The following is a 53,011-nucleotide window of genomic DNA, read 5'->3' as shown; positions in this document are numbered from 1 at the left end:
TCAAGACCGCCGCATTCGACCACTCTGCCATTTCTCCTGACTAGCACTCAAGATATTTCCTTGATTGCGGGTGCAAATATAGTATCTTTTTTTAGTTCTGAAAAAGAAAAAGACGGATTTTTTAATGAAAATTAAGAGTTTTTTGAATGTGTAACCGTAAGTTTTTTACTATCAGTAAGTTTGGTGCTGTGATTTTTTTTACTTTTTTTTAAAATTGAGTTTTCATTAGGTTGAAAAAGAAAAAATAAGTCATCAAAAATCTTTTTTACAGCCATATTATTTGAATAATAATGGTTTTTTCATTGCAATTATTCAGGGTAAATAATTTACTTTCGTCTTAAAATAAAGAAAACATGTTTAATTCATTTGGAAATATTTTAAAAGTAACCACATTTGGTGAATCACATGGTACTGCAATAGGAGGAGTTATTGATGGTTTTCCTGCAGGTATGGAAGTAGATTTAGAGGCTGTTCAATATGAATTAGACCGACGTAAACCGGGGCAGTCAAAAATTGTAACACAGCGTAAAGAACCAGATACTGTTGAGTTTTTATCTGGAATATTTGAAGGTAAAACAACTGGCGCCTCTATTGGTTTTGTAATTAAGAACACCAATCAGAAAAGTAAGGACTATAATCATAATACTAACGTGTATCGCCCATCTCATGCCGATTATACCTATGATAAAAAATATGGTATAAGAGATCATAGAGGAGGAGGACGTACTTCTGCTCGTGAAACAGCCAATTGGGTTGTAGCGGGAGCCTTGGCTAAACAATTAATAAAGCACATTAATATCAACGCCTTTACATCTTCTGTAGGTGATATTTTTATGGTAAAGCCTTATCAAGATTTAGATTTTTCAAAAAAAGAAAGCAATATAGTACGTTGTCCAGATGAAGCATCAGCAGAACAAATGATTGAAAAAATCAATCAAATAAGAAAAGCAGGTGATACTATAGGAGGTACTATTACTTGTGTAGCTCAAAATATGCCAGTTGGTTTAGGGGAACCTATTTTTCATAAGTTACATGCAGAATTAGGAAAAGCGATGTTGTCTATAAATGCAGTAAAAGGTTTTGAATTTGGAAGTGGTTTTTGTGGAGCTAAAATGCAAGGTTCAGAGCATAATGATATTTTTAATGAAGATGGAACAACGAGGACAAATCTTTCAGGAGGAGTGCAAGGAGGAATATCTAATGGAATGGATGTGTATTTTAGAGTAGCATTTAAACCTGTAGCTACCATTATGCAAAATCAAGAAACGATAAACTCAGAAGGAGAAGCCACTGAAATACATGGAAAGGGACGTCACGACCCTTGTGTAGTTCCAAGAGCTGTCCCTATTGTTGAAGCTTTAACCGCTTTAGTATTAGCAGATTTTTGGTTGCTTGATAAAATGAGAAGAGTTTAAAAAAGCTTATAATATTTTAATAGATAAAAAGAACGATGAGAAATTTAGTTACTAATTTTCTCATCGTTTTTCTTTTATAAATATGGAATTTTGAATATTGTTAATAAGCTATTCAAACATTAACATTTTCATGTTTCTTTTTCCTGTAATTTTATAAAGTCACTTCGAGTGATTCCGTTTTTCTATCGGAATTAGTTGTCGAGAAGTTTTCTAACGTGTTCTCGATAAAATCATTCTAAAGACATTTTTTATATAATTTTATTGAGACTAAAAATGGAGGACTACATTAAAGGACGTGGTGCACAGCATAATACCCATAATAAATTTTTGCAGCATCAACATGAGGTACTAGACGACTTTTTAAATTATTGTGAAGTAGAAAACGAAAAGGCTGACAATAATAAAACGTCGTACTTAGAAATTTATCCCAAAACTATTTTAAACAAAGTAACGAGCCCCGATATAGGATTTACATATTCAATGAATCCATACCAAGGATGTGAACACGGATGTATTTATTGCTATGCAAGAAATAGTCATGAGTATTGGGGATATTCAGCAGGATTGGATTTTGAAAGAAAAATTTTATACAAAGCCAATGCAGCAGAATTATTAGAAAAAAAGCTACGAAGTAGGAGTTGGGAAGCACAAAATATTATGTTGTCGGGAAATACGGATTGTTATCAACCCATAGAAAAGAAGTTAAAAATTACACGAGCGATGTTAGAAGTGTTACTAAAGCTAAAGCATCCAGTAAGTATAATTACTAAAAACTCATTAATACTTCGAGATTTAGACATTTTAAAAGAAATGGCTTCCATGAATTTGTTAAGAGTAAGTATTTCAATAACCTCCTTATCAGAAGAAACAAGAAGAGCGGTAGAACCAAGAACTGCAACCATAAAAAAGAGATTTGAAACGGTAAAAGAATTGGCTAAGAATGGAATTCCAGTAAATGTTATGATGGCACCCATTATACCGTCAATAAATAGTCATGAAATTATACCTTTAGTAAAAAAGGTTAGTGAATTAGGAGCAAAGTCAGTTGGTTATACTGTGGTGCGTTTAAATGGTGCTATTGGAGAGATATTTACCAATTGGGTACAAAAAGCATATCCCGATAGAGCAAACAAAATTCTACATCAAATAGAAGACTGTCATAACGGAACCTTAAATGATTCAAGATTTGCAACTAGAATGAGAGGAGAAGGAAAAATAGCTGAACAAATAACAATGCAGTTTAAGCTAGCTAGAAAACTGTATTTAAAAGAAAGTCATTTTCCTCCGTTAGATTTTACTAAATTTGATAAACACCAAACCAATCAATTGAATTTATTTACATGAACCCGTTAGAAAAATTGTTAGCAGCATTAGAAGGAGAATGGGAAAAAGAAATTACGCTTAAGCGAAACGAATTCTTGGTAAATCAAGGAGATACGAATACCAATTTATATTTTGTGAAAGAAGGAAGTTTACGTGTTTTTATTGATGATGAGGTAGAAGAACATACCATAAGGTTTGGGTATAGAAATTCAATAATAACCGCTTTGGATTGTTTTTTAACTGAACAGCCGACCTCTTTTTTTATTCAAGCCTTAAAGAAATGCGAATTGAAAGTAATTTCTAAAGAACGATATATGCGTTTTATTAACTCTGCGAAAGAGTATGAGGAAATTTGGAAAAAACTGTTGGAGAGTTTTGTGTACCAGCAAATAGAAAGAGAAATAGACTTGATAACCTATTCACCACAAAAACGATTTGAACGAGTATTTAAAAGAAGTCCACAAGTATTTCAAGAAATACCACAAAAGTACATAGCATCTTATTTAAGAATGACACCAGAAACATTATCGAGAATATTAAAAACTCTTGATTAGGATCAAGAATTATAATAGTTAAAAGTCTCAATTTTGAAATAAAAATAGAGAATGGTTTTTAAAGTAACAGATTTACTTACAGAATTAGAACAATATGTAACAGCACATATTGAATATGCAGAAGCCTTACAAAAGGAGTCAGAAGCAAAACTTCAATCTAAAAAAAATGAGAAATCTTGGTCAGTTTTAGAATGTTTGGAACATTTAAATTTATATGCAACATTTTATAATCCAGAAATAGCAAAAAGAATGAAAAGTTCTAAGTATCCGATATCAAATACATTTACATCAGGATATTTAGGGAATAAGTTTGCTATAGATATGTTGCCTAAGGAAGGAATGAAAACAATGAACACTTTTAAAAGTAAAAACCCGATATATTCTAAATTAAATAAAGAAGAAGTATTACAGCGCTTTATAACGTTTCAAAAAGAACTTTTAGAATTGTTAAAAGTTGCAGCTAATAAGAACTTGACCAAAACTAAAACAAGTATAACTTTACCTTTATTAAAGTTGCGATTAGGAGATACTTTTCGATTTGTAATTTATCATAATGAGCGTCATATAGTACAAGCAAAAAAAGTATTTAATGAACTTTAAAAAGATTATAATTCATTATTTTATATTTTAGTCGAAGTTTAGACTTTATAAAATTGTAATGAATTTTAGTAACCCAATCATATTTTTTCTTTGCTCACTAGGTGTGTTTAACGGTTTTTTAGTGAGTATTTACTTCCTGTTTTTTAATAAACAAAAAAGAATACAAAATTTTTGGTTTGGGTTATTAGTCTTGTTTTTAAGTTTGCGAATAGGAAAGTCTGTTTATCGAATTTTTGCACCACAAGATCAAATAGATTTATTGGTTATGCAAGTAGGTTTATCAGCTTGTTTTTTAATAGGAGTAACGTTATTTTACTATATAAAATCATCTATAGAGAATAGAAAGACGCTTCCTAAATCATGGATTATTCATTTTAGTATTCTTTTTTTATTTGTAACAATTGTAGGAATAGTAAAACCCTATATAGGAAATGATGAATTTTGGGGAAACTTTATTTGGGTAATTTATGGAGTTTGGGGTGTGTACATTTTAGCTTCTTCTTATCTTTTAAAAGATATTGTAAAGAAAATATTTTCTAAAACAAGCAAATGCACTACAGCAGAACTTTGGTTGATAGGAGTTGTTTTAGCAAATGCTTTAATTTTTATAGCCTATATTGTAGGGTATTTCTTTCTGTATTTAGTAGGAACCATTACTTTTTCGGTAGTGTTTTATGTATTGTTGATTTTCTTTTTATCGAAGAAGAACAGAGAAACTATTTTTCAAGATATTCCAGAAAAATATGCTGCAAAAAAAATACAAGATAATGAAGCTTCATTGCTAATTGAAAAGTTAGATGCTTTAATGAAACAAAAAGAATTGTATAAAAATAGCAATGTTAAACTGCTAGATATTGCGAAAGAATTACAGATTACACCTCACAAATTATCACAATTATTGAATGATAATATAGGAAAAAGCTTTGCAGCATTTTTAAATACTTATAGAATTGATGAAGCAAAGAATATTTTAAAAGAAAACACCAATTTAACATTAGAAACTGTAGGTTTTGAAGCAGGATTTTCTTCAAAATCAAACTTTTATGCTACGTTTAAAAAGCAGGTCGGATTAACACCTGCGCAATATCAAAAACAGTTTTTGTAGTATAAAATTCTCCAGAATTATAATCTAGGACAACTGAATTATAATTAATCATTTCGTTTTTAGATGCTTTTAAGAAGTTTGGGTAAAACTAAAAATCTAAAAGATGAAAACTACATTTATTATTTGCCTAACGTTTACTCCTGTTTTATTTGGATTTCAAAAAGAACCTATAAATAAAGAATTTTTACAAGCTAATGTATATGGGAATAGAGTTATAAACAAGTCAATTATTAATTATGATAAGAGTTTTGTTTCCGATGATCGATTGTTCTATGAAAGTTTAATAAGTACTAAAACAGAAACACCTGATCAAAAATTAGTCAAGAAAACACTTCAAAATTATATTTCTGGAAGTTCTTATAATAAGCTCGAATTAATAAAAAGTGCTTTTGCCTCAAATGCTACATTATATTTAACCGGAAGACAAGGGTTTAAAAGATATACACCTGAAGAATATGCTAATTTCTTTAAGAATGGAGAAGCAGGGAAATTTAATGGCAGAGAAGGAAGAATATTAGAATTTGAAATTACAAAAGACATTGCAACAGCTAAAGTTGAAATTGCAGGCCCTAAACGAAAATGGGTATATATAGATTTATTCTTATTGAAAAAAATAGAAGGAAACTGGAAGATTATAAGTAAAACAGCTACAAAGGTTAGTGAAGTAAAAGCTAATTAGAATGAATAAAGTTTTTGTTTTATTATTTTCAATGTATTCAGTTATAGTATTAGGTCAAGTATCAAAATCTACGATACCGTTTATTAATACAGATATAGAGTTAGACGGAAAACCAAATGAAGCCGTTTGGAAAAGACTACCTGAGGTAACCAATTTTCATAATTTAGCACCTACAGATATAGGTTTAGCTGAAAATCAAACTTCTGTAAAGTTGTTTCATAATGGAAAGAAATTATTTATAAATGCTATTTATAAGGACTCAACACCCAAAATTCAAGTTAGTTCTTTGAAAAGAGATGTATCTATTGCATTAAGCGATGCTTTTATTATCGTATTTGATACTCAAAATCAACAACAAAGCGGATACTTATTTGCAAGTAATGCTTATGGTACACAAGTAGATGCTTTAGTAGAAAAAAGGAATCAAGGATACGGATTGAATTTTAGCTGGAGTACTATTTGGGAGGTTAAAACATCTCAAAAAGGGAATCGCAAAATTTATGAAATAGCAATTCCATTAAAATCATTAAACTATAATAAAGACAATGCTGTTTTTGGAATTCAAATGTATGTTAGAGATATTAAAAATAATTCTTGGACAATAATGACCGATTTGTCTAGAAACTATCCAACTTTTGATTTACGTTTTACCAGACCTTTTACAATAGAAAACTTACCCGATAAAACAGTTTCAAGGTTTGCTGTTGTTCCGTCAGTTACGGTAAACTATCAAAAAGATGTAGAGAATAATAGCGATAAAACAGATTTTACTCCGAGTTTAGACGTACAATATAATGTAACTTCATCATTAAAATTAGATGTGACCTTAAATCCAGATTTTTCTCAAATTGATGTTGATCAACAGGTAACTAATCTTACACGTTTTTCAGTGTTTTTTCCAGAGCGTAGAAATTTCTTTTTAGAGAATGCTGATTTATTTTCCAATCTAGGAGTTAATGGTATAAATCCTTTTTACTCAAGAAAAATAGGAGCGAGTAGTAATATTGATTTTGGTTTGAAATTATCAGGAAATGTTTCTTCTAAAACAAGAATAGGGGTTTTAAATGTTCAAACTGAAAAAGAGTTAGATAATCCTTCACAAAATTATGGGGCATTTGTAGCAGAGCAGCAATTATCTAAAAACTTTACTACAACAGGTTTCTTAATTAATAGACAAGAAACAAATGGTTTTAGTTTTAAAAACGATTATAATAGAGTTGCTGGTGTTAATTTGAATTATAAATCGGATAATAATAAATGGATAGGATTGGCTAATTATGGGAAGAGTTTTAATGATGGTATTTCTGGTGATAATAACTTTTATAATCTAGGGGTTTGGTTTAATAAACGAGGACTTTCATGGAATGCATCTCTTAGAAACGTTCAAAAGAATTATATAACAGATGTTGGTTTTACGCCAAGGTTGTATAATTATGATGCTATAAATGATGAGGTGTTTAGAGAAGGTTATAAGCAAGTTTCAGCGGGAATTCAATATGTGAAGTTTTATGATGAGTCTAAAAAATTGAATAGAATTCGCTATATGAATTACGATAATCAAACGTATTTTGATCAAAATGGAAAGTTGAATCAAGCATCACACTTTTTTAATTCGGCAGTATTTTTCAAAGATTTATCAGCTTTATATTATGTGTTTAATTATGATGTTATTGATTTAAAATATGGCTTTGATCCTTTACGAAATGGAAATGCATTACAACCCGACACCTATCGTTTTGGCTTATTAAAATTAGGCTACAATTCAGCCAATAATCAAAAACTACGATATAGATTTAATGTTCAGAAAGGAAATTATTATTCGGGAGATAGAATTGCAGGAGGTGTTTATTTAAATTATCAGTTATTGCCTTTTGCTAATATAGAAGCGTCCTATGATGTTAATTCTATCGATTTAAAAGAACTAGGAAAGGAAACTTTTCATTTAACGAGGTTTACAGGAGAAATATTTTTTAATACACGTTTAAACTGGACAACCTATGTGCAATATAATACTCAACAAGATAACTTTAATATAAATAGTCGACTTCAATGGGAGTATAAGCCATTATCCTATGTGTATTTGGTTGTAAGTGATAATCTTAATAAAAACTTTCATAGGAAAAACTGGGGAATTGCTTTTAAAATGAATTATAGGTTTGATTTTTAGATATATAAATTACATAATTAAAAAACGCTCGGTAATCCCGAGCGTTTTTTATTATTTTTGATTATAATTAAATATAAGACTTTGACTAATCAGCTATTATTTTTATTAAGTGCAATTGGCGGTTTAAACGGTATTTTATTAAGCGCATATTTTGCTTTTTTTATAAAAAATAGAAATCGTTCTACTTATTTTTTATCAGCTTTAATTTTGGCTTTAAGTATTCGAATAACAAAGTCAGCTTTTTTATTTATAAATCGAAATATTTTTGAGTTTTTTATAGAGTTTGGTTTAATAGCTTGTGCTTTAATAGGTCCTTTTTTATATCTCTATATCAAGGAAACTAAAAGAACTACAGTAGCTAAAAAATCATATACTTGGTTATGGCATGTTATTCCTGCTATAGTTATAATGGTTGTTTGGTTTTATTTTTACCCATATAAAAAGAATAAAGGAAAATTATGGGGCTTAGGATTTATGTCGTTTGGTTACTTGTTGTATACACAGTGGTTTATTTACATTTTAATATCAGGGTATTTAATAAAGGATAGTTTAAAAAAGTTGTTTTCTAAAAATGAAAAGCTAACAGATAAAGAGTTTTGGTTAGTTAATTTGGTTTTAGGAATAGGAATTGTTTGGTTGGCTTATAAAACGGTAAACTATACTTCATATATAGTTGGAGCTTTATCGTTTTCATTTATTTTCTATTTGTCTTTAGTTATTTGGTTTATGAGAAGAAAAAAAGCAACTATATTTTTTGAAGAAGAGGAAAAGTATAAATTTAGTTTGATATCAGATGAAGAAGCTGTTTTAATAAAAAAGAAGCTATCTGAAGTGTTTAAAGAAAAAACTTTGTTTAGAAATCATACTGTAAAACTAAAAGATTTAGCTAAAGAGATTAATGTTACTCCACATCAATTATCACAATTTTTAAATAATAATCTACAAAAGTCATTTAATCAATATATAAATGAGTTTAGAGTAGAAGAGGCAAAGAAAATATTAAAAACGAATAATAGTTTTACTTTAGAAGCTATAGGTTATGAAGTAGGATTTTCTTCAAACACTACATTTTATGCTGCTTTCAAAAAAGTAACAGGAAGTACACCTGCTAAGTATAGAAAGCAATTTAAAGCCTAAATTTTATTCAGAATTATAATATTGAAGAACTTCAAAGTACAAAAATTAGTTGTTTGTCTTTGGTTTTTAGAAGTTTGAAGAAATATTTATAATTATGAAAAAAACAGTAACCTTATTAATAATGATTTTGGCTATTCAAACTGTCTTAGGGCAAACTGAAATAGAAAAGATAAATGCAACTCTTTTAAATTATATTGAAGGAACTGCAAATGGAGAACCAGAAAGAGTTCGCAAAGCTTTTGATGAAAATTTAAATTTATATCATATCAAAAACGATACTTTAGTAACATGGAAAGGAAAGAATTATGTAGATAATATAAAACTAGGGAAAAAGAAAAATAGAATAGGACGTATTGTTTCTGTAGATTATGAAAATGATGCGGCAATGGCTAAAGTTGAAATTTTAATGCCTAAATGGAAAAGAATATATACAGACTATATGATGCTTTTAAAAATAAAAGGTGAATGGAAAATAGTACATAAATCATTTACTTATCGAAAATATCCAGAATAAAAAAGCTCGCTATTAGCGAGCTTTTTTATGATAACTTAAGAATGTTCTTATTTTATATCTAAGAAAATTCCTGCAGTAAATGATGGATTAGCAGCAATAACTCTTCCAGAAAATGCCGAGTCAAAACCAGCAGAAACTCCTAGCTTATTTGTTATATAATAAGCTCCTTCAAACCCAAAGCTTGTATATTCAACATTATTTGCAAAAATACTTCCATTACTGTTAGCAGCATTTAGCGTTCCATTTTTGAAAGATTTTACAAGGTTTAAACGAGTTATAATCCAAAATTTTTTGTTGAATAAGTTAAGACCAGCTTCTAGTCCTCCTCTAAATTCGTCTGAAAAACCTTTTGATCGATTGTTATATCCAATATGCGTTTTTGCATAAAAAGGTAAACCATTAAATGCTGTAGAATAACCTAATGAAGTAGATAAATATTGATTGAATTCTCCATCTCCTGTTTGGTAACTTCCATCACTACCACCAGAATCATCACCAGTTGGTAATCCTAAAAGTAGCTTTACATCTGCGGCCCATTTTCCTTTTTTGTAAAAAGCATATCTAGCACCAAAGTCTACATCACCAAAAGAGTTAAAAGATTCTCCATTTTGAATTACGTTATTGTTGGTTCCAGAAATTTGATTGTTTTGAGCTGCTCTTGAAAAAAACGGAACATAAGCAATTAAGTCAATTTTATTCGTAAGTCCATATTCAGCATAAACATTAGTGTTGAATTGTGTTCTTGTTACATTTGGATCTATTGCTCCAGTATTTGTATAATGCTGATCTGATTTTAAATACCATGCAGATAATTTATAATAACCTTTTCCTTTTCCTTTAGACCATTGTGCAAATAATGAATTTGAACAAGTAATTATTAAGCCTAATAATATGATATATTTTTTCATTTCTTTGTTTTCTAAATTATTTAATTTCTGCATCTCCAACTTTTACACTAAATGGTTTACACCAATATAATAAGTGGTTAAAATCATCTATTCCAGTATTTTTAATAGTATAGGTATGCGCACCATTAAATACAGTAACTTTTTGTATTTCTTTAGCTCCACCTACTGTATTAGGATTGTTTGTCATGTATAAGTATAAACCTGGTAATGCTGTAGAAGCATTGTAGTCTGCATTAATACTTAATTCTAAATCGTTAGTACCAGGGATTTCTTTTAATGTAAACGTTCCAGATAAAGCATAACTACTAGTAGTTTTAATTGTCCCAGATTTTTCTTTTGGAGCACTGCCTGTTATTGTTAAAGTATTATCGTCTGTAGTTGTATTACCATTTAAAGTTACACTAGCAGTAATGGTAACATTTCCAATAGTATTAGCAGTAACTAAACCAGTGGAAGAGACGCTAGCTATGTTCGAATCAGAACTAGACCAAGTTATTTGTGGAGTTTGTACTTGACCAGTTTGATCAGTATATGTAGTAGTATATTGGTGTGTTTGATTAGTGTTAGCATCTAATTCAGTAACAGGATTATTAATTGTTAACCTTTCAGCTATACCAACTACGGTTAATACATCTTCTGTAGAAATAGCATTACCATTTATAGTAACTGTGGCAGTTATGGTTGCATCACCTAAAGCTACAGCTGTAATTAAACCACTACTTGAAACTGATAAAATGGCTGAATTAGAACTAGACCATGTTACTGGATGCGTTTCATTTTCGCCTAAATCGTTTGTATAGGTTGTTGTGTATTGGTGTGTTTTATTTATAGTTAAATTCTGTAATAAGTTATTAATTTCTATTTTAGGCTGAGCTTTAACAACAGTAATTTCATTTTCATTCGTAACTACTTTACCTTCAGAGGTTGTTACGGAAGCTGTAATTGTTGAGGTACCAATTTTTAAAGCAGTAATTAAACCTGAGTTAGAGACGGATATGATATCTGGGTTTGAAGTTGTCCAAGTAACGGTAGGGGTTTGTACTTCACCAACATTATCTGTGTATTTGGTATTGTATTGAAAAGTATCTTTAATGGTAAGCTCTTGAATAGACGTGCTAAATGCTAGTTTTTCATCAACTCTATCGTTTATAATGTCATTTTGAACACAACTTTGTAATAGTATTATTGATAGTACTAGTAAGGTTTTTAAATGTTTCATTTAATTTTTTTGATGGGTTATTTAACCCTCAGTTTGTCGAAAAAAAAATGATACATTACATGTAAAAATAAAAAACTCGGAATTTTACATTCCGAGTTTTTTTATTATGATATATGAAAAACGTTACGCTAACATGGTAACAGGGTTTTCAATATAAGTTTTTAAAGTTTGTAAGAATTGAGCTCCTACAGCACCATCAACAGTTCTATGATCACAAGCTAATGTTAATTTCATTGTGTTACCAACTACAATTTCTCCGTTCTTTACTACTGGTTTTTGTACAATAGCTCCAACAGATAAAATCGCTGAATTAGGTTGGTTAATAATAGAAGTAAAGCTTTCAATACCAAACATTCCTAAGTTAGAAACAGTAAAAGTACTTCCTTGCATTTCTGCAGGAGTAATTTTCTTATTACGAGCTTTACCTGCTAACTCACGTACTGATGCACCTATTTGAGTTAAACTTAAAGCGTCTGTATGTTTTACAACTGGAACAACTAAACCTTCATCTACAGCTACAGCTACACCAACATGTATATGAGAGTGTACTAATGTAGAATTGTCAGTCCAGCTAGTGTTTACTTGTGGATGTTTCTTTAATGCCATAGCACAAGCTTTAACTACCATATCATTAAAAGATATTTTAGTGTCAGGTATAGCATTAATTGTTTTACGAGAAGCCATTGCATTATCCATATCTACTTCAATGTTTAAGTAGAAGTGAGGTGCAGAGAACTTAGAGTTTCCTAATGCTTTTGCAATTGCTTTACGCATTTGAGAATTCTTAACTTCAGAAGTATTTTCTTCACCAGCAATAGCAAAATTAGTTACAGCAGCTGGAGTAGAAGTTGTACTAGTAGTTGCTGTTGCTTCAACTTTGGCAAAAGGAGTAAAGTTTTCAACATCTTTCTTAACGATACGTCCGTTTTCTCCAGAACCTTTAATATCGGCTAAATTGTAACCTTTATCTTTTGCTATCTTTTTAGCTAGAGGAGAAGCAAAGATTCTACCTCCGCTTGTATTAGTGTTTGTTACTTCGGCAGTTGTTTTAGGAGCTTCAGAAACTTTTTCTTCAACTTTAGGAGCTTCTTCTTTACTAGGAGCAGCTACATCTGCACTTGTTAAAGCACCAGATTTATGAGCTTCTAATAGAGAAGAAACGTCAGTTCCGGCAGCTCCAATAATAGCTAATAAACTATCTACTGGTGCGCTTTCTCCTTCGTTTACACCAATGTGTAATAAAGTTCCTTCGTGGAAAGATTCAAATTCCATAGTAGCTTTATCCGTTTCGATTTCAGCTAAAATGTCTCCTTCCTCTATAGAGTCACCTACACTTTTTAACCAAGAAGCAACAGTACCTTCAGTCATAGTATCACTTAAACGAGGCATTGTTATTACTTGTACTCCTTCAGGAATAGCTACTGCAGCACTTTCAGTTTTAGTTTCAGTAGTTGCTTTTGGAGCTTCTTCTTTTGTTTCAGCTGGAGCTGAACCTCCATTTAATAAAGAAGAAATATCTTCACCTTCTTCACCAATAATAGCAAGTAAAGTATCAACAGGAGAAGTTTCACCTTCTTGTACTCCAATATGTAATAAAGTACCTTCATGGAAAGATTCGAATTCCATAGTAGCTTTATCCGTTTCGATTTCTGCTAAAATATCACCTTCCTCAACTTTATCACCTACATTTTTTAACCAAGAAGCAACAACTCCTTCTTCCATCGTATCGCTTAAGCGAGGCATATTTATAATTGTAGCCATAGGTCTTTTACTTAGATTTTATAAATGGGTAATCTTCTTGTTCGTATACCATATCGTGTAATTGGTTTAATTCAGGATATGGAGAATCTTCAGCAAATTGCTCACATTCTTTAACTAAATCTTTTACCTCTTTATTTATAGCTTCGATTTCTTCATCTGAAGCATAATTATTTTCTTTTATAATGTCTAATACTTGTGTAATAGGATCTATTTTCTTGTACTCTTCAACTTCGTCTTTAGTACGATAGTGTTGAGCATCAGACATAGAGTGTCCTCTATAACGGTATGTTTTCATTTCTAAGAAAGTTGGTCCTTCACCACGACGAGCTCTTTGGATAGCCTCATCTACAGCTTCAGCAACTTTAATAGGGTTCATTCCATCAACAGGTCCACAAGGCATTTCATAACCTAAACCTAATTTCCAAATATCAGTATGATTTGCAGTTCTTTCTACAGAAGTACCCATTGCATACCCATTGTTTTCAACAATAAATATAACTGGTAACTTCCAGTTCATTGCCATATTGAATGTTTCGTGTAATGAACCTTGACGAGCTGCTCCATCACCAAAATAACAAAGTGTTACAGCATCATTACCTTTGTATTTATCTCCAAAAGCTATTCCAGCTCCTAATGGAATTTGACCACCAACAATACCGTGACCACCATAAAAACGAAATTCTTTTGAAAAAATGTGCATTGAACCTCCCATACCATGAGACGTTCCTGTAGCTTTACCATATAACTCGGCCATAACTCGTTTAGGGTCTTCACCCATACCTATTGGCTGTACGTGATTACGGTATGCAGTAATCATTTTATCTTTAGTTAAGTCCATTGCATGTAATGAACCTGCTAAAACAGCCTCTTGACCGTTATATAAGTGTAAAAAACCTCTTACTTTTTGTTGAATGTAAACAGCTGCTAGTTTATCTTCAAACTTTCTCCAAAATAGCATGTCTCTATACCAATTGATATAGGTTTCTTTGGTGATTTTATTCATTATATATTAGTTGTTTATTTAACGTTTGTTTGTTTTACTTCTTATAAAACGTAACTACAAAAGTAAGTAGTTTTTGGTAATTTAAAAAAAGTTCTTATTAAAAGTTGCTGTAAGGTTTTCGTAACGTTAAAACAGCCTGAAGTTATTCTTTTTCTTTTGCTATTATTATCGAAGCTTTTGCTCCTGTAGCTAAGTTCCATTGATTGGCAGAAATTAGCATTCCTGTATCATTGAAAATTTTAAATCCTGCAGTATTAGGGCCAGATGTTCCCTGATTTAAAGCTAAAATTTCTATAGTATTTACTCCTTCGTCTAAAGGAATGTTAAATGATTGGTAACGTTGTTTTAATACAATATTACTAACAACAGGAATACCATTGATTAAAATAGTTACTTTATCTCCATCAGGATATTGGAAATCTCTACATATAATATTAACACTTTTAGATTTTGTGCTAAAACTACCCAAGTCTTGATCAATAACAGGGTATTGATACATTCCATTTATTTTTTGAAATGCTTTTAAGTATTTTTCTTCTGCGATTTTAGCTTTTGTTAAAATTCCTTTGTTTTCAAGGTTTCTTTCAGCTTGCTTTTTTTGTAACTCTTTTTGTTGCTTAGTATGTGCGGTTTTAAAACCGTTATCGTTCTTAAAGTCTAAAGATTTAGGTTTTTTAACTTCTTTGGCTGGTGCAGCTTTAAATCCAAAGGAGGAAACTCCTTTTTTCTCACCTCCTGAAGAGTTGTCTAACTGAGCAAAACTATTAGTATTTATTGTAATTAGACCAAGAATGAATAAAAAATGTATAGCTCTTTTCATATAACGTAAATCTAAGCAAATATAATGCCGATATTGTTTGTTTGTCTAAATAAAGCGTTAAAAATTACTACTTTACTGGGAATTTAAAATAAGTTTTAGGAAAAGGTTCTCCACGTAATGTAAAATGCCACCATTCGTTAGTATAGGGTCTAAAACCGTTTTTTTTCATTAATCTTTGTAATAACTGTCTATTTTCTTTTTGCTTCTTTGTTAGTTTTGAATAAGTAATGTGTGAAGAAATTCCAAAAAAATCATATGGACTCCCCATGTCTAATTCTTCATCTGTTTTTGAATTTACTATGGTTAAATCTACAGTACTACCTCTTGAATGTCCAGATTTAGATGCGATATATCCTAATTTGAATAAATGTCTTTTATTTATGCTAGGATAGTATTGTTGTTTCATCAAAGTATCATTAATTACTCGTGCCCATTTTACAAAATGATTTACAGCAGTTTGTGGACGATAAGCATCAAAAATTTTAAGGCTTAATCCTTTTTTTTGTAATTCATCTTGAACTTTTTTCAAAGCTTTAGCGGTTTGTGTTGTGGTAATAATTACATCTTTTTCATATCCATCAATTGGTTTTCCTATAAAATTATTACTAGAACAATATCTAAGCTCTTTTTTTATAGAAGGAGCTATGTTTTTTAGGTATGTAAATCCTTTAGGTAAATCTTGTGCTTGTGTAGCAAGAGATAAACATAATGCTAAATAAAAAATCCATTTCATAGGGTAAAAGTAATGATTTAAACTTTGACTGTATTATTGAAAGGTTATTAAAAAAGTAATTAAAAATATGTATGCTGTTATTCGTTTAATAAAGTATTTACAAAGTTTTTAAATTCATGTTTAAATTCGATATATTTTTTTCCAGTAGCAGGGCCATTAAAACCTGTATGTATTTTTCGAACAATTCCCTTTTTATCTATAAATATTGTGGTAGGGTAGGAAAGGATATGATTTAACATTGGTAATTTTTTTGCAGCATCTTTTTTGTCTGCCCCCCCATATTGTGCTAATAATATTGGATAAGTAATATTCAATCGTTTTTTTAGACGTTTAATTTTTTCAAAAGCTTTTTCTTGAGTTTTATCAGTTTCAAAAGCTAGTGCTACAAATTTTAGATTTGTGTTTTTATTCTTTTTTAAATATTCAGCGTAATATTTACTTTCATCTAAACAGTTAGGACACCATGTACCCATGATTTGCACAATTACAACTTTGTTTTGAAATTGCTTGTCCGAGTATGAAATCAATTCTCCATTTTCATTAGGGAAAGAAAAGTTGAAGTTTTTATAACCATCTTTTAAACTTGTTAAAGAATTTTCATCAGGTAATTCATAATCGTTATTTAGTTTGGCAATAAAAGGTTCTTTCCAGTGATTTCCTGAGTAAAAATTACCAACCATACTTGAGTCGTTAACTTTAGCAGTGAATAAAAAAGCATGTGCTCCATCAAATGTTGAAAGTTTTAAAGAGTCACCATCTACAACACCTTCTAGATAACGATAATCACCAGTTGTAGTTCTAAAAGTACCTTTTACTTTATTTTTCTCTTGTGTAAATATTCCTTTGGCAATGTATTTATCATTTTTATTGTTTGGACTAAAAATGGTTTCCCATTGTCCTGTTATATTGTAGTTAGGTTTGTTTTTTGAATCAAACCTTTTATAACTAGCCACAGTTGAGAAAGGGACAATTCTGTTTAAACTAGGTTTTATAAAGTATCCGTTTAGTTTTTTATTAGGATGGATTTTTGCTGCAATATAACCTTCAAAAACTGGAGTTTGAATATAAACAGAATCGTTTTTGTATGTAATTTCATCTACTTCTATAACTTCATCTGCATTGTATATTTCTATTGAATTATTTTCTTTTACTTTAAAAATAAAAGGAAGTTTTTGTTGGTCTTGAACTTTTAAAATAGCTCTATAATTTCCTGTTTCTAATATGTTAGAAGCTGGTTTATTACAAGAAAGGAAAGTTATAAGGCTTATAATAGAAAAAAAATATTTCATAAAATTTAAAAAGATTGATAGCTCTAAAGTACTATTTTTATTCTGTAAAAATGAGGAAGATAAGATGAAATATTGAGGCTTCATTTTGTTGTAAAAGAACCTTTGAAAAAGAGAAGTATAATTTTTTATTTATTAAAACGTTCTTTTATTTAATTATAATCAAATATATTTAGATCGAACTTTAAACCCTTAAACTTTATGAAAAAACTATTTTTTTTAGCAACCTTATTTTTTTCTGTAGTATCGTATTCCCAAATTGAATTTGTAGAATCAACAAAAGTTGATATTGTTGGGCAAGTAGAATTTGTATACTTAGAAAAAGTAGGAGATAATGAATCGTATAATTTATTTTATAAAAACATTAATAATCCAATAAATGAATATGTATTCTTTTCATTTAATAATACGGATAATGATGTAGAAAAATTACATCAAATTATGTTAAGAGGTTTTGAAGAAATGCCTAGAAATAAATTTCAAATAAAAGCTAATGGAGATGTAATTTTCTTTAAGTATGAAAGAGGAGATGATGGTGAAATGAGAATGCAGATTCAACAGTATGTTAGTAGAGATCCAGATGTAATGACTGTTTCTAAATTTTTAACATTAAGTGAAGTTAATAAATTATTTCAGAAATAATATTCTTAACTTTTTTACAAAAAAAAACGCAGCTTATTAGCTGCGTTTTTAATATATAAACGATAGATAAAATATATTATCCTTTTACTTTATTTTTAAATTGGTCAAACTTATTAGCTGTTTTCTTTGGCCAGCTATTGTTTGAAGTATCAGTATCAGCAGTCTCTAAGTCTGGATCTACAACAATACTTTTAATTTCTTTATCTGAAGAAAATACTCTGTATACTTTATTATCGTTTTTCATCCATATTTGAGCAGGGAAAGTTTCACGTTTCTTAGTCCCGTCAGCATAAGTTAATTCTACAATAATAGGCATTACTAATCCTCCAGGTTTTTCAAATTCTACCTGATACATATATTTAGGTAAAGCTTTTAAGTTTGCTTTCTTATCAGCAGGTAATCCGTTAATGTATGCTTCTACATCAGATGAATTAGCATCTTCTTTTTTAGTGGTTAAGAAAACTAACTTACCTAAACGAGCAAAATAATTTGGATATTGTTCTTGTAATTTTTTAGTTCTTTCGTTAGGTTTGTCTGTTAAGTATAATGGTTTAACCTCTTTAATACCTATGTCGGTATAGTCAGTTGTATAAAACCATCCTCTCCAGAACCAGTCTAAATCCATACCAGAAGCGTCTTCCATTGTTCTAAAGAAATCTGCTGGAGTTGGGTGTTTAAACATCCATCTTTTAGCATAAGTTCTGAATGCATAGTCAAATAATTCAGGTCCCATGATTGTTTGACGTAACATATATAAACCAGCAGCTGGTTTAGTATAAGCATTAGGTCCAAAGTTTTTAACATAATCACCTTGTGCCATGATTGGAGTTAAGTTCTTTTGATCTAAACTCATGTATCTTACAATGTCCTTAGGTAAGTTACCAGTATTAAAATTAGGATCGTAGTCTAATTCAGCTAAAATTTCAACAAAAGAGTTTAATCCTTCATCCATCCAAGTCCATTGACGTTCGTCAGAATTTACAATCATAGGGAAGAAGTTATGTCCAACCTCGTGTGTAATTACACCAATCATTCCGTTCTTAACTCTGTCAGAATAAGTTCCATCAGGGTTAGGACGTCCATAGTTAAAGCAAATCATAGGATATTCCATTCCTTGATTTTTAGCATGTACAGAAACAGCTTTAGAATATGGATAGTCAAAAGTCATTTTAGAGTACTCTTCTAAAGTATTAGCTACAACTCTAGTTGAATGCTCTTCCCACAAAGGATTTCCTTCTTTAGGATATAATGAAACAGCCATAACGTTTTTACCGTTAATATTAACTGCCATAGCATCCCAGATATATTTTCTTGACGAAGCAAAAGCATAATCACGAACGTTTTTAGCTTTAAAGTGCCAAGTTTTAGTTTTTGTAGTACCTTCTTTTTCGTTAGCTTCAGCTTCTTCTTGCGTTACTATAAAAACAGGATCTTTGTATGACTTTTTAGCTTTAGCCCAACGCTTACGTTGTTCTTTGGTTAAAACATCTTTTTCGTTTTGTAACTCTCCAGTAGCGTCAACAATATGATCAGCTGGTACAGTTAACTTAACATCATAATCACCAAATTCTAAAGCCCATTCGCTGCGTCCCCAAAATTGCATATTTTGCCATCCTTCTACATTATCATATACAGCTAAACGAGGGAAAAATTGAGCAATAGTATAGTTTTTGTTTCCGTCAGGAAATGATTCAAAACCAGAACGTCCACCATCTTCAACAGAGTTGTTGATAAGGTAATGCCATTTAATTCTAAATTTAAAAACTTCACCAGGAGCTAATGCTTTAGGTAAATTAATACGCATCATTGTGCGGTTAATCGTATGAGATAAATCTCTTCCGTTAAGATATTTTACAGCATCAATTTTATAACCAAAATCTTTTGGTTTTCCCATGTTTTTTGAAACAAAACCTTCTGGAGTTTGGAAACTACTAGCTCCTTCAGATTTTGCTAATGGAGTTTTTGAATCTGGAGCACGCATGTTTTGATCTAATTGTACCCATAAATATTCTAAATGATCTTTAGAATTATTGTGGTACGTAATAGTTTCATCTCCATATAAAGTATTATTAGCTTCATCTAAACGCAAGTCCATTACATAATCCACTTTTTGTTGTGTGTATGCATGTCCGGGAGCACCAGAAGCAGTACGCTGATCGTTAGGTGTAGCCAATACATCTTTTAATTGACGAAACTTATTTTGATCAGTATGACCCTTTTGAGGCTCCTTTTTATTTGTTTCTTGTGCAAATAAAGAAGCGGAAACAAAAAGAGCCGAAAATAGTAACGTAGAATATTTTCTCATTGTTTGTTTTGATTGATTTTTATAAAAATATGTGCGGAAAGTTACTGAATTTTGATTGCTAGTAAGGAAATTTTGTAAAAACTTTAACACTCAGTTTTTGTTAGAGTAAAAAGAGAAATAAAAAAGCGACATTATTAATAATGTCGCTTTTAAAATGTTTTTGGTTTTTAACCTTTTATTTTGTTTTTGAACTTTTCAAATTTATTAACCGATTTTTTAGGCCAACTATTATTAGACGTATCTATGTCTGCGGTTTCTAAATTAGGGTCTATAGTTATACTTTTTAATTCCTTGTCTGATGAAAACACTTTGCTAACTTCTTTATCATTAAATCTCCAAATTTCAGCTGGGTATGTTTTCTTTTCTTTTGTTCCATCTTTATAGGTAAACTCAACAATAATAGGCATTACTAGTCCCCCTGGTTTATTATAGGTGATCTCGTAATAATATTTATTATGCTTTCTAGAGAAATTTAATCCTTCAGTAGTGTCTTCATTAAAATTAACAGAGTTATCTTTATTTTTAGAGGTATAAAACTTTTTAACCCCTTTTATTCCAATATCATTTACATCAGTAGTATAGAACCATCCTCTCCAAAACCAATCTAGATCCATTGCAGAAGCATCTTCCATTGATCTAAAGAAATCAGCAGGAGTAGGATGTTTGAATTTCCATCTTTTTGCATAGGTTTTAAAAGCATGGTCAAATAACTCATGCCCCATAATAGTTTCTCTTAAAATCCATAATGCGGTAGCGGGTTTACCATAAGCATTGTTTCCAAATTCATATACATGATCTCCTTTAGACATGATAGGAGCAATTTTAGATTGATCTCCAGCCATATATTTTACTATATTTTTAGGGTAACCTCTTGTTATAGGGAAGTTCTTATCGTAATCTAGTTCAGCTAATATTTCCATAAAAGAATTTAAACCTTCATCCATCCAAGTCCATTGACGTTCATCAGAATTTACAATCATAGGAAAGAAATTATGACCAACTTCATGGATCGTAACCTTAATCATTCTGTACTTTGTTCTATCAGAATAAGTTCCGTCTGGATTTGGTCTTCCAGGATTGAAACAAATTTGAGGGTATTCCATTCCCATTTGTCCATCAACAGAAATTGCTTTGTGGTATGGGTAATCAAAAGTGTATCTAGAATATGTTTTTAATGTTTGTGCAACTGCTCTTGTTGAGTGTTCTCCATATAGAGGGTTAGCTTCTTTAGAGTATAAAGATTCTGCCATTACAGTTTTTCCATTTATATCAACAGCCATGGCATCGAAAATTAATTTTCGTGACGTTGCAAAAGCATAATCTCTAACATTAGTTGCTTTAAATTTCCATGTTTTTGTTTTTTTAGAGCGACCTTGTTCAATCTTCTCAGCTTCTTTTTGAGTCCTGATAATAACAGGATTGTCAAAAGTTTTTCTAGCTTTCTCAAAACGTTTTAATTCAGTTTTAGAAAAAACTTCTTTTCTGTTTTGTAAAACTCCTGTGGCACCAAGCATATGATCCGCAGGTACAGTAATATTTACATTAAAATCTCCAAACTCTAGAGCAAATTCACTACGACCCCAAAATTGATCATTTTGCCAACCTTCTACATTATCATAAACACACATTCTTGGGTAAAACTGTGCGATAACATAGTTGTTGTTTCCATCTTTAGGAAAGTGTTCGTAACCAGATCTTCCACCTTGAGTTCTATGATTATTTATATTGTACCACCAAGAAATATTGAATTTAAATGTTTCTCCAGAAGCAAGAGGTTTTGGTAAATTAATACGCATCATTGTTTGGTTAATGGTGTGAGATAAATCACTTCCATCAACATTTGTTACGCTTGTAATTTTAAATCCACCATCAAAAGGTTTATCTGGGAAAGCTCTATCAAATCCTTTTTTGCTTAATGTTTTTCTAATTTTACCAGAACTTATATCTGGAGTTTTAGAGTCGGCAGCACGCATATTTTGGTCTAATTGAACCCATAAATAAGCCAATTCATCTACAGAATTATTATGATATGTAATTGTTTCATTACCTGTTATTCGTTGTTTGTCATCATTTAAAATGATGTCCATATTATAATCAACTTTTTGTTGAGTATATTCCTTCCCAGGAGCACCAGAAGCAGTATGTTGATTATTTGGAGTTGCTAAAACATCTTTTAATTGCCTAAACTTATTTTGATTTGTGTGTCCTTGTTTTGTTTGTGCAACTATAGTTGTTGAAACAAATAAAATAGAAAGCACTAACGAAGTTATTTTCTTCATGAGTTTTTGTTTGTTTAATTGTGGTTGAATTTAATAAATAGCAGATGATTAGCTAGGTAAGTGTTAAAATTTTAACAAACCTTTATCGTTTTTTTTAGTTAAAAATAAACTTTTGCGTTCTTTTTTTATAGATGCTTTTATTAAATTTTGTTGATCAGGGAAGTATTTTATTAGTACATCATTACGAACTTCGATAGATTTTACTGAGGAAACATTTTCTATTTCCAAATAGAAGTAAACGATATTTCCGTCGTATTCTTTCCCTATAAAATTATAATCAAATTTTTGATTATTAATGAAGATTTTAAAATGGTCTTTTAAATATTTAAAAAAATATTCATCAGAATTTTTTAATTCTTTTTTGGTAGATAATTGCAGGTCTATGCTGAAATCTTGATTAATAGCTGTTTCAATATCATCCATAAAAACATTCATTATCATTTGAACAGATTGAGTTTCTTCTTTATATTCAATTTCTGTTAAAGCGATGTAATATTTGTGAACTGAAAAAGATAATAGTGGTACTATTAATAAAGCAATGAACAGTTTTTTCATACTTCGTTAAAAATCAATTATTGCGCCAAATTAGTGTTTTTCGATAAGTTTAAGATAGCTTAGATGTTCTTTTCTCAAAATATTTATAATTTTTAACATTTCATTTTCGCTGTAAAGATTTTCAATACCTAAAGGATTACAGTATTCAAGAAAGTGATAATATTTGTCTATGGGAATTTTTAACTCTATAAAAAAGAAGTCTTCACCTAATTCATTTAAAAGTTTAGCAGGTAAATTTTCTTTTAAAGCCAATTCCTTTCGAAGTTTTTTGATTTTTCTTATTTGTCCAAAAGGAATTATTGTAGTTGTACCAAAGCCTTCAAAAGCAGTTGTGGGATCAGTTCTAGTTATAATAGGTTTAACACTAGCGTTTATATGGTCTGTGGAGTTATTTGTATATTCTATATTGGAAAAATCACTAGCCTTTTTCGCTAACTTAAATTTTGAGTTAGGTTTTGTTTTTTTTAAGTCATTACTAAGAAAGCCAGAAAGTTCGTTATTATTAAGTGAAACTTCATCTAATTCATAAACTTGTTTTTCTAAAGTGGTCCTTTTTCTATAAACATTAAAATCATCAGAACTAAGCTTTTCAAATATTGTTTTATAACCTATTGAAGAGAAACGGATGGAGTCATTTGGCTTAGCAAAAATTCGATATTCTCCTTTTTCATTTGAAAATGTAACTTGATTGCTTGTAAAATTAACAATATGAACATTTCCTAAAACTCCATCTTTATTGTAAATAATTCCAAACAATGTTTTTCGTTCTTCTTGACAAAAAAGAAATTGAGAAAGTAGTATAAAGAGAAGAAGTATTTTTTTCATGATAAATCAAAAAAACGGTATACTTCTAAAGATACGAAAAATTTATGAAAAGCTATGAAACTGAAATTTATAATAAGATTATAGGTAAATCTTATTTTCAGTTCTTTGAATATTATTTACTACCTCAGTTTTAATGTACATAGTCTTTAGAGTTAGATTTTTTAAAACTTTCTGATTTGACTTTGAAAAATTGAATTAAACCTATTTCCCCTGAGTTAAATATAGTATTAAATTTTTTATCATAACTGCAGAAATAGATAAATCTATAGATATCAGATTCTTTAATACCAAATTCTTTAATAAAATGTAAGCTGTAGGTACTTTTTATTTTTTCTACCTTAAATTCTAAAGATTCTATGTCTCTATGTTTAGTTAGTTTTTTTATTCTTCCAGAAATACTATTCAATATATAATCTAAGGAGAAAGAATTTGCTAAGCCAAACGTAAAAGGGACGCTTCCGCCTTTAGCAGTTTGTAATTTTCTTTGAGCAGGAGTTAAAATTTTAGTCCCAGCATATGGAAGCTTTAAGGTAACTGCATTTATTTCTTTTTTGAACTTAATTTTTTTGCTATCGGAAGATAAGAAACCAGATAAATCATTTTCGTTAAGATTTACTTCATTTAGTTCAAAAGGAGTTTTTACAAGATTTATAATGTTTTTTTGAATACCAAAATGTTTCATTTTGATATGAAATGTTTTTGTTTTGTAACCAACGAATGATAATTTTAAACTATCATTAACTTTTGCTAAAATTCTAAATTCACCATTTTCATTGGTATATGTACCTTGATTGGTGTTTAAATTAATTATGTGAGCATTAATAACAGGTCTAATTTTATCTTTTATCTCAGCATAAAAAAACTTTCTATAGTCTTGTGAGTGAACTTTAGAAAGAGAAAATACTAAGGTGAAAAAAAGTAAGAGTTTTTTCATTCTTGTAAATTTATGTCTTTTAAATAGCTATTGCTTTCTTGTTTTAATATTTTTATTACATCAAATATGTTGCCATTTTTATATAATTTTTCGATTCCTAAATGATTACAATAATCTAAGAAATGATAGTATTTATCTTTAGGAATTTTTAATTCTTTGAAGAAGAAATTAGGAGAAAGTTCTGAGAGTAATTTTTTAGGAAAGTTTTCTTTAAATTTTTGTTCTCTTCTAAGTTTTTTTCTTCTTAATGCATTTTTAAGAGAACCAGTATTAAAACTAGTGCCAATACTTGGAATCTTTGTAGTAGGATCAGTTACTTTTCTCATGTTAGGAGCCTTAGATCTATCAATAACATCGATTGGTAAAATGATAGTTTTTTCAAAGTTAACCATTGAGAAGTCAGTGGCTTTAGCAGACTTAACAATTCCTTGGTCTTTGGGTACTTGTTTTGAATCGATTGAAAGAACACCTTTTAAATTATGCTTTTTTATAACAACTTCATCTAATTCATAATCTGCTCTTTCTAGCTTGATAGTAGTTTTTAACATGCCAAAATCACTAGAATTTACAACGAAAATTTTTGTAGCATATCCTACAAAAGAAATTTGAAGAGAATCTTTTCTTTTTGCAAGAATCCGAAATTCACCATTTTCATTAGTATATGTACCTTGATTGGTGTTTAAATTAATAATATGTGCATTAGTAATTGAGTTAAAATTATCCTTTACACTAGCATATAGAAAATTTCTTTTTTGTTGAGCATTGCTATTGTATATAATTAAGGAAAGAAAAAAAAGTAGCGGTTTATTCATAGGCTTATTTTTGAGTAAGTTTTGTTTGTTCTTTTTCTAATAGGTAAGGTGAGTTTTTACTGTTGTCTATTAATATAGAGGTCAGTTCTAGAAGTTTATCTTTTTTGTATAAATTGATAATACCTCTTGAAATGCAATACTCTAAAAACGAATTGATATTTTCTTTTTTAATCTTTAACTGCTGTACAAAGAATCCATCTGTAAAATGTTTTCTTATTTTAGAGATATTTTCATCTTCAGATTTTACTTTTCGTAATATTTTTTCTTTTCTATTGTTTCCGTTAATGGAATTTATAAGTCCACTTAAACTAACAGAGACTCCTGATTTAATTTTTAGAGTTTTATCTTTTTCAGGTTTTTTACTATTAGCATAAGGAAGTTTTAAAGTTTTAGCATTAACAATAGGGGCGTTATTGGTTAAAATATCTTTATCTATATCAAAAATTCCTTTCTTTTTTTCTAAAACAACTTCATCAAGTAAGTGATTTTTACTATCGATATAAATAGTGATTTTTGTAGCTTCTAAATCTTGATCACTAATGCTATATTCAGTGTATTCAATGTTTAAATGGGATGCAATAAGTATATCTCCTTTATTAGCTAAAATTTCAAAATGTCCTTTTTCATCAGTAATAGTACCAATCGATAGTTTTTTATTTATTAAATGAATATCTTGAGTAGGAATACTGTCTACAAAAATATAACCAGAAATAATTTTAGGGTTATTTTGAGCTGTTGCATTAAAAGATAATATCGTGAAAAATAAAAGTAATAATCTTTTCATGTAACAAATAAAGTACCTAACCCTCTTAAAAATGTTTTAATAACATGGTAAATTTTTGTTAATTTGATTTATGAAAAAACTTATAATAGCAAGTACATCAACAGTTCACGGTAGTGGATATTTAGAATATATTTTACCAACACTTTCTAACTTTTTTAAAGGTATAGAGACAATTTTGTTTATTCCGTATGCACGACCAGGAGGAATAAGTTATGATGAATATACAGAAATTGCTAGTAAAGCATTTGAAAAAATAAATAAGAAAGTAGTAGGAGTGCATCAATTTGAAAATCCTCAAGAAGGAATTCAAAAAGCGGAAGCAATTTTTACAGGAGGAGGGAATACTTTTGAGCTAGTAAATCAGATTTATAAAAACAATATTTTTTCTGATTTAAAGAAGGTAGTCGAAAAAGGAATACCGTATTTAGGAACAAGTGCAGGAAGTAATATATGTGGAGTAACAATGATGAATACTAATGATATGCCTATTGTATATCCGCCAAGTTTTAAAACATTAGAGTTTATACCGTTTAATATTAATGCGCATTATTTAGATCCTAATCCAGATTCTACTCATATGGGAGAAACTAGAGAGACAAGAATTAAAGAATATCATATTTTTAATGAGACTAAGGTATTAGGGCTTAGAGAAGGGAGTTGGTTAGAAGTAAACGGAGAGTCTATAGTGCTGAAGGGGAATTTATCGGCAAGGTTATTTCAGAAAGATGAAGAACCAAGAGAAATAGAAAATAATAAAGAAATAAATTAACATAAAAAACCAGCTGTAAAGCTGGTTTTTATCTTGAAATAAGTTGTTTTTTATGATAAAGCACTTTCTTCATCACATGTATAAACCTGAGGGCAAGCTATTAATTGGTGACAATAAAAAGGTCCAGTTACTCTTCCTGCACAATCACAACCACATTTACGAATGTCTTGATCGAAAGAGATTCCTCCTGTTAAATTTTTTTGTTCTTTTCTAGTTAAAATTGTTGCTCCACTAATGTTTAATAAGTTTTTTTTCATAATTAATGAGGGACTTAAAGTTTGTTTATAATTTTTCTAAAAGTAGAAATTATAAATGAAAAAAAGTAATTTTTAAATAAAATTTTAAAATTACCTACATACAAAGGTCAAATTATTTAAAATTTCAAAATGTCATGTTGACATATTTTCATCTATTGGCAGTATTATTGCTCAAATAAAGGGAAAATAAAAGAGAAGATTTACAATGAGTAAAGATCAATATACTAAAGAAGACGAGTTAAAAGATAATATTGAAGCTGAGACAAATCAAGAGGAAGTTGTTGAGAATGAGGGAGCTGTTAAGGAAGAGGAGCCTACTACAGAGGAGTTAATTCAAGTAGAAAAAGATAAATATTTACGTTTATTTGCAGAGTTTGAAAATTATAAAAAGAGAACTTCAAAAGAACGTATTGAGTTATTTAAAACGGCAAATCAAGAAGTAATGACAGTTTTACTGCCAATTTTGGATGATTTTGAAAGAGCGTTGACTCATATAGAAGACGATAAAGAAGCAGAAGAATTACGTAAAGGTGTATTGTTAATATATCAAAAGTTAGTTAAAACTTTAGAACAAAAAGGATTAACAGTAGTAGAAGTGAAGGCAGGAGATGATTTTGATGCAGAAGTACATCAGGCAATTACTCAAATACCAGCACCATCAGATGATTTAAAAGGAAAAATTATCGATTGTGTAGAAAAGGGATATAAATTAGGAGATAAAATTATCCGTCACCCAAAAGTGGTGGTTGGACAAGCGTAAACAAAATTACCAATTATCAGTTATCAATTGTTTTTGTTAATTGCTAATTGTCAATTGAATTAAAATGGCAAAACAAGATTACTACGAAGTATTAGGTGTTTCAAAATCAGCAACACAGTCTGAAATAAAGAAGGCGTACCGTAAAATGGCGATTAAATATCATCCAGATAAAAATCCAGATGATAAAAACGCTGAAGAAAAATTTAAATTATGTGCTGAGGCTTATGAAGTACTAAGTGATGAGAATAAGAAAGCTCGTTACGATCAGTATGGACATGCAGCATTTGAAGGTGGCCAAGGTGGTTTTGGTGGCGGAGGAATGAATATGGATGACATATTCAGTCAGTTCGGAGATATTTTTGGAGGAGCTTTTGGTGGTGGCTTCGGTGGTTTTGGTGGAGGCGGACAACGCCAAGCCAGAGTTAAAGGAAGTAATTTACGTATTCGTGTAAAGCTTACCCTAGAAGAAATAGCCAATGGAGTAGAAAAGAAGGTAAAAGTTAGAAGAAAGGTTCAAGCTGACGGAGTAACTTACAAAACCTGTACTACTTGTAATGGTAGTGGGCAACAAATGCGCGTTACTAATACCATTTTAGGTAGAATGCAAACAGCAACTACTTGTGGTACATGCCATGGAGCAGGAGAAATGATTGGTAGTAAACCAAATGGTTCAGATGCTCAAGGATTAATAGTAAAAGAAGAAACCGTTTCTATAAACATTCCTGAAGGAGTAACAGAAGGTGTTCAATTAAAAGTGGGAGGAAAAGGAAATGAAGCTCCTGGTAAAAATTCTATTTCAGGAGATTTATTAGTTTTAATTGAAGAAATTCCTCACGAAACTCTAAAAAGAGAAGGAAGTAATATTCACTACGATTTATATATAAACTTTTCAGAAGCTGTTTTAGGAGCGTCAAAAGAAGTTCAAACAGTAACAGGAAAAGTAAAGATTAAAATAGAAGCAGGTACACAATCTGGTAAAATTTTAAGATTAAAAGGTAAGGGATTACCAAGCATTGAAAGATATGGAAATGGCGATTTCTTAATTCATGTGAATGTATGGACGCCACAAGAGTTAACTAAAGAGCAACGTAAGTTTTTTGAGCAAATGCAAGAAGACGAGAACTTTAGCCCGAATCCACAAAAATCGGATAAATCATTTTTTGAGAAAGTAAAAGATATGTTTTCTTAAAAAAAAAAGAAAAAATATTTTTTTTTTTTGAAAAACAATTTTATATTTGCAGTGTCTAGGAGACGTTCTAGACACTTTTTCTTTTTCATAGCAATTTTCCCACTCAAATTTTGAGTGGGTTTTTTATGAACTAAGACTAAAAAATCACAAAAATATATAAGCAGACCTATCTTATCGACTTATATTTAGTATAAGTAGGAAAGTCTGGACACCAAAGAGTAGCATAGCGGATAACATCCGTCCGGTGTAAACCGAGGACAAGTGCAACAGAAAGTATGTACAGGTAATGCTGTAGTGAAACCAGGTAAACTCTATGCGGTGCAATGCCATGTACATTAGAGCTCGAGCGTTACTCGCGCGATTCTAAGGGGTAGGCAGATTGATTTTACAAGTAATTGTAAAACTAGATAAATGATAAGAGCCTCGTTAGAGGAACAGAATCCAGCTTACTGGTCTGCTTTTTTTCTTATTTAGAATCATTATACTGTTATTTTTTAATATCTAAAAAACAGTGAATTGTCATATTCGTAATTTTAAAGGGATTAAAACTGCTTTTTTTTGGATTTTTCTCAAAAACTAGGTTTTTAATTAAGTAAATTTATTGTTTTTTGGGTTTTGTTGTTTATTTTTTAATCTCATGCTAAAATCGTAGTTTTGCTAAGCTTAAAAATTAACAAAATAATTTATATAAAAACGTAGCTATAAAAGTTGAAAAGCTTTTTAAAAAGCATCACGCAGCTAGTTTTTGTTTAAGAGAATTTATTAAGTAAGATTGATCTATCTGATAAGATACTATATCTTCAATAAGTAGAATTTATATAAGCTTATAAGTTTTCTTTATTATTAAAAAACAAACCTTTTATGAACACGTATTCAGATTATCTTAAAGAGATTGAAGAAAGAAAAGGCCAAGGATTACATCCTAAGCCAATTGACGGAAGTGAATTATTAGAAGATATTATTTCGCAAATTAAAGATGTAAATAATGCACACCGTAAAGAGTCTCTTAACTTTTTTATTTATAATGTTTTACCTGGTACTACTAGTGCTGCTGGTGTAAAGGCTAAATTTTTAAAAGAGATTATTTTAGGAGAATCTGTAGTGGAAGAAATTTCTGTTGAGTTTGCTTTCGAGCAATTATCTCACATGAAAGGAGGACCATCAATAGCAGTTTTATTAGACTTAGCTTTAGGGAATGATGAAGAGATAGCAAAAGAAGCAGCTAAGGTATTAAAAACTCAAGTATTCTTATATGAAGCAGATACTGAGCGTTTAGAAGAAGCTATGAAATCTGGAAATGCAATAGCTAAAGAAATTATCGAAAGCTATGCACAAGCTGAGTTTTTTACAAAGTTACCAGAAATAGATGAAGAAATAGAGGTAGTTACATATGTAGCTGGTATAGGAGATATTTCTACTGATTTATTATCACCAGGGGCAGATGCACATTCAAGATCAGATCGTGAGTTACACGGTCAGTGTATGTTTGAGCATAATAAAGAAATGCAACAAGAAGTATTAGCTTTAAAAGAACAGCACCCAGATAAGCGTATTATGTTAATTGCTGAAAAAGGAACAATGGGAGTAGGGTCTTCAAGAATGTCAGGAGTAAATAATGTTGCATTATGGACAGGAGTTCCTTCAAGTCCTTATGTGCCATTTATTAATATAGCACCAGTAATTGCTGGAACTAATGGTATTGCACCAATTTTCTTAACTACTGTAGGTGTAACTGGTGGTATAGGAATTGATTTAAAAAACTGGGTGAAGAAAAAAGATGAAGAAGGGAATACAGTTTATGATGAAGATGGAGAGCCAGTATTAGAGCAAATGTATTCAGTTGAAACAGGAACGGTTTTAACAATTAATACAAAAACAAAGAAATTATATAACGGAGATCAGGAATTAAAAGATATCTCAACAGCTTTAACACCACAAAAAATGGAGTTTATCAAAGCAGGAGGTTCTTATGCAGTGGTTTTCGGTAAAAAATTACAAACATTTGCTTGTAAAGCTTTAGGAATTGATGTTCCTCAGGTGTATGCTGCATCTAAAGAAATCTCAATAGATGGACAAGGGTTAACTGCAGTAGAGAAAATATTTAATAAAAATGCTGTAGGAACAACTCCAGGAAAAACATTACATACAGGATCTAATGTTCGTGTTGAGGTTAATATTGTAGGTTCTCAAGATACTACAGGATTAATGACTTCTCAAGAATTAGAAATGATGGCAGCTACTGTTATCTCACCAATTGTAGATGCTGGTTACCAATCTGGATGTCATACAGCTTCAGTTTGGGATGACAAATCTAAAGCAAATATTCCTAGATTAATGAAGTTCATGAACGACTTTGGATTAATCACGGCTCGTGATCCTAAAGGAAAGTATCATGCAATGACTGATGTTATTCACAAAGTATTAAATGATATTGCTGTAGATGATTGGGATGTAATTATTGGAGGAGATTCTCACACTCGTATGTCTAAAGGAGTTGCTTTTGGTGCCGATTCAGGAACTGTAGCTTTAGCTTTAGCAACAGGAGAAGCTACTATGCCAATTCCAGATTCTGTAAAAGTTACTTTCAAAGGAGAGATGAGAAGTTTTATGGATTTCCGTGATGTAGTACATGCAACACAACAACAAATGTTAAAGCAATTCGGAGGAGAAAACGTATTCCAAGGAAGAATTATAGAGGTTCATATTGGTACCTTAACTTCAGATCAAGCGTTTACTTTTACTGACTGGACTGCGGAAATGAAAGCAAAAGCTTCTATCTGTATTTCAGAAGAAGAAACATTAATAGAATCTTTAGAAATTGCTAGAGAGCGTATCCAAATCATGATTGATAAAGGTATGGATAATGAGAAGCAAGTTCTTAAAGGTTTAGTTGATAAAGCTAACAAGCGTATCAATGAATTAAAAACAGGAGAAAGACCAGCGTTAAAGCCAGATGCAAATGCTAAATATTATGCAGAGGTTGTTATTGATTTAGATGAAATTGCTGAACCAATGATTGCTGATCCAGATGTACATAATGAAGATCCATCTAAACGTTATACTCACGATACTATTCGTCCGTTATCTTTTTATGAAGGAACAATGCCAGTAGATTTAGGTTTCGTAGGTTCTTGTATGGTACACAAAGGAGATATGCAGATTTTAGCACAAATGCTAAAAAATATTGAAGCACAAAAAGGAGAAGTAGAATTTAAAGCTCCTTTAGTAGTAGCTCCACCAACATATAATATTGTTGATGAATTAAAAGCAGAAGGTGATTGGGAAGTATTAGCTAAGTATGCTGGATTTGTATTTGACGATGATAACCCTAAAGGAGCAGCACGTACTAAATATGAAAACAAATTATATTTAGAGCGTCCAGGATGTAACCTTTGTATGGGGAACCAAGAAAAAGCAGAGCCGGGAGATACTGTAATGGCTACATCAACTCGTTTATTCCAAGGACGTGTTGTAAAAGATACAGCTGAGAAAAAAGGACAATCTTTATTATCATCTACACCAGTAGTGGTATTATCAACTATTTTAGGAAGAACTCCTACTATGGAAGAATATGAAGCAGCAGTAGATGGTATAGTATTAACTAAATTTAAGCCATCACAAAAACAATTAGTAATGTAATTTATATTGTTTTTTATAATAAAAAAAAGTCCGAGTTTAAAGCTCGGACTTTTATTTTTTATACTGTTTTTATCAATTAATCAGATACTTCTATTTGTATTAATTATAGTGAAATCAATTCGATTACGTCATTTTTTCCTAACTTTAGACATGTAACAAAAAACTAAACAAACACATGGCTTTTGATATCGAAATGATTAAAAAGGTTTATAGTAAGTTTGAAGAGCGAGTTAATGCAGCAAAAAAACTTACAGGTAAACCATTAACACTTGCTGAAAAGATTTTATATACGCATTTATGGGATGGTGAAGTAACGACCACTTATAAAAGAGGTGTTGATTATGTAGATTTTGCACCAGATCGTATAGCATGTCAAGATGCAACAGCACAAATGGCCTTATTGCAGTTTATGCAAGCGGGAAAGAAAAAAGTAGCAGTACCTACTACAGTACATTGCGATCACTTAATTCAGGCAAAAGTAGGAGCTTCAGTAGATTTACAAACAGCGTTAAATAATTCAAACGAAGTATTTAATTTTTTAGAATCAGTTTCTAATAAATATGGAATTGGATTTTGGAAACCAGGAGCTGGAATTATTCACCAAGTAGTACTAGAAAATTATGCTTTCCCTGGGGGAATGATGATTGGTACCGATTCACATACCGTAAATGCTGGGGGATTAGGAATGGTAGCAATTGGTGTCGGAGGTGCAGATGCAGTAGATGTTATGGCAGGAATGCCTTGGGAGTTAAAGTTTCCAAAATTAATAGGAGTAAAGTTAACAGGTAAGTTATCAGGTTGGACGGCTCCTAAAGATGTAATTTTAAAAGTAGCAGAAATCTTAACGGTAAAGGGAGGAACAGGAGCAATTGTAGAATATTTTGGTCCAGGTGCTACAGCTATGTCTTGTACAGGTAAAGGAACCATATGTAATATGGGAGCTGAAATAGGAGCAACTACTTCTACTTTTGGTTATGACGATTCTATGGAACGTTATTTACGTGCTACTGATAGAGATGATGTAGCTGATGCAGCAAATGCAATTAAAGAACATCTTACAGGTGATGCAGAGGTGTATGCAAACCCAGAAAAATATTTTGATCAGGTAATTGAAATTAATCTATCAGAATTAGGACCTTTATTAAATGGACCATTTACGCCAGATTTATCTACTTCAGTGGGTAAAGAAATGACAGAAAAAGCAACAGCTAATAATTGGCCATTGCAAGTAGAATGGGGGTTAATAGGTTCATGTACAAATTCATCTTATGAAGATTTGTCTAGAGCATCATCAGTAGCACAACAAGCTTTGGATAAAGGATTAAAAACCAAGGCAGAATTTGGTATTAACCCAGGGTCAGAGCAAGTTCGTTATACGGCTGAGAGAGATGGTATTTTACAAGTTTTTGAAAATTTAAATGCTAAAATTTTCACCAATGCATGTGGTCCATGTATAGGTCAATGGGGACGTTATGAAGATCCAAAAAATGCACCTAAAAATTCTATAGTACACTCATTTAATAGAAATTTTGCAAAACGTGCTGATGGAAATCCGAATACGCATGCTTTTGTAGCTTCACCAGAATTAACAGCGGCTATTGCAATAGCAGGTCGTTTAGATTTTAATCCATTGACTGATAAATTAATCAATGAAAATGGAGAAGAAGTTATGTTAGATGAGCCTACAGGATGGGAATTACCTCCAAAAGGATTTGAAGTAGATGATAATGGTTATTTAGAGCCTATAGAAGACGGAAGTGGTGTAGAAGTTGTGGTAAACCCTAATTCAGAGCGTTTAGAGTTGTTAACGCCATTTACACCTATAGGAGATGAAATTAAAGGCGCAAAATTATTAATCAAAGCTTTTGGAAAGTGTACTACAGATCATATTTCTATGGCAGGACCTTGGTTACGTTATCGTGGACATTTAGATAATATTTCAAATAACTGTTTAATTGGTGCGGTAAATGCTTATAACAAGCAAACAAACTTTGTAAAAAGTCAAATTACTGGAGAATATGACGCTGTTCCTAAAACGCAAAGAGCGTATAAGGCAGCAGGAGTTAAAACTATAGTTGTTGGAGATCACAATTATGGAGAAGGTTCTTCACGTGAGCATGCAGCTATGGAGCCTCGTCATTTAGGAGTTGTAGCTGTGTTGGTAAAATCATTTGCTAGAATTCATGAAACAAACCTTAAAAAACAAGGGATGTTAGGATTAACATTTGCAAACGAATCTGACTATGATTTAATCCAAGAAGATGATACGTTTAATTTCTTAGATTTACATGAGTTTGCTCCTAATAAACCTTTAACTATAGAAGTGGTACATGCTGATGGTTCTAAGGATACAATTTTAGCAAATCACACTTATAATAAAGGGCAGATAGAATGGTATAAAGAAGGTTCAGCATTAAATTTAATAAAAAAGCAGAATGCTTAATTTTCTAAAAATCAAATATTTTATATAGAAAGTGCAGTTTTTAACTGCACTTTTTTATTTTTGGGATGAATGATAATTCTTAAACAATACTTTTGAAAAAAATTAAAATCCCTCATGCTTTAACTTTACTATTTGTTATCATAATATTGGTTTCTGCATTTACGCATATAATTCCAGCAGGAAAATTTGAAAGAGTTTTAGTAGAAGGAAGGAATAGAGTAATACCAAATTCATATGAGGTAATTCAAAGTACACCTGTAAGTTTTTTCGATATTTTTAAAGCAATTCCTTTAGGTTTTAAAACGGCAGTAAATATAATTTTTATTGTATTGGCAGGAGGAATTATGTTTGGTGTTATGGAAAAAACACAGGCTATAGAGAATGCAGCAGGAACTTTAGTGAAGAAGTTAGGAGATGAAAAAAGGTATCTTATCGTGTTTTTAATTACTTTTTTTTATGGTTTTCTTGGAGTTTTTGTAGGGTATGAACATAATATTGCTATGGTACCTCTAGCAGCAGTGTTAAGTATAGCTATTGGAGGCGATTTAATTTTAGCAGCTGGTATTTCAGTGGCAGCAATTACCGTAGGTTTTGGATTATCACCCATAAACCCGTATACGGTAGGAATTGGTCATAAAATAGCAGAACTACCTTTATTCTCTGGAGCTATATTACGAACTATATTATGTTTACTAGCGTTAGGAGCATTAGCATTTTATAATATTCGTTATTTAAAAAAAATAACTGATAACCCAGAAAAATCTTTAGGAAAAGGATTGGATGAAAACGGAATAAAATTATCCAAATCTATCTCAGAATATACAATTACTAAAAGTAATTACTTAGTTTTAAGTGTATTTGTTATTGGTTTAGGAATTATACTTTGGGGTGTATTTAAACACAATTGGTATTTTACAGAACTTTCAGCAATATTTTTAATGATTGCAATAGGAAGTGGTTTGGTATCAAGAATGAACCCAACAACTTTTAGCGAAACAGTATTAGAATCGATAGCAAAAGCAGCTCCAGGTGCTTTTATGGTAGGTTTTGCAACTACAATTAAAGTGTTAATGGATATAAGTAATATTAGCGATACCATATCTTTTGAAATGGCGAATTTATTACAGGGATTACCTAAGTTTTTTGCTGCAGTTGGTATGTCAATATCGCAAGGAGTAATCAACTTATTTATTCCTTCTGGTAGTGGACAAGCATTAGCAACACTTCCAGTAATGATTCCTTTAGGAGAAGTATTAGGATTAACTAGGCAAACAACCATATTAGCATTTCAAATAGGAGATGGAGTAACCAACTTGGTAAATCCTACTTTGGGCGGACTCATAGCTATGCTAAGCATGTGCAGAGTTCCTTTAAACCGATGGTTTAAATTTATTTTGCCCTTAGTAATTATAATATTAGTACTTTCATGGACTATTTTAACTATTGCTACTTTTATAAATTATTAAAATGACAGCCAAAGAAATCTTAGCAAAACTTGTGAGTTTTGATGTATTGAGTAAACAAAATAATTTATCTATAGCCAATTGGATTAGCGACTATATTAACCAATACGGTGTAGAAACAGTATATGTATACAATGAAGAGAAAACACAAGCTTCGTTACATTGTAGAATAGGACCAGCTGTTGATGGAGGTATTATTTTATCAGGACATACCGATGTGGTACCTGTAAAAGGCCAACCATGGAATACCAATCCGTTTGAATTAATAGAAAAAGAAGGCAATTTGTATGGAAGAGGAGCTTGTGATATGAAAGGATATATTGCTTGTTTTTTATCAGTATTACCTCAAATGGTAAAGGCCAACTTATCAGTGCCAATTTATTTTGCTATTTCTTATGATGAAGAAATAGGGTGTTTAAGAGCGCCAGAATTAGCAGAACATATAAAATCCTATTATACAGAAAAACCTAAATATGCTATTATAGGAGAGCCCTCAATGATGCAACCAATTGTTGGGCAAAAAGGAATTTTGTATGTCGAAACAAAAGTAAATGGAAGTCAAGGTCATAGTAGTAGAATAGAGAAGGAAGTAAGTGCTATTCATGAAAGTACTAGATTAATTCTTTGGTTAGAAAACAAAATGAAAGAATTATCGCAACAAAATAGAAATGAATCATTTTTACCTCCACATTCAACAATGCATGTGGGGCAAATAAAAGGAGGAATAGCTACCAATGTTGTGGCGGGAAATACTACATTTCAATGGGATGTTCGTTCAATACCAGAAGATAGTATTATGGATATTGTAAACGATTATCAGGAGTATTGCAATGAACTTCAGAAAGAAAAAAGAAAACTTTTTCCAGAGTTTAAAATAGAAAATACGTTATTGCATCCTCCAGTTCCGGGACTTCAAACTAGCGAAGAGGCTTCTATAGTAAAACTTATTGCTGAGGTTACAGGAAATACCAAACCTAGTTATGTGGCCTATGCTACAGAAGCAGGGCAATTTGCAGAAGCTGGCTTTGAAAGTATTATTTGTGGACCAGGATCAATAGAACAAGCACATAGAGCTAATGAATTTGTATCTATAGAACAGTTAAACCTCGGTGTTCAAATGATTGAAAATATTATAAAAAAGATTAGTCTTTAAAACTCTGGATATTACCAGAGTTTTTTTGTAATGAATTTTAATCTTTTTCGACATACCCTAATAAATGCCTTAACTATGAGAGCTCTGTGGTACTTCGAAGAAGTTAATTTATTTAAAATACTATGCCCGCATAAATATTCGGAGTATAAGGCTGGGCATGAGTTCAATTCCTACAAAAAAAGCGATTATATTTATTTTGAAGATGATGCAGCAACAAAATTGTACTTGATTGATGAAGGGAAAGTAAAAATAGGGTACTATACAGAAGAAGGAGAGGAAGTAATCAAAGCAATATTAACCAAAGGAGAATTATTTGGAGAGAAAGCAATTTTAGGAATTGAAAAAAGAAATGAGTTTGCGCAGTCTATAGATAATCAAACACTTATATGTCCTGTAGCTAAAGATACGATGCATGACTTAATGAGAGATAATGCATCTGTAAGCTTTAAGATCTATAAGTTTATTGGATTGCGAATGAAAAAGCTAGAAAGAAGATTGCAATTACTTTTATTTAAAGATACTAAAACAAGATTATTAGAATTCTTCAAAGATCTTTGTGAAGATTATGGGTATGAATGTCCAGATAATGGAGATCACGTAATAAAACATCCATATAGTCAAAAAGATATAGCCACTTTAATTGGTACTTCACGTCAGACATTAAACTCAATTATGAATGAGTTAAAACAAGAAAATGTCATAGAATTTAACAGAAAAGAACTAAGACTTCGAAAAAATATAGCCTAAGTGTCAGCTAGCTGACATTTTAAAAAAAATGTAGGATATAACTTTGTTTTTGTAAAATTTAAAATACAAAAACAATGAGAAAAATAGTAATGAGCCTAGCGGCATTAAGTATCGTAACTTTTACTTCTTGTAGCGACGATAACGATAATGTAGCAACAACAAAAACAGTAACACAAGCGTTTCAAAACTTACCAGATTTAGGAGCTAATTATGTATATGAAGGATGGCTAATTGTAGGAGCTGAAAAAATTTCTACAGGAAGATTTTCTCATACAGAAGGAGCAAACCATACAAGTGGTTCAATAGATATTACAAAAGTAAATACAGCTACAGAATATGTGCTTACTATTGAATCTGCAAATGAAACTGGAGCGGATTTATCTTCACCAAGTGGATGGATTTTTTCAAAAGGAGCTTTTACTAACACTACGGCAACGCCATCAACAAATGATGCTTTATATAGTGGATCAAGTAATTTAGAAACAGCAACTGGACAAGCTTTCTTAAAAGCACCTTCAGTTGGAACAGTAGGATCAGATGCTAACGGAATTTGGTTTATAGATGCTTTACCTCCAACAACAGGTGGATTTACTAATTTACCAACTTTAGGTAATGGATGGATTTATGAAGGATGGGTTGTTGTAAACGATAATTCAGGTAATCCAACACCAGTATCAACAGGAAGATTCTCAGATCCTAATATGGCAGATGTAAGCTTTTTTGGAGCAGCAAATAACAATGAATTTAAAGGACCAAATGGTGTACCACCTTTCCCAGGTGAAGATTATATCGTAGACCCTAATAATAGATACCCTAATGTGACTTTCCCTATCGATTTAACGAATGCAACAGTAGTTATTTCTATTGAACCAACAACTAATGATGCACAAGCACCATTTGGTTTAAAACCTTTTGTTCAAGCTTTAAGTAATCAAGCAGTATCTACTGCGTTTACAGTAGCAAATACATATGCTGGTAAAGCAATTTCTGGTACAGTTACTAGATAATTATAAATTTTATATGGATTTTCTAATTTGTTCGGAAATTCAGATATTTGAACCGCCTTATAAAAGGCGGTTTTTTTTATGAAATACAGACAACTTACTAAGGAACAATTTGAAGGATTACACGAAGAGTTTGCACGTTTTTTAGCATCACAAAGCATTGATGCCAAAGAATGGAAACAATTAAAAGAAGAAAAACCACACGTAGCTGAAGACGAAATGAATGTTTTTAGTGATGTTGTTTGGGACGATGTACTTACGAGAACCGAGTATTTAGAGCACTTTTCTCCTAAGGTTGTTAATTTATTTAAATGCGATGAGGCAGAAATGCATCGTATTGTAATAAAAATCGATAAAGATATTAATGTATTAGAGCAAGAAGGATTTGAATGGTTGATGAAAAATCCTAATGATGAGAAGATTGAGTTTTTTACAGGAGCTAAAAAATACACAAATGAGAGAAATCCTGAAATTTTCGATTTAATAGAAAAAGGAAGTGCTATATCGAAAGGGGAGTTGTTTGAGTATTTTAATAAACTAGTTTCAAAAAGCTAAGAGAATCCTTAAACATTAATAGGTGACTTTATTTCCATTAATAAATGTTTGAAGGCATTTAATGGTATGTAGTTTCTCTGTTTTTACTGAATAAGGATTTTTATCAAGAACAATAAAATCCGCATACTTTCCTTTTTCTAAAGAACCAATCTTGTCTTCTTTGTGTATTTGATATGCGGCATTTATAGTTAAGGTTTTTATAGCATCAAGAAGATTTAATCGTTCGTTGCCACCAATTAAACTATCTTTTTTAGTTTTTCTCTCAATTGCTGTTTGAATTAACCTAAAAGGATTACTTTCAAACATGGGTTGATCAGCATGTAATGTACTTACTATACCGGTGTTTAAAGCAGATTTGATAGGTAATATTTTAGAAGTCCTTTCTTCACCTAAAATAGAGGTGTTTAAAGCATCTCCATAATAGAGTAAATGGTTTATGTGAAAACTGGGAAATAAGTTTAGTTTTTTTATTCTTAATAATTCTTTTTCAGGTAAAAGCAAACAATGCTCTAAGCGATGTCTAGAATTTTTAAAATCTAATTCTTTATCAAGCTCTTCAAAAGCATTAATTACTTCAGTATTTGCAGCATCACCCTGGACATGAATAGCTATTTGCCATCCATTATTATGGTATTTTGAAATAAACTCTTTCAATTCATCATTATCAATCAAAGCTTTTCCTTTAGAGTTGATAGGAATGTGTAGTTTATTTTCAGTTAAGTCAGAGATTAAATAAGGTTCATTAATATACATAGAGCCTGTATATGGAGAACCATCATACCAGTGTTTAATTCCTATAATATCATAAAAATCGTTAGTCTTTCCTTTTGTTTCAGGTAAAATATAAGTCATATCATGACGTACATAAATAAAATGACGAGGAGTAGGTTTTCTTTCTGGGAATTGACCAATTAAAGCTAAAAAGTTACCTAATAAACTTGGTGTTTTATCAGATAAATGCTTCATTAAAATAAGAGGTTTACTATCGTTTATAGTTAAACCTGTAGAGACTATAGTGGTATTCCCATTTTTAGCATAATTCAACATTATTTTTTCTGAAGAACTACTTAATACTTTAGGAGTAAGTACTTCTTTTTTTAGTTTTTCTATAAAAGGTTTGAAAGCTTCTTGTTCAACAATAAGGCCTGTTAAATTTCCTTTAGCATCTTTTTCATAATAACTGTTTTTTGAAGGATTTGCAGTGTTTTTGGTAATAGCTACACTTTCTAAGGCTTTAGAATTAACCCAATAACTATGTAAACTTTGACTAAAAATAATTACAGGATTGTTAGGAGCAATTTTATCTAAGTATTGTAATGTTGGAGTTTTTAAATCACTAACTAAAACGGGATCTAAACCTTTAAAAATAAGCCATTCGTTTTTAGAAGCTTTAGAGGCGTATTTTTCAAAATATTTCCATACTTCTACATTATTTTTATGCTTAAATCCAGATAAATCATACATGTTTTGAAAAAACATAGATAAAGCAAAATGAGTATGAGGATCAATAAAACCCGGCATTATGGTTGCTCCTTTAAGATCTATTTTTTGTAAATCTTCATTTTTGAATTCAGGAAAATTTTTAAGCTCTCCAATTTCTTCAATTACGCCATCAGTAACTAGCATGGCATTTGCAGTAGGTTGTTTATTATTAACCGTAATTATATTAGCATTATAATAAAGCGTTGGAGGTGCCTTTTTAAAATCTTGCTTTGATAATATCCATCCAGAAATTAAAAATAGAAGAATAAGGCTTAATAGAATTTTCTTTTTCATGGATGAGAAATCTCAGCGTTTTTTATATTAAATGTTCTATTAGTTTATCGGTACCTAAACTAGCAACGTCTTTAATAATGGTTAAGTTATTCATTGAGTTACTACTCATTGCAGGTTTTGGATCTATAAAATAAATAGGAGTATTTTCAGGAGCATAATCAATTAAACTAGCTGCTGGATACACCTGCATTGATGTACCAATTATAACAAGAATATCAGCTTGTAAAGTAATTTCAACAGCTTTTTCAAGCATAGGAACATCTTCTCCAAACCATACTATATGGGGGCGTAATTGAGAATTTTGTTCGCATAAGCTACCTAAGGTAATATCAGAATCCCAATTATAAACTAGGTGTTCATGTGCTGTACTTCTAGCTTTTAAAAGTTCTCCATGTAAATGTAAAACATTAGAGCTTCCAGCGCGTTCATGCAAATCATCAACATTTTGAGTAATAATATCTACCTGAAAATGTTCCTCTAGCTTTACTAAATTAAAATGTGCTTCGTTTGGACTAACCTCCAATAATTGTTTTCTACGTTGATTGTAAAAGTCTAATACCAATTCAGGATTTGCACGAAAACCTTCGGGTGAAGCTACTTCATAAATATCATGTCCTTCCCATAGTCCATCAGCATCTCTAAATGTTTTAATTCCGCTTTCGGCACTAATACCAGCACCAGTCAACACTACTAATCTTTTTTTCATGAGACTAAAATATGAAATTTTAGCTTCCTTTTTAGAAGGCATTAGTTTATTTGAATTGGATAATTTTTGGAAATATTAGTATTGATTTTCTCAAAAAAAATATTGAGATACATTTATATTTGAAGTCAAATCAAACTTAAAAATAAACTATGAAAAAACTGACAATATTATTGTTGTTTATTTCTTTTATAACAAAAGCACAATCAGTTAAAAATCAAATATTAGAAAATCTTTCAGAAATAAAATCTGTAAATCCAAAGGATACTGATTTTTCAGATTTAAAAAAGATAGGGGATGCAATAGGTAGTTCTAAAATTGTTTTTTTAGGAGAACAAGATCATGGAGACGCTACAGCGTTTGAAGCAAAAACTCGAATTATAAAGTATTTGCATGAGAAAAAAGGATTCAATGTATTAGCTTTTGAAAGTGATTTCTTTAATATTAATAAAAAGTCTGATGAGAATAAACCAATAGAAGAAATTGAGAAAAGTATTTTTTCGGTTTGGTCAAAATGTGTTCAAGTAAATCCATTGTTTAGTTACATCAAAAACCAACAAAAAAAGAATCCAATTACGATTAGTGGATTTGATTGTCAAATAGGACAGAATTTAGAAGAAGATAGAATTAGTTTCGTTAGTGAGATGGAAAAATATATTGAAAAAGAAATAGATGTTTCTACTATTGATAACTATAATTTATTTAGAGAAACATTAAAAGATGTGATTTTCTTTGTTAAAAAAACAAAAAAGAAAGACGCTTATTTTAAAAAGGTAAAAAAGAAAACACAAAAAAAGTTTTTCCAAACTCTGACAGAAATAAAAAAAAGCATCAAGAATAAAGAAACTTTTTTATTTAAGAATTTAGAAAATATAGCATCTTATGCTAAGATGGCATGGGGAAATAAAGAATATAGACAAGGACGCGATACCCAAATGGGGAAAAATATTTTATGGTTAGTAGCTACAAAATTTCCAAATGAAAAAATAATTTTTTGGGCGCATAGTGCACATTTAGTTAAAGGAAAATCAAGTAGAAGTTCTTATACAAAGACTTCTGCGGGTAAGTACGCTATTGATAGATTAAATGCAAATGAGGTTTATAGTATCGGGTTTTCCTCTAGAGTTGGGTTTACAGATAGAGTAAGTTTAAATACTAATATTGAAGGGTATAAAATTATTAATGCTCAAAAGGAAGGTTTTGAAAGTTGGGTTTATTCTAAAAAGCTCCAGTATGCTTTTATCAATTTTAAAGCTTTAAAAAATAATTCAGAAACATTCCATATGAAAGGATCTAGTCATTATAGCTATAAAAATAACTGGTTAACTGCTTTCGATGGTATTTTTTATATAGATAAAATATCACCTTGTATTGAAGAAAAATAGGAAGCTATAATTTTAGTATGTTTGCTGTATGATTGATGAAGGATTGTTAGCTTATTTAGAAGGCTATATTACTGAAAAAAGAAAGAATACTTTTCATAGAGTATTAAATGAAAGAACTCGTCATTTTGCCGTGGTTTTAGAAGATATTTATCAACCTCATAATGCAAGTGCAGTAGTGAGAAGTTGTGATATTTTTGGAGTTCAAGATGTATATGCTATTGAAAATAAATTTACCAATAAAGTTTCTAGACATGTAGCCAAAGGAAGTCAGAAATGGTTAAATATTAATCGTTTTAAAGAAGATGGAGATAATACTAAGGCGTGTTTAGAAGATTTAAGAGGTAAGGGATATCAAATAATAGGAACTACACCACATACAGATTCATGTGTGCTAGCCGATTTTGATGTAACTAAAAAAACAGCTTTTGTTTTTGGAGCAGAGAAAGATGGAATTTCTGATTATATAAAACAAGAAGCCGATGGTTTTTTGAAAATTCCAATGGTAGGTTTTACAGAAAGTTTAAACATATCTGTTGCAGCAGCTATTATTTTAAATGATGTTACTTCTCGTTTACGAAAAACAAAAGTAGATTGGCAATTAACTCCAGAAGAGCAAAAGGCCTTATACTTTGAATGGATAAAAAACACAATTAAGAATCCTGATAAGTTAATTGAATATTATAAAAACGAAGTTAGTTTGAAGAAATAATTTTTAAAACTAATTCTTTGGTTAATGGTTGTCCATTAGCCATTTTTTTTATGTTATCGAAAGTAAAAACAAAGCCACAACCGTTTTTATATTCAGAACAACCGTAAGCCGATTTACCTTTTAAAACAGTGCCTTTTTTACACTTCGGACATGTAATTTTATCACTATCGTTTTGTGAAGTTTGTTTAGGAGTTGAAGCTCCTTTTTTTGGTTCTAATTTTAATTTAAAATCATCATCAAAACGAACCAAGCCTTCAACTTTTTCATCGCCTTGTTTAAAACCTTTTAAATTGGTAGTACAACCTTTGTCAATTAAACGAATAAGTTGAGTTTCAGAAATCTTTTTACCTAAAAATTGGAAGGCTAAAACAAAATCACATCCGTTTTTATAATTAGAACATCCAAAAGCTGAGTTTCCTTTTAGTAGTTGACCTTTTTTACACTTTGGACATTCTTTTCCTGCAACTTCTTTCTTTTTAGAAGCTTTTTTCGGTTTTGTAGTTGTGGTCTTAACTGTGGTTTCAGCAGATAAACGAGCAGTTTTTTTACTTGATCGTACTTCATATACTAAAGTATCTACCATTCGTTTCATCTCTTTTATAAAGTGAGAAGCATTATATTCACCACGTTCAATTTCTTTTAAACGTTTTTCCCAAAGTCCCGTTAATTCAGCAGATTTTAATAATTCATTATCAATTAAACCTATCAAATCTATACCAGTTTGGGTTGGAATAATTAACTTCTTTTGACGTTCTATGTATTTTCGTCTGAATAATGTTTCTATAATACTAGCGCGAGTAGAAGGACGACCAATTCCATTTTCTTTCATTAAATCACGCATCTCTTCATCATCCACTTGTTTACCGGCAGTTTCCATAGCTCGTAATAAACTTGCTTCTGTATAATTTCGAGGTGGTTTGGTCTCTTTTTCTAAGAAAGACGGTTCGTGTGGACCTTTTTCACCTTTTTCAAAAGTAGGTAACACATCTTTTTCTTCATTTTTCTTAGTATCTATACCAAATTCAAAAACTTCACGCCAACCTTTGGTTAAAATTTCTTTTCCAGAGGTTCTAAAAGGAACTTTGTCAGCTTCTCCTTTTACTTCAGTTTTTGCAATATCACTATCAGGATAAAAAACAGCAATAAATCTACGAGCAATTATATCGTACACCTGTTGTTGGTTATACTGTAAATTGATTTCTATTCCTGTAGGAATGATAGCATGGTGATCTGTAACTTTTTTATCGTTAAATACTTTGGTCGATTTACGAATTTTCTTTCCTAATAAAGGTTGTGTTAAACTTGCAAATTGCTTTAGCCCTTTTAAAATATTAGGAACTTTAGGATAAATATCATTTGGTAAGAAAGTAGTATCTACTCTGGGGTAGGTAACTACTTTCATTTCATATAATTTTTGAACTATTTTTAAAGTTTCATCAGCAGAGAAACCAAATTTATTATTACAATATACTTGTAATCCAGTTAAATCAAATAACTTAGGAGCATATTCTTTTCCTTTCTTTTTGGTTACAGATGTTATTTCAAAATCAGCTTCTTTTACCTTGTTCGCAAAAGCTTCACCATCTTCCTTTTTTAAAAAACGACCTTCTTCACAGCTAAAAAGTGTGTTTCTATATAAGGTTTGAAGTTCCCAATAAGGTTGAGGTTTAAAATTCTGAATTTCCTTAAATCGATTAACCAACATGGCTAGGGTAGGAGTTTGTACTCTACCTATGGAAAGCACTTGCTTGTAACCTCCAAACTTTACTGTATATAATCGAGTAGCATTTAATCCCAGTAACCAATCACCTATAGCACGAGAAAAACCTGCGTAATATAAATTGTTATAATCGTCGTTACTTTTTAGATTTTCAAAGCCTTCTTTAATAGCTTCTTCAGTTAAGGAAGAAATCCATAATCGTTGAATTTCACCGGTATAACCTGCTTGATTAATAACCCATCTTTGAATTAATTCTCCTTCTTGTCCAGCATCCCCACAGTTGATAACTACATCAGCTCTTTCAAATAATCCTTTAACAATATTAAACTGTTTTTGAATACCAGAATCTTCCGTGACTTTGGTGTCAAATTTATCTGGAAGCATGGGCAAATTATTTAAATCCCAGCTTTTCCAGTGAGGTTTGTAGTCTTTAGGTTCTAAAAGTGTACATAAATGACCGAATGTATAAGTAACCGCATAGCCATTACCTTCGAAATATCCATCTCGTTTGGTATTGGCTCCTAAGATATTAGCAATTTCACGGGCTACACTTGGCTTTTCGGCGATACAAACTTTCATTAATATAGTTTAGAAATTCGAAATTAATAAAATATTTATGAAAGTAAGAAAAGGATTTTAGATATGTTTTTGTTTAGCAAATAGCGCTAATCTTTTACACATCGACAAGATAAAGCCATATTGGTATTATTGTTTTTGTCTTCCCATTTATTAACAAAAGTTTTTCCGCTAAACATAAATCGAGCAGTAGCAATATTATTTTCTATTGAAGACCAAAATGCTGCTGCAAATCCTAAACCTTCAAAACCTTTTGGAAGTCCTGTTTTTCCAGTGTCAAAATAACCAGCAGGAAGTATATTGAAATTAAGTTTGTTAGTGTTATTAGATTCATTATCCCAATGCTCTACGCTTCTCATGTGTATAGCATGTTCACCTCGCCAACCACCTTTGCTAATAAAAGAAGAAGGCATTCCGTGAGCTATTTCTAATTCGTCCCATTCTTTATCAGAAGGAATATGCCAGCCTTTTGGACAAGCATCTTTTAATGAATTTAAGTTATATAATCGACCATAAGCTCTAGAAGGATTGTTAGGGTTTATCATAGAACCAGAAGAGTTGTAACGTAAATTTTCCGCCATCCATGTTTTGTTTGCAATTCGAACAGTTTTGTAAGTTTCACTATCTCTTGAATCTGTTAAATTACTTTGAACTATTAGAGTCTTTGGTTTAGGTGGAGTATTAGCTTTTTGCTTTTTGTTTGTACAGTTAAAAAAAACAATAAGTAGAAAGGTGTATAGAAATAATTTGATGTTATATTTATATAATTTAGTCATTGATTTTTGTTAACGATTCAATATCCCAAGTTTTGATAGTTCCATCATAAGAAGCACTTATCAAAGTATTTGAATTTAAAGTTTCTACGGATTGTACAAAATTTAAGTGTTTAAATGTGGATATTAGATTACCTTTTAAGTTCCATATTTTAACTGAATTATCTTCTCCTCCAGAAGCAATATAATTATTATTTAAAATTTTTATAGACCTAATAGTTTTGGAATGTGCTTGGAATGTTTTTATACTAGAAAGACTAAAATCATTTTTTAAAGTTCTGATAGTAATTTCACCATTTAAATTTCCACTAATTAATTGTTTTGTGTAATTATTAAATGTGATACTAATAATTGGAGAAGTTTCATGAAAAGTATATATAGATTTTTCGTTATTAATATTCCAAATTTTAATAGAACAATCTTCAGAGCATGAAGCAAGAGTATAGTTGTTGATTTTTGTTATTTGCCAAACCCAATTGCTATGTTCATCAAAAGTTTTTAGAACCCTACCATTAAGTTTTACTATTTTGATAGTGTTATCACCACTACTAGATACAAATGTATTATTTGTTAAGCGGCACAATGAAAGAATAACAGCCGAATGAATTTTAATTTTATTTAGTATTTTATAATTTTTCCAAACAATTATTTGTTTATCTCTAGAACCAGAAATAAAAATATTGTTATTTATTTTTTCAATACATAAAACAGAATTTAGATGGCCTTTTAAAGAAGTTTTTAGTTTTCCTAAGTTAGTCCAAACTTTTATCTCTTTATCTCGACCACCACTCAAAATAATTTCATCACTATTTTTTAATAAAGACCAAATATAACCTAGGTGCCCATAAAATGGTTGTAAATTTTTGTTTTCCTTTTTTTTGGAATATAGGATATCACTTCTTAAAACAAATTTCTCACCTTGTATTAATACTTCACCTTCGTGCCAAACGTTATGGTCAAAAACAATCAAATCACCTTGTTTAGGAATATATGACGCCCAAATTTTATTTGTGTTTTTATTTTCGAAAAATAAGGTTTTGCCTCCCTTGAATTCAGTTGCATCATTTAAATAAATCATAAATGTTAACTTTGATTGAGTTAAATAATCTTCATAATGAATACCATCTAGGTGTCTTTTAAAATACTGATTACTTGAGTACTTACAAAACCTAAGTCTGTTGTTTAGTTTTTTTAAATGCCAAATTCCATTTTCTGATTCAATGCTAGAATTGATTTCTAAGGTTTTTGGTAAAAAAGGCTTTACCTGTTTGAAAAGATAACTAGATAAATCATTATCATTAATTACAGTTCTTTCATTATTCCTATAATGTGTAGGGTAGTTTGTGATAGCTTCTTGAAAAGAATTTCTAATATTGTTATTTAAAAACTTTTTGCATTCAGCTTTAGAAAAAAGAGAAGGAACTACAAAACAGATAAGGTCTGAATCAGGTAAAATATTTTGTATTTTTAAATTTGTCAAAGCGAACTAATTTCTACCCAATTCTAGTTCCGTTTTTAATATTTCTTTCAGGAGCAATAAGAGTAACTTCTTTATTGTCACCAATACCACCTAAAACTAAACATTCACTCATCATATTTGCAATTTGTTTTTTAGGAAAGTTAACAACGGCAATAATTTGATTTCCTATTAACTCTTCTGGAGTGTATAACTTAGTGATTTGTGCTGAGGTTTTTTTAACACCAAATTCTCCAAAATCAATTTGCATTTTATAAGCAGGATTTTTTACCTCTTTAAATTCTTCAGCACTGATAATTGTACCGATTCGCATTTCAACTTTAGTAAAATCATTCCAAGTTAAAGTGTTAGCTGTTTCTTTCATATTTATTTATTTATTTATTCAGTAGTTATTTATTTAGTAGTCTATTTGCAGCAGCAAAAGGTGTTGTTTTTCCACTTTCTAATTTGATAAGCTCATTATTTAATAATTCTTTAATAACAGAATTGTTGTAGAAATTATCTTTTAATTGCTGGTTTATGGTTTCCAATAACCAATATCTGTTTTGAGCATTTCGTTTCGTGTCAAAGTAATTACTTTCTATTGCAGCACTTATATATTCATTAATCATTTGATATACGTTATCAACTCCTTTGTTGTGAAGCGCACTAGCGAGTAAAACTTTAGGTTGCCATCCGCTATCTTTAGGTGGATATAAGTGTAACGCTCTATTAAACTCAACTTTAGCAATCTTAGCGTTTTTCTCATTACCACTATCAGCTTTGTTGATTACAATAGCATCAGCCATTTCAATAATTCCACGTTTAATACCTTGTAGTTCATCACCAGCACCAGCAAGTTTTAAGAGTAAGAAAAAATCTGTCATTGAGTGTACCGCAGTTTCAGATTGACCAACCCCAACGGTTTCAATAATAATAGTATCAAATCCAGCGGCTTCACATAAAATAATGCTCTCACGAGTTTTTTGAGCTACTCCACCTAAAGAAGTACCAGAAGGAGAAGGTCTGATAAATGCATTTTCATCAGTAACTAATTGTTCCATTCGAGTTTTATCTCCTAAAATACTTCCTTTGTTAATAGAACTACTTGGGTCAACAGCTAAAACGGCTACTTTTTTTCCTAAAGAAGTAAGGTGTTTTCCTAAAGCTTCAATAAAAGTACTCTTACCAACTCCAGGTACACCAGTAATACCTATTCTAATCGATTTATTAGCATGAGGTAAACAAGCTTCTAAAATTTCGTTAGCTTGTTTTTGATGTTTATTATTTGTGCTTTCAACTAAAGTAATTGCTCTACTTAAAAAAGGAATATTACCCGCTAAAATATGATTTACAAATTCTTGAGTTGTAGTTCTTTTTTTTCTGCTTAATTTTATTTTTTCAACAGAAGATTTACTGGTTGTTTCTGGTTGAGAAACACCATCTTTTTCAGAAAGAGCAGATTTGTTTTTGTCAGTCATATCAAGTGAAAACGAAATAATGATGTAAATTTAGAAATAAAATTTAGCAAAAATGCAACACTAGAAAAAAAGTATCGTCTTTAGTATAAGAAATCAAAAATGAAACCAACTAAACAGCTACATCAATCAGTAATAGATGCATGTAAAAACAATGATGCAAAAGCACAAATGCAATTGTATGATTTGTATTGCGAAGCTATGCTTACAATTGCAAGTCGTTATGTAAAAGATGCTTATGTAGCTGAAGATATAATGCAAGAGGCATTTATAAAAGCGTTTAAAAATATTCAATACTATAAAGAGGAAGTTGCTTTTGGAGCTTGGTTAAAAAAAATAGTAATTAATCAGAGTATAGATTGGTTAAAGAAAAAGAAAGTAGAGTTGATTTCTATTAATGATGAAGTAACCACAATGGTAGATGATGATAATGAGGATTGGAATGTGGCAGCTACAATATCATATCAACAAATAGTAAATTGTATAGAAAAATTAAAAGAAAAGTATAGAGTTGTATTAACCTTGTTCTTGTTAGAAGGTTACGACCATAGAGAGATTTCACAAATATTAGGGATTTCAGAAGTAACCTCCAGAACACATTTGTTAAGAGGTAAGAAAAAAGTACAAGAACAATTAAAAGCAGTACATCATGTCTAAAAAAGATATTAGAGAAATATTAAAAGAAGATGTTGAGAAACGATCTGAATTGTCAGCAAATCATAGATTGCGTTTTCAACAAAGATTGATGGAAGAATTACACGAGAAACCATCAAAGAAAAAGTCATATCAATGGCTATATGTTGCAGCATCTATAGTTGTACTTTTAGGTTTAGGAATTAAATTTTATCCTATTGGAGGAGGTGAAATAGTTGAACCTACTATTATTGATAAGTCTAATTCTATAGATAATCAAATTAGTTTAGGAAATGTTTCGCCAGAGTTAAAAACCTTAGAAACATATTACGTAAATACGATAAACTATGAATTAAGTCAGTTAGAATTAACTGAAGATAATAAAGAATTATTTGATGGTTATATTACTAAAATAGGTGAATTAACTAAAGAATATAAGTCGTTAACCGAAGAGCTCAATAAAAAAGGAGTTAACGATGATACTATCAATGCATTGATTGGAAATCTGCAATTGCGTTTACAGCTGTTAAAACGTATGCGAAAACAATTAAAAGAATTTAAAAATCCAACTCAAAATGACATTCAAACGATTTAAAATAAGTGCTTTAGTTTTACTGTTTACTACGGCAGTATCCGCACAGAAATACAATAAGAAATTTAGTGAAAATTTCAATACTAATAAAGATGTAGTTGTAAATATTAATGCTTCAAATGCAGAGATAGATGTGTCTACATGGAACAAAAATGAAGTTTCAGTAGAAGCTGTTATAGAAGTAGAAGGGCTTGAGAAAAAAGAAGCTGAAAAGTATTTAAAAAATTGGGGATTTGAAGCTTTAGGAAATAAAAGCAAGGTACAAATTAGTGCTAATAAGAATAGATTTCATTCCATAGGAAATGATAATATTGTATACTTTAATTCTTCTGGAAATAATTTTCCAAAGATATATGAACTTCATAATGATAATGACGACGATATTATCATAATTCCAGAAGTAGACAATATAGAAATTCCAGATGTAGTAATTCCAGAAATTAACTTTGAAGAGATTGCTTTTGGTGTAGAGCTTGAGGAGTTTGATTTTGATAAGTATGCTAAAGATGGAGATAATTATTTTTTTCAATGGAAAGATGAAACAAATGATATTACTATAAAGTCTAAAAAAGAGTGGGAAAAGTTTAAGAAAAGTAAAAAGTATAAAAAGCTTAAAAAGAAACTGAGAGAAGATAGGAATAGATTAAATAGAAAAAGAAAGAGAGAACTTTTAGAAGCAAAAAAAGAAGCATTAGTAAGAAAAAAAGAATTAAAAGAAAAAGCTAAAAAAAGAGAAAGAGATTTAAGATTAATGATAATTGAATCTAAAAGAAATAAATTGCTTAAAAAAATGGGTAAAAACCCATCAAGTTATAGTTATTCGTATTCAACAGAAGGAAATGATTTTACGATAAATGGGAAAAAAATAAAA

At 30.4% G+C, this 53,011-nt stretch carries 47 protein-coding genes and 1 other RNA gene (1 of these 48 running past the window's edge); 26 read left to right on the top strand and 22 right to left on the bottom strand.

Annotated elements, in window-relative coordinates; translation table 11 throughout:
* The first annotated feature begins 353 nt into the window (after window positions 1-353).
* The 9 genes from aroC to F7018_RS17885 all read left to right on the top strand — a co-directional run bounded on the left by aroC (window position 354) and on the right by F7018_RS17885 (window position 9,494).
* Window positions 354-1,415 (top strand): chorismate synthase, encoded by a 1,062-nt coding sequence (aroC, locus tag F7018_RS17925; RefSeq protein ID WP_150901481.1) that lies wholly within the window; start codon window positions 354-356, stop codon window positions 1,413-1,415.
* 273 nt (window positions 1,416-1,688) lie between these two features.
* Window positions 1,689-2,759 (top strand): PA0069 family radical SAM protein, encoded by a 1,071-nt coding sequence (locus F7018_RS17920; protein ID WP_150901480.1) that lies wholly within the window; start codon window positions 1,689-1,691, stop codon window positions 2,757-2,759.
* Complete coding sequence (locus tag F7018_RS17915; protein ID WP_150901479.1) at window positions 2,756-3,292, top strand: Crp/Fnr family transcriptional regulator; 537 nt, start codon at window positions 2,756-2,758, stop codon at window positions 3,290-3,292. Before F7018_RS17920 ends, F7018_RS17915 begins: the two co-directional genes overlap by 4 nt.
* Window positions 3,293-3,343: 51 nt before the next feature.
* Window positions 3,344-3,892, top strand: a complete 549-nt coding sequence (locus F7018_RS17910; RefSeq protein ID WP_150901478.1) for a DinB family protein — start codon at window positions 3,344-3,346, stop codon at window positions 3,890-3,892.
* Window positions 3,893-4,094: 202 nt separating this feature from the next.
* Complete coding sequence (locus F7018_RS17905) at window positions 4,095-4,997, top strand: helix-turn-helix domain-containing protein (RefSeq protein ID WP_175578775.1); 903 nt, start codon at window positions 4,095-4,097, stop codon at window positions 4,995-4,997.
* 103 nt (window positions 4,998-5,100) lie between these two features.
* Window positions 5,101-5,676 carry a nuclear transport factor 2 family protein gene (locus F7018_RS17900; protein ID WP_150901476.1) on the top strand — a complete coding sequence of 192 codons (576 nt, stop codon included), beginning with the start codon at window positions 5,101-5,103 and terminating at the stop codon, window positions 5,674-5,676.
* Window position 5,677: 1 nt separating this feature from the next.
* Window positions 5,678-7,843, top strand: coding sequence for a DUF5916 domain-containing protein (locus F7018_RS17895; RefSeq protein ID WP_150901475.1), 2,166 nt, complete (start codon window positions 5,678-5,680; stop codon window positions 7,841-7,843).
* An 81-nt stretch (window positions 7,844-7,924) separates the two neighbouring features.
* Entirely contained in the window at window positions 7,925-8,980 is a 1,056-nt protein-coding gene (locus tag F7018_RS17890) for a helix-turn-helix domain-containing protein (RefSeq protein ID WP_150901474.1), read from the top strand.
* 94 nt (window positions 8,981-9,074) lie between these two features.
* Complete coding sequence (locus F7018_RS17885) at window positions 9,075-9,494, top strand: nuclear transport factor 2 family protein (protein WP_246175244.1); 420 nt, start codon at window positions 9,075-9,077, stop codon at window positions 9,492-9,494.
* 47 nt (window positions 9,495-9,541) lie between these two features.
* Here F7018_RS17885 and F7018_RS17880 read toward each other — a convergent pair whose 3' ends face one another.
* The 7 genes from F7018_RS17880 to F7018_RS17850 form a co-directional block, all read right to left on the bottom strand.
* A complete protein-coding gene (locus F7018_RS17880) occupies window positions 9,542-10,435 on the bottom strand; it encodes a hypothetical protein (RefSeq protein WP_150901473.1) in 894 nt (297 codons plus the stop codon).
* On the bottom strand, window positions 10,419-11,621 hold the full coding sequence (locus tag F7018_RS17875; RefSeq protein WP_150901472.1) for an Ig-like domain-containing protein: 1,203 nt from the start codon (window positions 11,619-11,621) through the stop codon (window positions 10,419-10,421). Before F7018_RS17875 ends, F7018_RS17880 begins: the two co-directional genes overlap by 17 nt.
* Window positions 11,622-11,744: 123 nt before the next feature.
* Window positions 11,745-13,382, bottom strand: coding sequence for a pyruvate dehydrogenase complex dihydrolipoamide acetyltransferase (locus F7018_RS17870; protein WP_150901471.1), 1,638 nt, complete (start codon window positions 13,380-13,382; stop codon window positions 11,745-11,747).
* Between the two features lie 7 nt (window positions 13,383-13,389).
* Window positions 13,390-14,385, bottom strand: a complete 996-nt coding sequence (pdhA, locus tag F7018_RS17865) for a pyruvate dehydrogenase (acetyl-transferring) E1 component subunit alpha (RefSeq protein ID WP_150901470.1) — start codon at window positions 14,383-14,385, stop codon at window positions 13,390-13,392.
* 142 nt (window positions 14,386-14,527) lie between these two features.
* Window positions 14,528-15,205, bottom strand: coding sequence for a hypothetical protein (locus tag F7018_RS17860; RefSeq protein ID WP_150901469.1), 678 nt, complete (start codon window positions 15,203-15,205; stop codon window positions 14,528-14,530).
* Window positions 15,206-15,272: 67 nt separating this feature from the next.
* Complete coding sequence (locus F7018_RS17855) at window positions 15,273-15,938, bottom strand: M15 family metallopeptidase (RefSeq protein WP_150901468.1); 666 nt, start codon at window positions 15,936-15,938, stop codon at window positions 15,273-15,275.
* Between the two features lie 77 nt (window positions 15,939-16,015).
* Window positions 16,016-17,227, bottom strand: coding sequence for a peroxiredoxin family protein (locus F7018_RS17850; protein ID WP_150901467.1), 1,212 nt, complete (start codon window positions 17,225-17,227; stop codon window positions 16,016-16,018).
* Window positions 17,228-17,425: 198 nt separating this feature from the next.
* Between F7018_RS17850 and F7018_RS17845 the strand changes: the two genes are divergently transcribed.
* Entirely contained in the window at window positions 17,426-17,866 is a 441-nt protein-coding gene (locus tag F7018_RS17845) for a hypothetical protein (protein ID WP_150901466.1), read from the top strand.
* A 76-nt stretch (window positions 17,867-17,942) separates the two neighbouring features.
* On the opposite strand, the gene F7018_RS17840 is transcribed toward F7018_RS17845, so the two are convergent.
* From F7018_RS17840 to F7018_RS17810, 7 genes are all read right to left on the bottom strand, one after another.
* A complete protein-coding gene (locus tag F7018_RS17840) occupies window positions 17,943-20,171 on the bottom strand; it encodes a M1 family metallopeptidase (RefSeq protein WP_150901465.1) in 2,229 nt (742 codons plus the stop codon).
* A 167-nt stretch (window positions 20,172-20,338) separates the two neighbouring features.
* On the bottom strand, window positions 20,339-22,450 hold the full coding sequence (locus tag F7018_RS17835; RefSeq protein WP_150901464.1) for a M1 family metallopeptidase: 2,112 nt from the start codon (window positions 22,448-22,450) through the stop codon (window positions 20,339-20,341).
* Between the two features lie 63 nt (window positions 22,451-22,513).
* A complete protein-coding gene (locus tag F7018_RS17830) occupies window positions 22,514-23,005 on the bottom strand; it encodes a DUF6702 family protein (RefSeq protein WP_150901463.1) in 492 nt (163 codons plus the stop codon).
* 30 nt (window positions 23,006-23,035) lie between these two features.
* The gene (locus F7018_RS17825) at window positions 23,036-23,830 is read right to left on the bottom strand and encodes a carboxypeptidase-like regulatory domain-containing protein (RefSeq protein ID WP_150901462.1); all 795 of its coding nucleotides are present in this window, start codon (window positions 23,828-23,830) and stop codon (window positions 23,036-23,038) included.
* A 130-nt stretch (window positions 23,831-23,960) separates the two neighbouring features.
* Complete coding sequence (locus F7018_RS17820) at window positions 23,961-24,764, bottom strand: carboxypeptidase-like regulatory domain-containing protein (RefSeq protein ID WP_150901461.1); 804 nt, start codon at window positions 24,762-24,764, stop codon at window positions 23,961-23,963.
* Entirely contained in the window at window positions 24,761-25,576 is an 816-nt protein-coding gene (locus tag F7018_RS17815; protein ID WP_150901460.1) for a carboxypeptidase-like regulatory domain-containing protein, read from the bottom strand. Before F7018_RS17815 ends, F7018_RS17820 begins: the two co-directional genes overlap by 4 nt.
* A 4-nt stretch (window positions 25,577-25,580) precedes the next feature.
* Window positions 25,581-26,360: a peptidase associated/transthyretin-like domain-containing protein gene (locus tag F7018_RS17810; RefSeq protein WP_150901459.1), complete on the bottom strand. Its 780-nt coding sequence runs from the start codon at window positions 26,358-26,360 to the stop codon at window positions 25,581-25,583.
* A gap of 70 nt (window positions 26,361-26,430) precedes the next feature.
* On the opposite strand from F7018_RS17810, the gene pepE reads away from it, so the two are divergent.
* Window positions 26,431-27,129, top strand: a complete 699-nt coding sequence (gene pepE, locus F7018_RS17805) for a dipeptidase PepE (RefSeq protein ID WP_150901458.1) — start codon at window positions 26,431-26,433, stop codon at window positions 27,127-27,129.
* A 50-nt stretch (window positions 27,130-27,179) separates the two neighbouring features.
* On the opposite strand, the gene F7018_RS17800 is transcribed toward pepE, so the two are convergent.
* Window positions 27,180-27,386: a hypothetical protein gene (locus F7018_RS17800; protein WP_150901457.1), complete on the bottom strand. Its 207-nt coding sequence runs from the start codon at window positions 27,384-27,386 to the stop codon at window positions 27,180-27,182.
* Between the two features lie 205 nt (window positions 27,387-27,591).
* On the opposite strand from F7018_RS17800, the gene F7018_RS17795 reads away from it, so the two are divergent.
* The 10 genes from F7018_RS17795 (at window position 27,592) to F7018_RS17750 (ending at window position 40,339) form a co-directional block, all read left to right on the top strand.
* On the top strand, window positions 27,592-28,146 hold the full coding sequence (locus tag F7018_RS17795) for a nucleotide exchange factor GrpE (protein ID WP_150901456.1): 555 nt from the start codon (window positions 27,592-27,594) through the stop codon (window positions 28,144-28,146).
* Window positions 28,147-28,210: 64 nt separating this feature from the next.
* The gene (gene dnaJ, locus F7018_RS17790; protein WP_150901455.1) at window positions 28,211-29,335 is read left to right on the top strand and encodes a molecular chaperone DnaJ; all 1,125 of its coding nucleotides are present in this window, start codon (window positions 28,211-28,213) and stop codon (window positions 29,333-29,335) included.
* A 157-nt stretch (window positions 29,336-29,492) separates the two neighbouring features.
* Window positions 29,493-29,800: RNase P RNA component class A (gene rnpB, locus F7018_RS17785), an RNA gene on the top strand.
* A gap of 396 nt (window positions 29,801-30,196) precedes the next feature.
* The gene (locus F7018_RS17780; RefSeq protein ID WP_150901454.1) at window positions 30,197-32,974 is read left to right on the top strand and encodes a bifunctional aconitate hydratase 2/2-methylisocitrate dehydratase; all 2,778 of its coding nucleotides are present in this window, start codon (window positions 30,197-30,199) and stop codon (window positions 32,972-32,974) included.
* A 175-nt stretch (window positions 32,975-33,149) separates the two neighbouring features.
* On the top strand, window positions 33,150-35,417 hold the full coding sequence (locus tag F7018_RS17775) for an aconitate hydratase (RefSeq protein ID WP_150901453.1): 2,268 nt from the start codon (window positions 33,150-33,152) through the stop codon (window positions 35,415-35,417).
* Between the two features lie 92 nt (window positions 35,418-35,509).
* Entirely contained in the window at window positions 35,510-36,883 is a 1,374-nt protein-coding gene (locus F7018_RS17770) for a YfcC family protein (protein WP_246175241.1), read from the top strand.
* A 1-nt stretch (window position 36,884) separates the two neighbouring features.
* The gene (argE, locus tag F7018_RS17765; protein WP_150901451.1) at window positions 36,885-38,033 is read left to right on the top strand and encodes an acetylornithine deacetylase; all 1,149 of its coding nucleotides are present in this window, start codon (window positions 36,885-36,887) and stop codon (window positions 38,031-38,033) included.
* Between the two features lie 75 nt (window positions 38,034-38,108).
* Entirely contained in the window at window positions 38,109-38,780 is a 672-nt protein-coding gene (locus tag F7018_RS17760) for a Crp/Fnr family transcriptional regulator (protein WP_150901450.1), read from the top strand.
* Window positions 38,781-38,854: 74 nt separating this feature from the next.
* Window positions 38,855-39,787, top strand: coding sequence for a hypothetical protein (locus F7018_RS17755; RefSeq protein WP_150901449.1), 933 nt, complete (start codon window positions 38,855-38,857; stop codon window positions 39,785-39,787).
* A gap of 78 nt (window positions 39,788-39,865) precedes the next feature.
* Complete coding sequence (locus tag F7018_RS17750; RefSeq protein ID WP_150901448.1) at window positions 39,866-40,339, top strand: DUF6495 family protein; 474 nt, start codon at window positions 39,866-39,868, stop codon at window positions 40,337-40,339.
* Window positions 40,340-40,354: 15 nt separating this feature from the next.
* Here the strand turns inward: F7018_RS17750 and F7018_RS17745 are convergent, their stop codons facing one another.
* Window positions 40,355-42,115, bottom strand: a complete 1,761-nt coding sequence (locus F7018_RS17745; protein WP_150901447.1) for an amidohydrolase — start codon at window positions 42,113-42,115, stop codon at window positions 40,355-40,357.
* A gap of 22 nt (window positions 42,116-42,137) precedes the next feature.
* On the bottom strand, window positions 42,138-42,821 hold the full coding sequence (locus tag F7018_RS17740) for an SIR2 family NAD-dependent protein deacylase (protein WP_150901446.1): 684 nt from the start codon (window positions 42,819-42,821) through the stop codon (window positions 42,138-42,140).
* A 149-nt stretch (window positions 42,822-42,970) separates the two neighbouring features.
* On the opposite strand from F7018_RS17740, the gene F7018_RS17735 reads away from it, so the two are divergent.
* Together F7018_RS17735 and F7018_RS17730 are read left to right on the top strand one after the other, a co-directional pair.
* Window positions 42,971-44,203, top strand: a complete 1,233-nt coding sequence (locus F7018_RS17735) for an erythromycin esterase family protein (RefSeq protein ID WP_150901445.1) — start codon at window positions 42,971-42,973, stop codon at window positions 44,201-44,203.
* Window positions 44,204-44,231: 28 nt separating this feature from the next.
* The gene (locus F7018_RS17730) at window positions 44,232-44,912 is read left to right on the top strand and encodes a TrmH family RNA methyltransferase (RefSeq protein WP_150901444.1); all 681 of its coding nucleotides are present in this window, start codon (window positions 44,232-44,234) and stop codon (window positions 44,910-44,912) included.
* Here the strand turns inward: F7018_RS17730 and F7018_RS17725 are convergent.
* From F7018_RS17725 to meaB, 5 genes are all read right to left on the bottom strand, one after another.
* Window positions 44,896-47,211 (bottom strand): type IA DNA topoisomerase, encoded by a 2,316-nt coding sequence (locus tag F7018_RS17725; protein WP_150901443.1) that lies wholly within the window; start codon window positions 47,209-47,211, stop codon window positions 44,896-44,898. The genes F7018_RS17730 and F7018_RS17725 overlap by 17 nt on opposite strands.
* 86 nt (window positions 47,212-47,297) lie before the next feature.
* Window positions 47,298-47,984, bottom strand: coding sequence for an FISUMP domain-containing protein (locus F7018_RS17720; RefSeq protein ID WP_150901442.1), 687 nt, complete (start codon window positions 47,982-47,984; stop codon window positions 47,298-47,300).
* Entirely contained in the window at window positions 47,977-49,461 is a 1,485-nt protein-coding gene (locus tag F7018_RS17715; protein ID WP_150901441.1) for a 2OG-Fe(II) oxygenase, read from the bottom strand. Before F7018_RS17715 ends, F7018_RS17720 begins: the two co-directional genes overlap by 8 nt.
* A 13-nt stretch (window positions 49,462-49,474) precedes the next feature.
* The gene (locus F7018_RS17710; RefSeq protein ID WP_150901440.1) at window positions 49,475-49,822 is read right to left on the bottom strand and encodes a tRNA-binding protein; all 348 of its coding nucleotides are present in this window, start codon (window positions 49,820-49,822) and stop codon (window positions 49,475-49,477) included.
* Between the two features lie 25 nt (window positions 49,823-49,847).
* Complete coding sequence (gene meaB / locus F7018_RS17705; RefSeq protein ID WP_150901439.1) at window positions 49,848-50,918, bottom strand: methylmalonyl Co-A mutase-associated GTPase MeaB; 1,071 nt, start codon at window positions 50,916-50,918, stop codon at window positions 49,848-49,850.
* A 99-nt stretch (window positions 50,919-51,017) separates the two neighbouring features.
* Between meaB and F7018_RS17700 the strand changes: the two genes are divergently transcribed.
* The 3 genes in view from F7018_RS17700 to F7018_RS17690 are tightly spaced (each overlapping or abutting the next) and all read left to right on the top strand, a layout consistent with a single transcriptional unit that may run on beyond the window.
* Window positions 51,018-51,572: an RNA polymerase sigma factor gene (locus tag F7018_RS17700; RefSeq protein ID WP_150901438.1), complete on the top strand. Its 555-nt coding sequence runs from the start codon at window positions 51,018-51,020 to the stop codon at window positions 51,570-51,572.
* Complete coding sequence (locus tag F7018_RS17695) at window positions 51,565-52,143, top strand: hypothetical protein (protein WP_150901437.1); 579 nt, start codon at window positions 51,565-51,567, stop codon at window positions 52,141-52,143. Before F7018_RS17700 ends, F7018_RS17695 begins: the two co-directional genes overlap by 8 nt.
* Window positions 52,124-53,011, top strand: partial view of a hypothetical protein gene (locus F7018_RS17690; protein WP_150901436.1) — the 5' portion only. It continues 564 nt past the right edge of the window; 888 of the gene's 1,452 nt are visible here — the first part of the coding sequence; its start codon is at window positions 52,124-52,126; its stop codon lies off the right edge, out of view. The genes F7018_RS17695 and F7018_RS17690 overlap by 20 nt, the downstream gene beginning before the upstream one ends.

This window comes from Tenacibaculum aiptasiae, from assembly GCF_008806755.1.
Classification (GTDB): Bacteria; Bacteroidota; Bacteroidia; order Flavobacteriales; family Flavobacteriaceae; genus Polaribacter; species Polaribacter aiptasiae.
This window is presented reverse-complemented; position numbering and strand designations above follow the sequence as displayed.

Excerpts from the sequence above, each read along its gene's own strand:
- F7018_RS17850 (WP_150901467.1), bottom strand. The coding sequence starts at position 17,227 with ATGAAATATTTTTTTTCTATTATAAGCCTTATAACTTTCCTTTCTTGT.
- F7018_RS17710 (WP_150901440.1), bottom strand. The coding sequence starts at position 49,822 with ATGAAAGAAACAGCTAACACTTTAACTTGGAATGATTTTACTAAAGTT.
- F7018_RS17750 (WP_150901448.1), top strand. The coding sequence starts at position 39,866 with ATGAAATACAGACAACTTACTAAGGAACAATTTGAAGGATTACACGAA.
- F7018_RS17695 (WP_150901437.1), top strand. The coding sequence starts at position 51,565 with ATGTCTAAAAAAGATATTAGAGAAATATTAAAAGAAGATGTTGAGAAA.
- F7018_RS17835 (WP_150901464.1), bottom strand. The coding sequence starts at position 22,450 with ATGAAGAAAATAACTTCGTTAGTGCTTTCTATTTTATTTGTTTCAACA.
- F7018_RS17910 (WP_150901478.1), top strand. The coding sequence starts at position 3,344 with ATGGTTTTTAAAGTAACAGATTTACTTACAGAATTAGAACAATATGTA.
- F7018_RS17810 (WP_150901459.1), bottom strand. The coding sequence starts at position 26,360 with ATGAAAAGATTATTACTTTTATTTTTCACGATATTATCTTTTAATGCA.
- F7018_RS17735 (WP_150901445.1), top strand. The coding sequence starts at position 42,971 with ATGAAAAAACTGACAATATTATTGTTGTTTATTTCTTTTATAACAAAA.
- F7018_RS17775 (WP_150901453.1), top strand. The coding sequence starts at position 33,150 with ATGGCTTTTGATATCGAAATGATTAAAAAGGTTTATAGTAAGTTTGAA.
- F7018_RS17760 (WP_150901450.1), top strand. The coding sequence starts at position 38,109 with ATGAGAGCTCTGTGGTACTTCGAAGAAGTTAATTTATTTAAAATACTA.
- F7018_RS17755 (WP_150901449.1), top strand. The coding sequence starts at position 38,855 with ATGAGAAAAATAGTAATGAGCCTAGCGGCATTAAGTATCGTAACTTTT.
- F7018_RS17740 (WP_150901446.1), bottom strand. The coding sequence starts at position 42,821 with ATGAAAAAAAGATTAGTAGTGTTGACTGGTGCTGGTATTAGTGCCGAA.
- F7018_RS17880 (WP_150901473.1), bottom strand. The coding sequence starts at position 10,435 with ATGCAGAAATTAAATAATTTAGAAAACAAAGAAATGAAAAAATATATC.
- F7018_RS17830 (WP_150901463.1), bottom strand. The coding sequence starts at position 23,005 with ATGAAAAAACTGTTCATTGCTTTATTAATAGTACCACTATTATCTTTT.
- F7018_RS17780 (WP_150901454.1), top strand. The coding sequence starts at position 30,197 with ATGAACACGTATTCAGATTATCTTAAAGAGATTGAAGAAAGAAAAGGC.
- aroC (WP_150901481.1), top strand. The coding sequence starts at position 354 with ATGTTTAATTCATTTGGAAATATTTTAAAAGTAACCACATTTGGTGAA.
- F7018_RS17800 (WP_150901457.1), bottom strand. The coding sequence starts at position 27,386 with ATGAAAAAAAACTTATTAAACATTAGTGGAGCAACAATTTTAACTAGA.
- F7018_RS17820 (WP_150901461.1), bottom strand. The coding sequence starts at position 24,764 with ATGAAAAAACTCTTACTTTTTTTCACCTTAGTATTTTCTCTTTCTAAA.
- F7018_RS17795 (WP_150901456.1), top strand. The coding sequence starts at position 27,592 with ATGAGTAAAGATCAATATACTAAAGAAGACGAGTTAAAAGATAATATT.
- F7018_RS17700 (WP_150901438.1), top strand. The coding sequence starts at position 51,018 with ATGAAACCAACTAAACAGCTACATCAATCAGTAATAGATGCATGTAAA.
- pdhA (WP_150901470.1), bottom strand. The coding sequence starts at position 14,385 with ATGAATAAAATCACCAAAGAAACCTATATCAATTGGTATAGAGACATG.
- F7018_RS17730 (WP_150901444.1), top strand. The coding sequence starts at position 44,232 with ATGATTGATGAAGGATTGTTAGCTTATTTAGAAGGCTATATTACTGAA.
- argE (WP_150901451.1), top strand. The coding sequence starts at position 36,885 with ATGACAGCCAAAGAAATCTTAGCAAAACTTGTGAGTTTTGATGTATTG.
- F7018_RS17920 (WP_150901480.1), top strand. The coding sequence starts at position 1,689 with ATGGAGGACTACATTAAAGGACGTGGTGCACAGCATAATACCCATAAT.
- F7018_RS17720 (WP_150901442.1), bottom strand. The coding sequence starts at position 47,984 with ATGACTAAATTATATAAATATAACATCAAATTATTTCTATACACCTTT.
- F7018_RS17900 (WP_150901476.1), top strand. The coding sequence starts at position 5,101 with ATGAAAACTACATTTATTATTTGCCTAACGTTTACTCCTGTTTTATTT.
- F7018_RS17915 (WP_150901479.1), top strand. The coding sequence starts at position 2,756 with ATGAACCCGTTAGAAAAATTGTTAGCAGCATTAGAAGGAGAATGGGAA.
- F7018_RS17745 (WP_150901447.1), bottom strand. The coding sequence starts at position 42,115 with ATGAAAAAGAAAATTCTATTAAGCCTTATTCTTCTATTTTTAATTTCT.
- F7018_RS17870 (WP_150901471.1), bottom strand. The coding sequence starts at position 13,382 with ATGGCTACAATTATAAATATGCCTCGCTTAAGCGATACGATGGAAGAA.
- F7018_RS17875 (WP_150901472.1), bottom strand. The coding sequence starts at position 11,621 with ATGAAACATTTAAAAACCTTACTAGTACTATCAATAATACTATTACAA.
- F7018_RS17860 (WP_150901469.1), bottom strand. The coding sequence starts at position 15,205 with ATGAAAAGAGCTATACATTTTTTATTCATTCTTGGTCTAATTACAATA.
- pepE (WP_150901458.1), top strand. The coding sequence starts at position 26,431 with ATGAAAAAACTTATAATAGCAAGTACATCAACAGTTCACGGTAGTGGA.
- F7018_RS17725 (WP_150901443.1), bottom strand. The coding sequence starts at position 47,211 with ATGAAAGTTTGTATCGCCGAAAAGCCAAGTGTAGCCCGTGAAATTGCT.
- F7018_RS17885 (WP_246175244.1), top strand. The coding sequence starts at position 9,075 with ATGAAAAAAACAGTAACCTTATTAATAATGATTTTGGCTATTCAAACT.
- F7018_RS17895 (WP_150901475.1), top strand. The coding sequence starts at position 5,678 with ATGAATAAAGTTTTTGTTTTATTATTTTCAATGTATTCAGTTATAGTA.
- F7018_RS17840 (WP_150901465.1), bottom strand. The coding sequence starts at position 20,171 with ATGAGAAAATATTCTACGTTACTATTTTCGGCTCTTTTTGTTTCCGCT.
- F7018_RS17855 (WP_150901468.1), bottom strand. The coding sequence starts at position 15,938 with ATGAAATGGATTTTTTATTTAGCATTATGTTTATCTCTTGCTACACAA.
- F7018_RS17815 (WP_150901460.1), bottom strand. The coding sequence starts at position 25,576 with ATGAATAAACCGCTACTTTTTTTTCTTTCCTTAATTATATACAATAGC.
- meaB (WP_150901439.1), bottom strand. The coding sequence starts at position 50,918 with ATGACTGACAAAAACAAATCTGCTCTTTCTGAAAAAGATGGTGTTTCT.
- F7018_RS17845 (WP_150901466.1), top strand. The coding sequence starts at position 17,426 with ATGAAAAAACTATTTTTTTTAGCAACCTTATTTTTTTCTGTAGTATCG.
- F7018_RS17825 (WP_150901462.1), bottom strand. The coding sequence starts at position 23,830 with ATGAAAAAAATACTTCTTCTCTTTATACTACTTTCTCAATTTCTTTTT.
- dnaJ (WP_150901455.1), top strand. The coding sequence starts at position 28,211 with ATGGCAAAACAAGATTACTACGAAGTATTAGGTGTTTCAAAATCAGCA.